Source organism: Bacillus sp. Root131 (genome assembly GCF_001429475.1).
In the GTDB taxonomy this organism is placed as follows: Bacteria; Bacillota; Bacilli; order Bacillales; family Bacillaceae_G; genus Bacillus_A; species Bacillus_A thuringiensis_S.
On sequence record NZ_LMJQ01000006.1, the window covers coordinates 173,495 to 228,205 of the forward strand.

Genomic DNA, 54,711 nt, shown 5'->3' on the forward strand with positions numbered 1-54,711 from the left:
TGGTGTATCTTCGCTATATAACTTTTGTGTTGGATGGGCATCGCCGATTAGATTTCCATGATCATCAATACGTACTCGATAAGAAGTAACAAGAGCAAGATCTTTATTGGAATCTTGCTCAAAATAGGCCATCATTTTTTGTATTTTATGCTTATAAAACACGTCATCGTCCATTAAAAAATTTATATACTCACCATTTGATTTTTCTATGAGCATAAGGTCATTGTGAAATTGTCCTAGAGTAGAGATATTTCGAATGTATGTTATATTTTTATAATTTGGTAAGTATTGTTCATGGATTAGAGTTGCTGTTTCATCATTTGTACTATCATCTCCGATGATGATTTCAATATTTGAATAAGTTTGTGCCAATGCACTTTCTAGAGCGATTTTGAAATAATGGGGTCGATTATAAGTGGGAATAAGGATAGAAACGAGAGGTAGATTTTTTTCACTCGCCATACATAACTTCCTTTCAGAAGCTTTTTTTTGTAAGAACAATATCTTGGTAACTTGTATATTCTGGTCTGCCGCACCATAAACCATAATGTGGCTTATTGATTATTTCTAGACCATACTTATTCAATAGATTGCAAATATCTGTCTCAGGATAAGCAACTGCAAAATTGGGAATATCTTTATTTACAACGTAGCAATTTTCAATTCGATGATAAAAACCTAATGTACTTTGTCCTGCATTTAAATAATAGGACGATTCAGGATTTATTAGAAAGAATGTAATGAAACATCTCCCGTCTTTTTTTAATACACGTACAATTTCAGATACGTAATGTTCTAATTCTTTTGGAAGAAGATGTGTAAATACAGAAGTTAAAAAGATAAAATCGAATGTTCCGTCTTCATAGGGAAAACGATATTGAGAGGCATCTTCTTTTCCTTCTGGATTATAGAATTGATTGTATATGTCAACATGTTCAAAGTGAAAATTATTACGCATAGTTGAAATGTTATTTTGACACCAAGTAATTCCATCTTTAAACAAATCAAATCCATAATATGCTCCATCATCATTTAAGTAATTCATTAATGGTACAGCCATTCGGCCGACGCCGCAGCCTACATCTAATACTTTTTCATTTGATTTTAAAGCGCCAATTTGAATAAAATGCTTTAGGAACTCTTTTCCCACCTTTTTGAAGTCGCCACCTACATATTGGACGAGTTCAGGAGGGGGGAGTAAAGTCATTTCTTTGTTAAGTTCGCTCATGAGTATACCCCTTTCTTGTGTGAGAATATGCAGTCACTCTATTAATAAAATTTTCAATTTGTAGTGAGAGAACAAAGGAAAACAATTGTTATATGTAAGGAGATTCCACAAAAGAAATACTTAATTGGATTAGAAGTAAGAGAAGAATGAGTGAAAATGGAATCTCCTATAGATTAAATCTTGTTTATTCTTTTCTCCAATAAACGCCAAATACATCAATTTTAGTAATAGGGGCTTTTAAATTTCGTTGCTTTCTAAAGTCTGTCACAGCCTCAGCGCATGGCGGTAGCCCGTAGTCATCGATAATTATATAGCCACCTTTAGAAACTTTATCATATAAGTTCATGAGACCATCCATGGTGGATTCGTACATATCACCATCAAGCCGTGCAATTGCTATTTTTTCAATTGGTGCTGTTGGTAAAGTATCTTTAAACCAACCTTTTAAAAATTTCACTTGATCATTTAGTAAATCATATTTTTTAAAATTCTCTTGTACTTGTTCTAAAGAGACGCGTAAGTAATCGAATGTGTGTAAATAATCACCGTAATCTTTTGGATATTGTTCTAGATTCGGTGCTGGCAAACCTTCAAATGAATCTGCGACCCACACAGTACGATTCGTAATGTTGTTTGCTTGTAAAAAACCATTCATAAAAATGCATGATCCTCCGCGCCATACACCTGTTTCAATAAAATCTCCCTCTATATTTTCACGAACAACGGTTTCCATTGCCTCTTGTAATTGGTTCATACGTTCTCGACCAATCATGCTATGTGCTGCTCTTGGCCAATCCATTCCATCATGACGTTCACTTTTTGAAACATTTGGTTTTACAATTTTTAAGTTATGGTTTTCGGCATATTGCTTAATGAATAAAGGGAGGGGGACTGTAACGGGTTCGAATTCTAGTTCTTTCGAAATATGTAGAGATGCGGGTAAGTATGCCTCATATTCCAACCATATTTCAAATAAAATTGTTTTCTTTAGCAATTCGAGATAAAGCTGAACAGCAGATTTACTTTCCATATTTGTGCCTCCTGCAAAATGTCATACAACAATATGATTATGTAGCTAACGAATGTTTCATGATTGAATTTGAAATTGAAAAAGCAGTAAAACTGATATCAGTTTTACTGCTAAGTAAAAAATTAAGCAACTTTTTCAATAATAATGGATGCACTCGTACCAAGAGCTAATGATAGCCCAAGTCCTGTAACAATTACTTCAACCAATGATGGAGTTGTCGTAATTTGCGTAATTGCTTGAATAACGATAGGTGCTCCAAGTGAGATTAAACTTGATCCAGTACCTGGTACAGGTACTCCATTCACTTGGATTGTAAGACCTCCTAATAAGCTTACTGTTGCAGTATAAGCGATAACAGTAATTTTATAGAATCCAGTTTCACTAATTACGAAAGTGTCAGCATCTAATTGAGAAATTGCTGTACCAAACTGAGATCCAACAGTATTAAATGGTACTGGATCATTAATTCCTAGATCTAAAGAAATCCCACCGGAGTTAAATGCATATAATCCTGCTGGAAGTCCTAATCCGGATGGTCCAGTCGGTCCAGTAGCCCCCGTAGGTCCAGTAGCTCCCGTAGGTCCGGTAGCCCCAGTAGGCCCGGTAGGTCCAGTAGCCCCAGTGTCACCAGTAGGCCCSGTARGTCCAGTAGCCCCAGTGTCACCAGTAGGCCCGGTAGGTCCAGTAGCYCCAGTGTCACCAGTAGGCCCGGTAGGTCCAGTTATTCCAGTTCCTCCGCCAGTAGGTCCAGTCGGTCCAGTAGGCCCGGTAGGTCCGGTAGGCCCAGTTGGAAGGGTAAACGGTGGTATCGGTGGTAATGTTGGTCCTACAAGATTAGGGTCAAATGCACTAGCTGATAAAGATTCATCGGGATTTAATCCATTTGAATAATTATTATTTGACATAAATTCACCTCCATAAAGCGTTCATTATATAGTAGATGCAAAACCGAAAGAAAATGACACGGACATTTGAATTATTGAAAAGAAATCTTAAACTACTTGAACAATTTAAAAAAATGGAAAGTTTAGTATATGTATAACATATGATTGATTTGGAAGAGGGTGATTATGTTGAACAAGCAAGGAATTACAATTAGTTTATGTATGATTGTTCGAGATGAGGAGGAGACAATAGCCCGTTGTTTAGAGACAGTTGAGAAAATTGTGGATGAAATTATAGTAGTGGATACAGGTTCCGTCGATCGAACGAAAGAAATCGTAGAGAAATACACTTCTAACATATATGATTTCCAGTGGATTGATGATTTTGCGGCAGCAAGAAATTTTTCTTTTTCAAAAGCGACGCAAGAGTATATATTGTGGCTAGATGCAGATGACGTATTATTAGAAGATGCTCAAGAAGCATTGAAACTCTTAAAAATAGAATTAGATCCTAAATTTGATGCTGTTTCGATGCCTTATCATCTTGCGATGGATTCTAACGGGAAACCTTTATATTGTACAAAAAGAAATCGACTTGTAAAGCGTGAAAAACAATTTCAATGGTTTGGAAAGGTTCATGAGTATTTAGCTATTGCTGGTGAGACTTTTAGTAGTAAAGTTGCTATTACACATAAAAAAGAAAAAAAAGTAACAAATCGTAATTTGAAAATTTTTCAAAATACTGTAGCTGCAGGGGAAGAATTGAGTTCGAGGGATTTATTTTATTACGCAAATGAATCTATGGATAACCAAAAATATGATGATGCAGTTCTTCTTTATGAAACATTTCTTAATCAAGACGAAGGATGGTATGAAGAGAAAATTTATGCATGTGGTAAGTTAGGAGATTGCTATGCGAAGCTCGGAATGTGGGAGAAGGCAATCGAATCTTGTGTGAAGTCGTTTCGGTATGACGTCCCTAGAGGAGAGAATTGTACAAGAATAGGATATATATATGGAACAAGAAAAATATAATGAAGCGATATTTTGGTTTAAACTTGCAACGGAAGTACCAATGGCAACGGAAAGTCCTTTTCATAGTCCAGCTAGCTACACATGGCTACCCTATTTACAAATGTGTATTTGTTATAGCAGGTTAGGGGAGCAGGATAAAGCGTATTATTACAATGAATTAGCAGCTTCTTATGTTCCGAATAATGCTGCAATTGAATATAACCGTAAATATTTTCGGGGAGTTTTTGATAAACCATATAAAGCGTAATAGGTTTCGTTTTTTAGAAATGATTTATCGTTATTCTAACTCTAATAGATTGGTTATATATTAGAGTATCAGTAACGAAACCAATATAGATAAAAAATTTTATAAAGCTATTTGCGGGCTAATAATCAGTGGGGGATGAACAAAATCTGCACTTTATAGAATTCATATGAGATTTATATTTCTAATTCAATTTGCATAAGGAGTGTGTGAAATGAATCGCGAAAAAAGTTCTTTATATGAAGAAAAATCCGAGCATTATTATAATGCAGCGAATCCGAATTTATTAAAGCATATAAAAAAGGAATGGAAAGAAGTTCTTGATATTGGTTGCTCGAGCGGTACATTGGGAGCAGCTATTAAAGAAAATGGTACACGTGTATCAGGAATCGAGGCATTTCCAGAGGCTGCAGAAAAAGCGAAAGAAAGACTAGATCATGTTATTTTAGGGGATATAGAAAAAATAGATCTTCCTTATGAGGAGGGGCAATTTGATTGCATCCTATTTGGAGATGTATTAGAGCATTTATTTGATCCATGGGCTGTGATTGAAAAGGTTAAGCCATATATAAAGCAAAATGGTGTGATTTTAGCAAGTATACCAAACGTTGCTCATATTTCAGTATTAGCTCCCTTACTTGCCGGAAATTGGACGTATACAGAATATGGTTTATTAGATAAAACACATATTCGTTTCTTTACATTTAATGAAATGCTAAGAATGTTTTTAAAAGCAGGATATGTTATTAGTAAAGTAGATCGTGTATATGTTGATCATAAAATGTATGAGCCACTTATTGAGGAGTTATATGGAATTTGTAAAAAATATCGTCTTGGAAGTGGCTTCATGGCTGAGACAGTTGTATTTCAGTATATTATTGAAGCTGAAAAATCACAATTATGAGTGCTGCAGACAAAACAATATTATTTGTTACATGTATAAATGATCGGAAATTGTATGCAAACTGCGTGCGACATATATTGCAATTGTTAGTACCACCAGGGTATATTGTCCAATTTATGCCGATTCGAAATGCGAAAAGTATGACGAGTGGATACAATCAAGCCATTTCGCATCCAGCGAAGTATAAAGTGTATTTACATCAAGATGTTTTTATTATAAATAGAGCTTTTTTATACGGATTACTTCAATTATTTGAGGAACATGAACACCTTGGTATGATTGGGATGGTTGGAGCGCAATATGTTCCTCCAACTGGTGTATGGAACGAAGGGCGTGGAATTGTAGGAAAGGTCATTGGTTATATGAATGATTTGTTTTATATGGCAAGTTTAGAACAACCGTATCACGAATCAAAAACATTTATTCCTGTAGAATGTATTGACGGTTTATTAATGGCGACACAATATGATGTTCCGTGGCGAGAAGACTTATTTGACGGATTTGACTTTTATGATGTATCTCAATCATTTGAATTTAAAAAAGCAGGATATACAGTCGGTGTACCTGTACAGCGCGATGCTTGGTGTATCCATTATCATTTTGATGTGAATATGACGAACTATGAGAAGTATCGGGAAATATTTGTGGAACACTATATGTCAGAGGTAAATAAGGAAGAATAAAAGGGGGGACAAAAATGAAAGATCATACAATATTAGTTGTTGTTTGTGTAAATAATGAAGAGCTTTTCAAACAATGTGAGAGCCAAATCAGAAACATTTTTGTTCCCCCTGGCTATGTCGTACAAATTTTTCCGATACGAGATGCACAAAGTATGGCAAGTGCATACAACCGAGCCCTTTCATATCCAGCGAAATACAAAGTGTATATACATCAAGATACATATCTTATTAATCGAGACATGTTTTCTACACTTATATCTCTTTTTAAAGAAAATGAAAAGCTTGGTTTAATAGGAGTCGCTGGGGCTCAGTTTTTACCGAATAACGGGATATGGTGGGAAGGAAAAAATTTAGTAGGGAAAGTGATTGAATACAGAAGACAGAATTATCAATTATTAAATTTAGATCAGGTTTTTTATGGTAATCAACCATTTTTGTCAGTTCAGGCAATTGATGGTTTATTCATGGCAACGCAGTATGATATTCCGTGGCGAGAAGATTTGTTTCAAGGGTTTCACTTTTATGATGTGTCACAGTCTTTAGAGTTTCAAAGGGCTGGTTATTTAATCGGTATCCCAAATCAAGCAAATTTATGGTGTATTCATTACAACGGGGATGAGTTTGATGCGGATACATATGAGAAGTACCGGCAAGTGTTTATAGAACATTACAAAGATATATTATCTCCATCATAAAGGAGAGATGCAGAGTGAAAGGAATTATTTTAGCAGGTGGTACTGGATCGAGATTATATCCAATAACGAAAGTAACGAATAAACATTTACTTCCTGTTGGTCGGTATCCGATGATTTATCATGCGGTATATAAGCTAAAACAATGCGATATTACAGACATTATGATTATTACAGGTAAAGAGCATATGGGGGATGTTGTTAGCTTCTTAGGGAGTGGTCATGAATTTGGCGTGTCCTTTACGTATCGTGTGCAAGATAAAGCGGGCGGTATCGCACAGGCGTTAGGGCTTTGTGAAGATTTCGTCGGGAATGATCGTATGGTAGTTATATTGGGGGATAATATTTTTTCAGATGATATTCTTCCGTATGTTGAAGAGTTTGCAAATCAAAAAGAAGGTGCGAAAGTGCTCTTGCAATCTGTAGAAGATCCCGAAAGATTTGGCGTAGCACATATTCAAAACCGAAAAATAGTTGAAATTGAAGAAAAGCCGAAAGAGCCGAAAAGTTCTTATGCTGTTACGGGAATTTATTTGTATGATTCGAAAGTTTTTTCTTATATTAAAGAATTAAAACCTTCTGCACGGGGAGAACTTGAAATTACAGATATAAATAATTGGTATTTAAAACGAGGGGTACTTACTTATAATGAAATGAGCGGCTGGTGGACTGATGCGGGAACTCATGCTTCTCTTCAAAAGGCGAATACGTTAGCACGGGATATTGATTTTGGGAAACAGTTTAACGGAGAATAGGTGAGAATATGAAAGTCGTAGAAACAAATTTTATCGATGCAAAATTGTTAGAACCGAGGTTGTTTGGAGACGAGCGTGGCTTTTTTTCAGAAAGCTATAATAAGCAGGTGCTAGAAACATTAGGGATTACGTATTCATTTGTACAGGATAACGTATCTTATTCGGCTAAGGCAGGAACGATTCGGGGACTACACTTTCAAAAAAAACCGAAAGCACAAACGAAACTCATTCAAGTTATGCAAGGGGCAATTTATGATGTTATCGTTGATTTACGAAAAAAATCACCAACATTTAAACAATGGAAAGGGTATATTTTAAGTGCAGATAACCATCGACAATTACTAGTGCCAAAAGGGTTTGCGCATGGATTTTGCACCCTTGTTCCGCATACTATCGTTATGTATAAAGTAGATGAATATTATAGCGCAGAGCATGACTCAGGATTACTTTGGGAAGATAAAGATTTAGCAATTCCTTGGCCAGTAACCGATCCTATATTGTCCGATAAGGATCAGATATTACCATTACTAGAGGAATATGAAGATAGTTTTTAAGTAGGAGCGTTGTTTATGAATATATTAGTAACAGGTGGGGCTGGATTTATTGGAAGTAATTTCGTTCATTATATGCTACAAAGTTATGAAACATATAAAATTATTAATTACGATGCATTAACATATAGCGGGAATTTAAATAACGTAAAATCTCTTCAGAATCACCCGAATTACTCTTTTGCAAAAGGAGAAATTCAAAATGGAGAGCTATTAGAACATATTATAAAAGAGCGAGACGTACAAGTGATTGTAAATTTTGCAGCTGAATCACATGTGGACCGTAGTATTGAAAATCCGATTCCTTTTTATGATACAAATGTAATTGGGACGGTCACTTTATTAGAACTAGTTAAAAAATATTCGCATATAAAACTTGTGCAAGTATCAACGGATGAAGTGTATGGCTCTTTAGGGAAAATAGGGAAATTCACAGAGAAAACGCCGTTAGCTCCAAATAGTCCATATTCTTCAAGTAAGGCGAGCGCGGACCTGATAGCTCTATCTTACTATAAAACATATCACTTACCGGTTATAGTAACGCGTTGTTCTAACAATTATGGGCCGTACCAGTATCCCGAGAAATTAATTCCGTTAATGGTTACGAATGCACTGGAAGGAAAAAAACTACCGTTATATGGTGATGGTTTAAATGTAAGAGATTGGTTACATGTAACGGATCATTGTAGTGCGATTGACGTTGTTCTGCATAAGGGACGTGTAGGAGAAGTATATAATATAGGTGGAAATAATGAAAAAACAAATGTAGAAGTTGTGGAACAAATTATTACTCTTTTAGGAAAAACAAAAAAAGATATCGAATATGTTACAGATCGTTTAGGGCACGATCGTCGTTATGCGATTGATGCAGAGAAAATGAAGAATGAATTTGATTGGGAACCGAAATATACGTTTGAACAAGGATTACAAGAGACGGTGAAATGGTATGAAAAGAATAAGGAATGGTGGAAACTACTAAAAGACCAGTAAGGGGCATGTTAAATGAAAGAGAGGGTTATCATAACAGGAGCAAACGGCCAATTAGGAAAGCAACTATTTGAAGAGTTAAACTCTGAAGAATATGATATATATCCATTTGATAAAAAGTTATTAGATGTGACAAATATATCCCGAATTCAACAAGTGGTACAAGAAATAAAACCACATATAATTATTCATTGTGCTGCCTATACGAAAGTAGATCATGCTGAGAAAGAACAGGATCTTGCATATAGAATAAATGCAATCGGAGCTCGAAATGTAGCGGTCGCTTCACAATTAGTAGGAGCGAAACTAGTTTATATTAGTACTGATTATGTATTTCAAGGCGCCAGACCAGAGGGATACGATGAATTTCATAGTCCAGCGCCGATAAATATATATGGAGCCTCTAAGTATGCTGGGGAGCAGTTCGTCAAAGAGTTACATAATAAATATTTTATCGTTCGCACATCGTGGCTATATGGTAAATATGGAAATAATTTTGTGAAAACGATGATGCGATTAGGAAAAGAAAGAGATGAAATATCTGTTGTAGCGGATCAAGTTGGCTCTCCTACGTATGTGGCGGATTTAAATATAGTTATTAATAAGCTCATTCATACTTCTTTATACGGTACATACCACGTATCAAACAGAGGCTCATGCTCTTGGTTTGAATTTGCACAAAAGATATTTTCGTATACAAATATGAAAGTGAATGTGTTACCTGTTTCAACGGAAGAATTCGGGGCTGCGGCTGCGAGGCCCAAATATTCTATCTTTCAACATAACATGCTACGATTAAATGGTTTTTTACAAATGCCGTCTTGGGAAGAAGGATTAGAGCGCTTTTTTATAGAAACCAAAAGTCATTAACAAATTTCTGTTAATGACTTTTTTGTTTGCCTTTAAGCGGTTTTATGGTACTATAATTATAGTATCAGGTACTAATAACAAGTATAAGTATTTCTGGGAGGATATATCATGGAACTATTACAAGGGAAAACATTTGTTGTTATGGGCGTTGCGAACCAAAGAAGTATTGCGTGGGGAATTGCTCGCTCTTTGCATAATGCAGGTGCAAAATTAATCTTCACATATGCAGGAGAACGTTTAGAAAGAAATGTTCGTGAATTAGCGGATACATTAGAAGGACAAGAATCACTTGTATTACCTTGTGATGTAACAAATGATGAGGAACTTACAGCTTGCTTTGAAACAATTAAACAAGAAGTAGGTACTATTCACGGTGTAGCACATTGTATTGCTTTTGCAAATCGCGATGACTTAAAAGGCGAATTTGTAGATACTTCTCGCGATGGATTTTTACTTGCACAAAATATTAGTGCATTCTCTTTAACAGCTGTAGCAAGAGAAGCGAAGAAAGTTATGACAGAAGGCGGAAATATTTTAACGTTAACATACCTTGGCGGCGAGCGTGTTGTGAAAAATTATAACGTTATGGGTGTTGCGAAAGCTTCATTAGAAGCGAGCGTGAAATATTTAGCAAACGATTTAGGTCAACATGGTATTCGTGTCAACGCTATTTCTGCAGGACCAATTCGTACGTTATCTGCAAAAGGTGTAGGCGATTTCAACTCAATCTTAAGAGAAATTGAGGAGCGCGCACCACTTCGTCGTACAACAACTCCAGAAGAAGTTGGCGATACAGCAGTATTCCTATTCAGTGATTTAGCTCGCGGTGTAACAGGAGAAAACATTCATGTTGATTCAGGGTATCATATCCTAGGATAAATATAATATTAATTTTTAAAGGACAATCTCTAAATGCTGAGATTGTCCTTTTTATTTGTTCTGAGAAAGAACGATTTTTAACGAAAGTTCTTACCACGTGATGAATATAACTATAATAGTACACAATTTATTCAGCTACGTATGGAAGTGGGAGGGACGAGTGTGAAGAATAAAAATAAAAGTTCAACAGTTGGAAAACCGTTGTTATATATTGCGCAAGTAAGTTTAGAACTTACTGCACCGAAAATAAAAAGGATTATCCTGACAAACTTTGGAAATGAAGATCAAAAAGAGCAAAGTAATAGAAATGAAAATATTGTAAGTAGTGCTGTGGAAGAGGTAACAGAACAAGAACAACAAGAAGAGCAGCAAGTGGAAGAAAAAATAGAAGAAGAGAAAAAAGAAGCACACGCAGAACAAGAACAACAAGAACAACAAGAACAACAAGAACAACAAGAACAACAAGAACAACAAGAACAACAAGAACAACAAGAACAACAAGAACAACAAGAACAAGTAAGAACTGTTCCGTATAATAAATCATTTAAGGATATGAATAATGATGAAAAAATTCATTTTTTATTAAACCGCCCTCATTACATTCCGAAAGTAAGGTGCAGAATAAAAACAGCTACAGTTTCTTATGTTGGATCGATCATATCGTATCGTAATGGTATTGTATCTATTATGCCGCAAAATAGCATGAGAGATATTAGGTTGTCTATAGATGATATCCAATCGATTAGTATGGCCGGTTTTTAAATATGTAAAGGTGGTAGAAAGCTTCTACCACCCCAATAGTTTTTTAGTTTACTTTACGATAGAAACGTCGCGTAAGCATTGAATCGCACAGAAACAGCTTAAATCAACAGTAATGCAAGTAGTTGTAGATATTAATCTTGCATTTGGTACAGCTAAAAACGTACAAATTGGATCGTCACCAGGTGGTACCGGAGTACCGTCACCTAATACTACAGTTAATACACGTAGCACAGCACAGCTATCATCATCTACGCTTTCCACACGGAAAATTGGAGATCGGCAGCTAGTAAGGCTTGATGATGGTGCAAATGCTTCAAAAGGTTCTCCAGTTTTTGTGTATAAAATAAAAGGGCGTGTATTTGCTACTGATGCAGTGTTATGTGCACCTAAAAATGGGATTTCACAACCAGATCCACACGTTGTTGTAGAACAATCTTGTAATTCATTGATGAATTTTACAACGTCAACTACACAATGAGAAGAGCCATGGTGTTTATTTTCGTTACAACTCATTAATGTCACTCCTTATCTTCTTGTTTGTATTTACATTAATAAGATATTGGAGTCGAGGAGATTTGGTCACAATCTCAAGACCTTTTTTTTTAAATAGGCGAAAGAAGATAAGGGAAGGTGGAATTATGCTATTTACAAGCTGGCTTTTATTTTTTATTTTCGCGTTAGCAGCCTTTAGGCTCACTCGTTTAATTGTTTATGATAAAATTACAGCCTTTTTGCGAAGACCATTTATTGATGAATTAGAGATTACGGAGCCAGATGGAAGTGTATCAACGTTTACAAAAGTGAAAGGTAAAGGATTAAGAAAGTGGATTGGCGAATTATTAAGCTGTTATTGGTGTACAGGTGTATGGGTTAGTGCTTTTTTATTAGTTTTATATAATTGGATTCCTATCGTTGCGGAGCCGTTACTTGCATTATTAGCTATTGCAGGAGCAGCAGCAATCATTGAAACGATTACAGGATATTTTATGGGAGAATAATATATTTTCATAATAAGAGAAAAAGCGGAGTTTAAAAGAATGAGGGAACGGAAATAAAGAGTTGTTCATATAGTAAATAGACAGAATTGACAGTAGAGGAGATGTTTGCTGTGAGCAATAATCCTAGGCAAAATTCATATGACCTGCAGCAGTGGTATCAAATACAGCAACAGCACCATGCACAACAACAGGCATATCAAGAACAATTACAACAACAAGGATTTGTGAAGAAAAAGGGATGCAATTGTGGGAAAAAGAAGAACACAATAAAACACTATGAAGAATGAAACACTCATGTTACTGTGAGTGTTTTTTATTATACATATAAAAAGCGGTATTTCTGTATTAGAAATACCGCTTTTTACTAGCTAATTTGTGCAACTGTTAATGCTGCTGCACGGATGTCTACAGTTCCAATTAACTCAACTGGTACAATTTGAATTAAGTCACCAGGATTTAAGTTAATAAGAATAACACCGCTGGATACGTCTACTTCACCAGTACCAATAACGTTAGAACGAACCGCTGTACCTGATCCAGGAATAATGTTAGCTGGCGTACCTAATGATAAGAAGAAACGACCAGCTTCTGGTGCAACAGGTGCATTATCAAGACTAATTGTTAATGTATAACTGATTTGATAAATACCAGCTCGTAGAATTCGAATACCATCTCCAACACTTACTGTATCATTTATTACAGGAACAGTAATATTTGGGTTTGGACTTACACTAGGTAATAGTAGTGGTGTAAATAGTGAAGCGAACTGAGGTGCAGACGCGTTGAAAGCAAAACCGAAGGCAGGTAGTGTACTAGCTGGTTTTGCCTCGCAATCAATTTTAGTAAATTCGCAATCAGAAGAGAACATGTTTTTCACTCCTTTATCTGTTTCTACTTTCAGTTAATGAAAAGGACAGGTTCTATGTTCTAGACAAGTTCCCAATTTTAAGAAATTTACATAATAATACTCGTTAAGCATGGATTGGGTGGCAGAATTATCTGCCACCCAATCCATACTTAACGCATTATTTAGTTTTAAATTGTAACATCGCGTAAGCATTGAATCGCACAGAAGCAACTTAAATCAACAGTAATGCAAGTAGAGGTTGATACTAATCTTGCATTTGGTACAGCTAAAAACGTACAGATGGGATCGTCAGTAGGTGGTACAGGGGAGTTATCACCTAATACTACAGTTAATACACGTAATACAGCACAATCATCATCATCTATACTTTCTACGCGGAAAATTGGAGATCGGCAGCTAGTAAGACTTGCTGATGGTGCAAATGCTTCAAAAGGTGCTCCGGCTTTTGTGTATAAAATAAAAGGACGTGTATTAGCTACTGATGCAGTGTTATGTGCACCTAAAAATGGAACTTCGCAACCAGATCCACATGTTGTTGTTGCACAGTCTTGCAGTTCATGTATAAAGCGAACGACATTCGATACACAGTTGAAATCACAATCATGTTCATGATGGTCTTCGTTACAATTGCAGCTCATTATGTTCACTCCTTATCGTGAGTTCTGACATACACTATTACAATATGAGTGGGATATGGCTGATATTACGTTAATTCTCACGATAAAAACAAGGAATTTATATAGGAGGGATGTACATAATGTGATATAAAAAAAGACATCCTTATTTAGTGGATGTCTTTTCAGGTAAATCTTTTCGCACAGTATATAAAAAACGAGATATATCTAATTTCTTTCCTCTGAAAAATTGCGGAGAAGAAATGTAAAGCTCTTCTTTCGCACGTGTAATGGCGACATACAGTAATCGGCGTTCTTCTTCTAACGCTTCAGAAGTTTCCGTAATACGATCATTTGCATCTTTTAAAGAAGAAGTATGGGGCAGGATTCCATCACTCGCTCCAAGTAAAAAGACACATGGAAATTCAAGGCCTTTTGCGTTATGAATTGACATAAGTGAAACGGCATCTTTTTGCGGCATTGTTTTTAATGCTTCCATTTCCTTTTGACCTTGAATCGCCTCGTCGATAAATTGTAAATAAGCTGGAATATCGGTGAAACGAGTTGCAGACTCCATTAATTCTTCCAACATTTCTTCTTGTATGTCTTTATGCATCGTAAAGGAAGAACGATCGTTACTTTGTAAGTACTCTAAATATTTTCCTTTACCATGTATGATTTCTTTTAATGCTTTTTTCGGTTCTAATTCTTTAATAAATTTAATAAAATCGATGCGCTCATTTACCTTTTGCACTTGAAAAGGTTTTAAGCTCGGATTTAATAATAAGAAATGAAGAAGAGAAGGAAAACGGCCTTCACCATATTTCCATTGTTCACGTTCAATAAATGAAATACAATCATCACGTCCGATATACATCGTCGGCAATATGTTTGAAAGTGATTCTAGTCGAAACGGCTCAATCACGAGTCTTAAATGATCTAATACAGGCTTAATTAAAGAATGTTCATAAAATGATTGGCTCGCCCCGTGTTTAATAAACGGAATTTTATGAATGGTAAGCTGATCAAGTAACGAACGGCTTACAGAATGTGTGCGATACAGTAAACAAAAATCTTTATAGTTTCGGTCACCGCTATCTACTTTTTCTTGAATGAGCTGCAAAATTTGATTTGCTTCATCAAGAGTTGTAGCAGGTCTTGCATAAAAAGGTTGTACACCTTCCTCGCGAACGGAGTATAGCTCTTTATCAAAACGTTCTTGATTTAATTTTATAACTTCATTTCCAAGCCCGACGATAAAGGGATTGGATCGATAATTCGTATTTAGTGCAATGATTGTTGTGTTATCAAATTCTTTTGGAAAAGATAAAATAATTTGGTGACTTGCCCCTCGCCAGCCATAAATTGCTTGATCATCATCACCTGCGATGAACAAATTATTTCTTGGCGTGGCTAACAATTTTACAATTTCATATTGTGCATAGGATGTATCTTGAAACTCATCTACTTCAATGTAGTGAAAACGTTGTTGTAATTGAGTTAGTAAAGGAGCATTATTTTCTAACATATAATATGTTTCCAATAAGATGTCATCGAAATCAATATAATTGTATCGTTGTTTTACCTCTTCAAAACGTTCATATACTTCTTTAAATTCTTGTTCGACTGGCGTTTTCGCCTTTACATCTTTCGGACGATTTAATTTGTTTTTCTCAAGTGAAATCATCGCGAGGATCGTTTCCGAATCATAATCGTCTTTTAAACGCAATTCTTTTAAGATTTTCTTTATCATAATTTGTTTATGTTTTTCATTTGCTAAAATTTGCTGATTATACCCTTGACTACGAAGCAATTTTAAGAAAACAGAGTGGAATGTACCAGCAACAACGTAGCTACTTGCTGCATGATTCATACCTGGTAACTTTGCAACACGACTTCGGATTTCTTCAGCTGCTTTTTGTGTAAATGTAAGTAATAAAATATTTCTTGGATGAACTTGTTTTACATTTACTAAATAACCAACGCGAGTTGTTAAAACAGATGTTTTCCCGCTTCCAGCACCAGCTAGTGTAAGAACAGGACCTTCTGTTGTGCGCACGGCTTCTAATTGTTTTTCGTTTAAAAAAACATTTTGTTGTTCGAGAGCGCGGAAATAAGCCGCATCTACATCTTCTTCCATAATTAAATGGGTAGATGTTTTCGGAGTATGATATGTCGCACGCGGAATATCAGCGTGTGTTAACGATTTTTGTGAAAATTTTTCTTGTGTCATATATTCACCTTCAAAACTATAGCATCAACATTTAACTTTAGCGGAAGAAAAAGAAAATAGCAATGTAAAAAAACAGGAGGGGCCACCTCCTGCTTTCAAATCACAATTCTTTTATCATTACGACGTGCGGGATATTTGCTTCCATAAATACATCAGAACTCGTTACATATCCAAGTTTTTTATAGAAATCTTCAGCATGTGTTTGAGCATGAAGTTTCAATTTTGGTAGCGAATTTTCCTTTGCATACGCTTCAAGCGCATCCATAACAATTTTTCCGATGCCTTTTTTTCGATGGGAACCTAGCACGCAAATGCGTTCCACTTTTCCTATACCATCAAGGGTGCGAAAACGTCCAGCACCAACTGGAACATCATTGTCATATATAACAACGTGTGTTGAAGTTTCTTCAAACTCATCGTACTCTTCTTCAGCAGAGACACGTTGTTCATTTACAAACACTTGTTTACGTACAGAGAATGCATCTCTTAGTTGTTCGTCCGTTTGTACAATCTGTGCGTGCAAATTAGTTGTTCCCCTTTCCAAGATGGAATGTTTCGTGTACAGTCCATGTTCCATTTTCTAATTGATATAGAAGATGGAAACGATCAATTGGTTGTTCATAATAGAAATCTTTCATACGTAATCGCCCCAATACATCAGCATGCTCTGCATCTGATAAGCCTTGTCCGATTGTTAAGTGAGGTACGAAAGCATATTCGCGTTCTTGCGTGAATAACCCGCCATGCATTTCTTCATTTAAGAAAGTAAGTTCAGGTGTTTTTTCTACTTTAAAATAAAGGACGTTATTAACAGGTGCGAATGAACCGACTTTCCCAACATGAAGGGTGAAAGGGTTCGTTTTACCTGCGATTGTATGTAGCTCGTTTACAATCGATTCTAATTGTTCATCTTGCGTCTCAAAGGGTGTTTTCAATGTAATATGTGGCGGAACTAATGCGTAGTGTGGGTCATAACGCTTACGCAATCCGTTCGCTTTATCTTGAATCATTTTAGATGGAAAAATTACAATGCCTAATTTCATGTTCCAATTCCTCCCTTTGTAAGTCTAGTTAGATTTTGAGATAAATAGATCTCTTCGTCTATTATATCAAATTATTCTGAATACTGCTCTCTATTATTTCATTGATAGAATATGAGAGAAGGCTTTTGGTAAATCAGTTTGCCAATATTTCCAAGTATGATTACCTTCAAACTCTTCGTAATGCGTAATGAAATTTCTATCTGTAAGAAGTGTATTTAACTCACGGTTCGGTTCTACGAAATCAGATACTTGTCCATCAGTACGCTTTACAGCCGTTTCTTCTGTGCCGATGACGTGATACAGTTCTAATGCTTGTGGATCTTTGAAGTCTTTTGCTAAGTTCATTACTGTCTCATCCACAAATGGTGATTGCATAACGACTTTACCGAATGTATGCGGATACATAAGTGCAGTCATAAAGGAAACTGTTCCGCCAAGAGAATCACCAATTAAAACACGACCTTTTCCCATTTGGTACGTTGGATAATTTTCATCAATATATGGTGCAAGTTCATGAGCAAGGAAACGTATATATGCAGCATTTTTTACTTCATTTGGGAAATATTTTTCTTTACGATCATGTACATTTTTATATGGAATACCGACAATAATTGTACGGTCAATTTCTTCAGTTTCACGAAGGCGCTCAATTACACGATGCGCTTTACCGAGCTGAAAATAATCTCTACCATCTTGTGCAATTACAACTGTATGTTTGTGCAGTGGTGTGTAATTTACTGGTAAATAAACGAGAAGTGTAACGTCTTCTTGAAGTGATGCGCTATAAAATGAAATTTCTTCAATTCTCCCTATTGTTTGACTCATGTAGATCCCCCTAAATAAAAATTTACTGTAACGATTGTAAGAGCGACGCTTGTAGTGAAAAAGGAAATAAATATTCACTAATTGGTGCCTTAATTTCTATTTTACCATAATGGTACGAAGAATCTAAAAAATTAGTATTTAAGTCACGAAAGAAAACGGATATAATGAAGTGGGATTTTTGACAGGTGAGAGGGGAGACAGGATTTGAAACAAGAAAAGTCAATCGCACTACCATTAGCTATTTCTATAATTGCCATTTCTTTTGCAGCAGTTTTTGTAAAGATGTCCTCAGCACCATCTTCTATTTTAAGTATGTACCGCTTATGGATTATCGTACTTATTATGCTGCCTATCGTATGGAAAAAACGGGAAGAGTTTAGTAAGATTCAAATAAAAGATTGGGGATTTTTAATTGGATCTGGTTTCTTTTTAGCACTTCATTTTCTATTATGGTTTGAATCTTTAAAGCATACGACAGTTGCGAGTTCGACGATTATTTTAGCGCTTCAACCAATCGTATCTTTAATTGGAGGTTTTTTCTTATTTAAAGAAAGAACAACATACTCAGCTATTGCAACGATGGGAATTGCGATATTAGGCGTAATGTGTATTGGTTGGGGAGATTTAGGGCTAAGTGAACAAGCAATTTATGGAGATATATTATCCTTTTTAAGTGTAATAGCGGTTGTCGGTTATTTATTTATCGGGCAAACGACAGTAAAGAAAGTATCACACTGGATTTACAGCTTTACAGTTTTTGCATTCGCAGGTATTTTTATGGGAATTTATAATATAGTATTGCAAGTGCCTTTTACAGGTTATACGAAGTGGGATTGGACCGTTTTTCTTTTACTTGCGGTTGTCCCGACAGTGTCACACGTCATTAATAATTGGTTATTAAACTACGTAAATGCAACAACAATTTCAATGAGTATTTTAGGAGAACCCGTTGGAGCATCTATACTAGCGTTCTTCTTACTCGGTGAAAGACTAAATGCCATGCAAATTATCGGTAGCATGCTCGTATTATTTGGTGTATCTGTTTTCTTACTACAGCAACAAAAACGAACAGCAAAAAATGTAGTAAACGAGCCGGCGTATACACAGGAATTATAATGTTAGAGGAGAAAAGAGAAGTTGTGATACTTCTCTTTTTGTTTTATATAAATACGGGTGTGGAAGGGGGAAGGAAATGGAATTCCCATCAAAAAAAGATGTATGGCTATATCCGATTTTTTTCGTTGTCATTGGAGCGTGTTTTGCTCCCCTATTTGCAGGTAGAGAATATTTTCTTTTATTTTTTACAATTTCATTAGCGATATTATTTATTTGGAGTTGGTTTTCGACAAAATACATCGTCGGAGAAGAAACAATTACAATTAGATCAGGTTTCGTTAAAAAGCGCATATTTATACGAGATATAAAACAAGTTTTAAATACAAAAAATCCAATAGCAGCCCATGCATTGTCATTTGATCGACTTGAAATTGTTTATGGTGCACATCAAACAGAAATTATTTCTCCTAAAGATAAAGAGCAATTCATCAATCTTGTTAAAAGTAAAAATCCACACATTGAAATAAAGTAAAAGAGTGGCTTCGTAGCCACTCTTTTACTTTGGATTTGTCATATAAGGTTGTACGTGAATGATACATAGGTCACGGAACTTTCCTTCAGCAGTTGTGACAATTACGACTGCTCTACCTGCACTTTTTCCAGTAATCGTTACCGTGTCCCCCTTTGGATACAGTGTGATAACATCAGCATTCATATTCGTCCAAAGAAGTTCTTTATTTGTTGCCTGCATTGGCAAAACGGAAGCTGATAACTCAGTGCTTTGGCCAGTTCTTACTTTTAACTTATTTTTTTCCATATGAACACCGATGACTGAAATAACAGAAGGAGCAATTGTAATTTTAGGTGGATTAGGTTGTATGTTCAAACAAGACGCAGAAGTATTGGTGATAGGTGAAAATTTTCGTGTTTGTTGTTGCTGGAAAGCTGCTAACATATTGGAGTCCCCTTTCTGTATAAGTGCTGATAGGAATACTATAAAGGAGTAGTGTTACGTTTAATTTAACGAAACATAAAGAAATTGTTAAATTCGAGCAGAAGATCGTCGAACTTTGATATAAAGAAAGCTCTGCTGATACGATAACAGCAGAGCTTTCCCTTTATAGATTATGACTATGTTGTTTTTCGAAATTCTCAAATTGCTCTTCAACTTCTTTTGAAGGTTGTGTTAGTAAACTAACAATTACGATAGCTAGTAAACTAATAGCGAAACCTGGAATCATTTCATATAAGAAATCTTTTAAGAATTTGAATTGAGTCCATATAATAACAGTAGCGGCACCAGAAACCATACCAGCAAGCGCGCCCCATTTCGTCATACGTTTCCAATATAAGCTTAATAAAATAGCAGGTCCGAATGAAGAACCGAACCCAGCCCAAGCATATCCAACAAGAGCTAAAATCGTATCATTTTGTTTAAGTGCTAATGCACATCCAATTAAAGCAATAACAAGAACAGCCATACGACCGACAAATACAAGTTCTTTATCAGAAGCATCACGCTTAAAGAATGTTCTATATAAGTCTTCTGTTACTGCACTCGAAGTAACGAGAAGTTGAGAAGAAATTGTACTCATAATAGCTGCTAAAATAGCTGCTAATAAAAATCCAGTAATAAGTGGATGGAATAAAATAGTGCCAAGTTCAACGAAAATCGTTTCTGGATCAGAAAGTTTTAAACCTGCTTTTGAATAGTATGCAATACCGATAAGGCCAGTAAACATAGCTCCAGCAACAGAGAAAATCATCCAGCTCATACCAATACGTCGTGCACTTTTAATTTCTTTTACAGAAGAAATCGCCATAAAGCGTACAATAATATGTGGTTGTCCAACATAACCAAGGCCCCATGCGAATAATGAAATAATTCCTAATACAGAAGTACCTTTAAAAATATCTAATAATGCCGGATCGATAGATTTAATTGTTTCAAATGCTGGACCAAGTCCATTTACGTGCATAATTGTTACGACTGGAACAAGAATAAGAGCGACTACCATAATGATTCCTTGCACGAAGTCTGTCCAACTTACAGCTAAAAATCCACCAAATAATGTGTAAGCTACGACAACTCCACCAACGATAAGAAGACCAACATGGTAATTGAGTCCAAATGAATTTTCGAATAATACAGCACCAGAGACAAATCCTGAAGCTACATAAAACGTGAAAAATATCATAATAACAAGTCCAGATACTAAACGTAGCATATGGGATTTGTCGTGGAAACGGTGTTCCAAAAATTCTGGGATAGTAATAGAGTTATTTGCAATTTCAGAGTAGGTACGTAAGCGAGGAGCGACATAAAGCCAGTTTGCATATGCGCCTAATGTTAGGCCAATCGCAATCCAGCTACTACTTAATCCAACGCTAAACATTGCACCGGGTAAGCCCATTAAAAGCCAACCACTCATATCAGCTGCTCCAGCACTTAATGCTGTTACTGCGGGGCCTAGTGTACGCCCGCCAAGCATATAATCTGTTAAGTTGGATGTTTGCTTATAAGCGAAATAGCCGATAATTAGCATCCCGAGCATGTAAATAGAGATAGAAGTTAAAATTAACATCTGCGTACTCATGTAGTTCCCCTTTCTTTTGTCATGTCTTTTGATGCGTTATGCATATTTATCCCGCATGAACGGGCAGTAAAACTCCCACCTTAAAATTGGATGGGCAAGGAAGTTAGGTGGGAGATCAACTGCCCGTAAATGCCCGATTAGTTCAACTAATAATAAGTGGGGGATGAACAAAACCCCCACTTATTAAAGTTTCACTTTATAATCTATCATGATTATTCTGAAAAATCCATATAGAAATATGAATTTTCAGAAATGTAAGCGTTTTTTGATGTGATTTTACTTTTTTAATATATAATATTCATACAAAAAACCTTATTTTTAATAGAGTATTTATTATATTTACATAAAAAGAGGTTGTTTTGTCAATATAATATTGAAAGGAAAGAAAAATAAATTTTTTAAAAAAGTATTGACTTGTGAAAAAAGTCAGGTCTATAATAAGTGCAACTTAAAAAAATGCAAGCGTTGATGAAGAAGAGTACACATGATGAACATGTCAGAGAGCTGATGGTTGGTGCGAATCAGTATGGAATTGATGTGGAATGGGCTTCGGAGCTTCCAAACCGAAACGAAAGAAGTAGGCTTTGGCGACATGATCTCATCGATACAAGAGACACGTATTGTTTTTGATACGGTAAAGTGCGTTACATTTGTAACGAATTAAGGTGGCACCACGGGAGTACCCGTCCTTTCTATAGGATGAGTACTCCCTTTTTGTGTATAAAAAATTAAATAAATGAAATCGTTTAAGTAAGAAGAGTACGTATATTGGAGACGTTACAGAGAGCCGGGAATAGGTGGGAGCCCGGTACGGTGCCATATACGGAATGGGCTTACGAGAGGTATGCTGAACAATTATTTTCAGTAGGCAACCCGGGTTCCGCCGTTACAAGGATAAGGTATAAATTTTGTACCTGAACAAAGCGGGATGCTTTTGCATCCAACACGAGGTGGTACCGCGGTATATTTATCGTCCTCTACATATTTTCGATATGTAGGGGACTTTTTTATTTTTCAGAGTGAGGTGAAGGACATGATGACGAAAGAAGAATTTATAAAACAAAAAAGAGAGAGAAAGACATTTTTAGTAATCACTGAAGAAGAAGGAGATAGCATTACGCCAATTTCTTTATATAGACGTATGAAAGGGAAGAAGAAATTTTTATTAGAAAGTTCACAGCTTCATCAAGATAAAGGGCGTTATTCTTACTTAGGATGTAATCCTTATGGAGAGGTGACAAGCGTTGGTACGGAAGTAGAAAGAATGATATATGGGCAAACAGAAAAGTTAAAAGGTAACGTACTACAAGTGTTAGAAGAAGTAATCGCATCATCACAAGTAGATAGCCCATTTCCATTTTGCGGAGGAGCAGTTGGTTATATTGGATATGATGTCATTCGGCAGTATGAAAACATTGGAGCGGATTTACACGACCCATTAAATATTCCGGAAGTACACCTTTTACTATATCGTGAGTTTATCGTTTACGATCATTTACGCCAAAAGTTGTCGTTTGTATATGTATGCAGGGAAGATGATTCAGCAGATTATGAGGAAGTATACGAAAGGCTACGAGTATACAAAGAGGAAGTGCTACAAGGAGAAGAAGCTGAAGTAAATGCAATACAATCCACATTATCATTCACTTCTTCTATAACGGAAAAAGAGTTTTGTGAGATGGTAGAAATGGCGAAAGAACATATAAGAGCTGGGGACATATTCCAAGTCGTACTGTCACAGCGTTTGCAAAGTGAATGTATTGGTGATCCATTCGCGTTATACCGAAAACTTCGAATTGCAAATCCATCACCATATATGTTCTATATCGATTTTCAAGATTATGTTGTACTCGGTTCTTCACCGGAAAGTTTGCTATCAGTAAGGGAGAATAAAGTGATGACGAATCCAATTGCTGGTACGAGGCCGAGGGGGAAAACGAAGAGGGAAGATGAGGAAATCGAAAAAGAACTGTTGGAAGATGAGAAAGAACGAGCGGAGCATATGATGCTTGTAGATCTTGGGCGAAATGATATTGGCAGAGTGAGTGAAATTGGATCCGTGACGATAGATAAATATATGAAAGTAGAAAAATATTCTCACGTTATGCACATTGTATCTGAAGTTTACGGAACATTGCGAAAACAAACGAGCGGATTTGATGCGTTAGCGTATTGCTTACCAGCAGGGACAGTTTCTGGAGCTCCGAAAATTAGAGCGATGGAAATTATAAATGAGCTAGAGAATGAAAAAAGAAACGTATACGCCGGAGCAGTTGGATACGTTAGTTTTTCAGGGAATCTTGATATGGCACTTGCCATTCGAACGATGGTCGTAAAGGATGAAAAAGCATACGTTCAGGCCGGAGCAGGAGTCGTTTACGATTCAGATCCAGTAGCTGAATATGAAGAAACATTAAATAAAGCGAGAGCGCTATTGGAGGTAATGAAATGATTGTACTAATTGATAATTATGATTCATTTACTTATAACTTGTATCAACTGTTAGGTGAATACGAAGAAGATATTGTAGTCGTAAGAAATGATCAAATAACGATAGAACAGCTAGAAGAGATGAATCCAACAGGAATTGTGCTTTCACCAGGACCAGGAAAACCAGAGGATGCTGGTATTTGTATCGAAGTGATTCGTCATTTTTATAAGAACGTTCCCATATTAGGGATTTGTCTTGGCCACCAAGCGATCATAGCCGCATTTGGAGGAGACATTGTTAGAGCAGAACGTATTAAACACGGAAAAACATCGCGTGTGAAACATAACGGAACGTCAATCTTTTCATACGTTACACAGCCGCTGACGGCGATGCGCTATCATTCCCTTGTTGCAGAGCAAACGAGCTTGCCAGATTGTTTTGACATATTAGCGACAGCGATGGACGACGGAGAAATAATGGCAGTCCGTCACAATTATTATCCGCTCTTCGGATTACAGTTTCATCCGGAATCAATCGCAACAGAAGAAGGCGGAAAGTTAATACGTGCCTTTTTAACAGAAGTAAAAGAGGAGGAAAGAGTATGAATAACTATCTTCGTAAATTAGTGGAGGGTCAACATTTAACAGAAGAGGAAATGTATAAAGCAGGACTACTTTTATTAAGTGAAAACATATTAGAAAGTGAAATTGCAGCTTTCTTAGTCTTACTGAAAGCGAAAGGTGAAACTGCAGAAGAAATATACGGTCTCGTTCGAGCTCTTCGCGAAAAGGCATTGCCGTTTTCGAACCATATACAAGGAGCAATGGACAATTGCGGGACGGGTGGTGACGGTGCTCAAACGTTTAATATTAGCACAACATCAGCATTCGTACTGGCAGGAGCAGGTGTAAAGGTTGCAAAACATGGTAATCGTGCCGTTTCTAGTAAAACAGGAAGTGCAGACTTATTAGAAGAACTAGGTGTAAATATTAGTAGTACGCCAAACGAGATTGATTATTTACTAGAGCATGTGGGCATTGCCTTCTTATTTGCACCAGCAATGCATCCAGCACTAAGGCGCATTATGAAAATAAGAAAAGAGTTAAACGTGCCGACAATCTTTAATTTAATTGGTCCTTTAACAAATCCAGTGAATTTAGAAACACAATTTGTCGGTATTTATAAACGAGATATGTTATTACCAGTTGCACAAGTATTACAAAAGTTAGGCCGGAAACAAGCGCTTGTCGTAAATGGAAGTGGTTTTTTAGATGAAGCGTCATTACAAGGGGAAAATCAAGTAGTCCTTTTAAAAGATAATGAAATAGTAGAAATGAATATTGATCCAGAAAATTATGGTTTTTCAAGAGTGAAAAATGAAGAAATTAGAGGGGGGAATTCACAAGAAAATGCAAAGATTACAGTCGGCGTATTGAGTGGAGAAAAGAGTGTTTACCGCGATACAGTGTTATTAAATGCAGGTCTAGCCCTTTTTGCAAATGGAAAAACAGAAACGATTGAAGAAGGAATTAAACTAGCAACACATAGCATTGACTCTGGAAAAGCATTAACCAAATTAAACTTATTAATTGCAGCAAGCAACGAAAAATTAGAAAGGGTGAACTAAAGTGGGGACGATTTTAGATAAAATTGTAGAACAGAAGAAAAAGGAAGTTGCGGAGTTATATGAAACGTATACACCAGTCAAAACAAAAAGAAAGACACATTCACTTGTAGAAGCGTTACAGCAGTTTACTGTCATTGCAGAAGTAAAGCGAGCATCACCATCAAAAGGAGATATCAATTTACACGTTGACGTACGAAAACAAGTGGGAACATATGAAGACTGCGGGGCAGGAGCAGTATCTGTTTTAACAGATGGTCAATTTTTTAAAGGATCGTTTCACGATTTACAAACAGCAAGAGAAGAAAGTAACATTCCGCTTTTATGTAAAGATTTCATAATCGATAAGATTCAAATCGATAGAGCGTATGAAACGGGAGCAGATATTATTTTACTAATCGTAGCAGCGTTAACGAAAGAAAAGTTAAAAGAGTTGTATAGCTACGTGTTAGAAAAAGGATTGGAAGCGATTGTTGAAGTTCATGATGAACAGGAATTAGAAACTGCGATCCAACTAAATCCACATGTTATTGGCATTAATAATCGTAATTTAAAAACGTTCGAAGTAGATTTAAGCCAAACTGAAAAGTTAGGAAAACGATTGAATGAGGAGAAATTACTTTGGATTAGTGAAAGTGGCATTCATTCAAAAGAAGATATTACCCGCGTTAAAAGAGCTGGGGCAAAAGGTGTATTAGTTGGAGAGGCACTTATGACATCATCTTCTATTAGTAGCTTTTTTGAAGATTGTAAGGTGAATATATGAAAGTGAAAATTTGTGGTATTACTGATGTTGAAACAGCAAAATGTGCTTGCGAATACGGAGCAGATGCAATCGGATTTGTTTTTGCAGAAAGTAAGCGGAAAATTACTCTGGGGCTAGCGAAAGAAATTATTGGGGAGCTTCCAGCACACGTATTAAAAATCGGGGTTTTCGTAAATGAATCAGTTGAAGTGATTCAGAAGATTGCAGATGAGTGCGGGTTAACGCATGTGCAACTACATGGGGATGAAGAGAATCATCAAATTAGAAGATTGAATATTCCGTCTATAAAATCGCTAGGAGTAACTTCAGAGAGTGATATGAAAAGCGCTCAAGCATATGAAACGGATTATATATTGTTTGATAGCCCGAAAGAAAAGTTTCATGGAGGAAATGGAAAGACATTTTCATGGGAATTACTTGAGCATATGCCAAAAGAGTTGCGAAAGAAAACGATATTAGCTGGTGGATTAAACATCCTTAACATAGAAGAAGCAATTCGAACTGTTCGGCCATATATGGTCGATGTAAGTAGCGGAGTAGAGACAGAAGGAAAGAAAGATCTAAAGAAAATAAAACAATTTATTATAAAATCGAAGGAGTGTTCCAAATGAACTACGCATATCCAGATGAAAAAGGTCACTACGGTATATACGGAGGACGATACGTTCCAGAAACGTTAATGCAATCTGTATTAGAACTAGAAGAAGCATATAAAGAAGCAATGCAAGATGAAGCGTTTCAAAAGGAATTAAATCATTATTTAAAAACGTACGTTGGAAGGGAAACACCGCTTTATTTCGCTGAAAATATGACGAAGTATTGCGGTGGTGCAAAGATTTATTTAAAACGTGAAGATTTGAACCATACAGGAGCTCATAAAATTAACAATACAATCGGTCAGGCACTACTTGCAGTACGAATGGGCAAGAAAAAAGTTGTCGCTGAAACAGGAGCAGGACAACACGGAGTGGCAACTGCTACTGTATGTGCCCTACTCGGATTAGAATGCGTCATCTTTATGGGAGAGGAAGATGTGAGACGTCAAAAATTAAATGTGTTCCGAATGGAATTACTCGGAGCGAAAGTAGAAAGTGTAGCGGCAGGTAGCGGCACATTAAAAGATGCAGTGAACGAGGCGCTTCGCTACTGGGTTTCACACGTGCACGATACACACTACATTATGGGATCCGTTCTCGGGCCACATCCATTCCCGCAAATTGTCCGTGATTTCCAAAGTGTAATTGGAAATGAAACGAAAAAACAATATGAGGCGTTAGAAGGAAAGTTACCAGAAGCAGTCGTTGCTTGTATTGGCGGTGGTAGTAATGCGATGGGCATGTTTTATCCGTTCGTACACGATGAAGAGGTCGCTCTTTACGGCGTAGAAGCAGCAGGGAAAGGCGTTCATACAGAAAAGCATGCAGCAACTTTAACGAAAGGAAGCGTCGGTGTTTTACACGGATCAATGATGTATCTTCTGCAAAACGAAGAAGGGCAAATTCAAGAAGCGCACTCTATTTCAGCAGGACTCGATTATCCAGGTGTTGGTCCAGAACATAGCTTGCTAAAAGATATTGGCCGCGTTTCTTATCATTCAATTACTGATGATGAAGCGTTAGAAGCATTTCAATTATTAACGAAAAAAGAAGGAATTATTCCGGCTTTAGAAAGCTCACATGCTGTCGCATATGCATTAAAATTAGCGCCGCAAATGAAGAAAGACAAAGGACTTGTCATTTGCTTATCAGGCCGCGGTGATAAAGATGTAGAGAGTATAAAACGTTATATGGAAGAGGTGTGAAAAATGGGAGTAGAAAAAATTAAAGCAGCGTTTGAAAATGGTAAGAAAGCATTTATTCCGTACGTAATGGGCGGAGATGGTGGACTTGAGAAATTAAAAGAAAGAATTCGTTTTCTAGACGAAGCAGGAGCAAGCATCGTTGAAATTGGTATCCCGTTTTCAGATCCAGTTGCAGATGGCCCAACGATTCAAAGAGCAGGGAAGCGAGCGCTAGATAGCGGTATAACAGTAAAAGGAATTTTTCAAGCATTAATAGAGGTAAGGGAAGAAGTGCAAATTCCGTTTGTACTCATGACATATTTAAATCCAGTACTCGCATTTGGAAAAGAACGATTCATCGAAAACTGCATAGAAGCAGGTGTAGATGGCATCATCATTCCAGACTTACCATATGAAGAACAAAATATTATTGCGCCGTTACTTCGAGAGGCAAACATTGCGCTAATTCCACTCGTTACCGTAACGAGCCCAATTGAGCGAATCGAAAAAATTACGAGTGAATCAGAAGGATTCGTCTACGCTGTTACAGTAGCGGGCGTAACGGGAGTACGTCAAAACTTTAAAGAGGAGATTCGTAGTTACTTAGAAAAAGTAAAATCACACGTCAACTTACCAGTAGTCGCAGGATTCGGTATTTCAACAAAAGAACATGTAGAAGAAATGGTTACAATATGTGACGGAGTTGTTGTTGGAAGTAAGATCATTGAGCTTTTAGAAAATGAAAAACGAGAAGAAATATGTGAATTAATATATGCAACAAAACAAAAAGAAGAGGCGTAAGTCTCTTCTTTTTGTTTTGCGTAATAAATGTTAAAATATACAGAAAATACATTTAATTCAGAGGTGAGAAGGCATGCTAAGACGCAAATTACTGTATCTTCTTTTAACTATACCACTATACGCTTGGCTCATTAGCATGGCGAAAATAGAGTTGATGGCTCTATTTTTAGGATATGTATTTATCTTTTCCAACTTAAATCGCATTCAAGAACAGTCTATTTTAGAAATATGTCTATTTTCGATTAGTGTAGAATTATTTAGTATCGTTTCGATTGTATTATTAAACGAATTATTTCTACGGATTCATTCATTTACATTAATGAAATTTGGGAATATTGTATTGCAAGCAATATGTACTTACATTGTGTTTGTTGTGTTAGAAAAAATAATTGGGCAGCAGACAGTTTTTCAGAATAATAGAAAATGGGGTGAATGAAAAGGAGCCGTTTGGCCCCTTTTTTGAATCTGTTGTAAAAACAATTGAAAATTATGTCATCTGTTATATAATAGTTAAAAATTGTATTTTAAACGAAATGAGATGATAACATGGCCATATTGTTGGCACTTATCCCAATTATGATGATTTTCATTTGTTTATTTTTATTTAAACAAACGTCATTAAGGTCCTCGTTAATTTCTTATGCAGTGTCTGTCGGAATCGTTTTACTCTCGCCAACGTTTCGATTAGGGATAAGTGAAACTGTGCACGCAACGATTAAAGGATGGTTAATTTGTTTTATTGTCGGGTACGTTTTATTTTTCGGTATTTTTTTATTTCACCTCATGAACAAAATGGGATACATCGATCAAGTAGCACGTTTTTTAGAAGAAATCACACATGATCGCTTATTACAAATGCTGCTTATGTGTTTTGGCATTTGTCCGCTTATTGAATCAGTAAGTGGATTTGGTATTGGATTCATGGTTGCAGCACCTATTTTTCTTTCGCTAGGCTATAAACCATTTCAAGCTGTACTGCTCTCATTCATCGGCTTACTAGCTAGTTCATGGGGCGCAATGGCAACGGGTACGATTATCGGTTCGCAGCTAATAAATATGCCTCTTACAACACTTGGTACAAATACAGCGCTATTAAGTATTCCGATGTTTGCTTACTTCGTTATTCTTTCTTTACACGTTGTTGGCGGCTGGCAAGCGGTTATAGAAAAGTGGAAAGAAGGAGTAGGGTTCTTTCTATTATTTTCTCTCGGAATCTATCTTTCTAATGCATACGTAAGTGTTGAACTAGCCGGGATATTAAGTTCTATCGTTACGATTACATTTGGCTTTCTTATCATTAAATTAAAAGGAAAAAGTGGGCAAAATCTTATAACAGAACATGCGGCTGCAACGGAGAGAGAAGTATCCATTATAAAAATTATTAGCCCTTATATATTTCTAACAGTTTGTATTTTACTTTCTCGCCTCGTTCCAGCATTACATGATTTGTTCAGATCATATGCGGTTCTTGATTTGAAATCATACTCTTATAAACTAGAGTTACTATATTCACCAGGATTTTGGCTCGGTATGACTTGCTTATTTACTATTATTTTCTTCCGCATCCCGTCTAATATTATTAAACAATCATTCTCACAAACGATCAAACAATGGATTCCATTTGCTATTACGACGACAATGTTTATCGCCATTTCAGAACTAATGGGTGCATCTGGCATGCATTCATTACTTGCAAAAACAGCTGGTGAAACATTTGGAACCTTTTTCGTTTTTGTTGCTCCGTTTATTGGCGCTATTGGTGGATTTTTAACAGGTAGTAACGCAGGATCAAATGCAATGTTTATAAAACTACAAATGCAAACCGCACAAAACGTAGCACTCCCGTGGCAATATGTCACAACACTTCAAAACACCGCATCATCAGTAGCGACAATCGCTTGTCCATCACGGATTACATTAGGTGCTTACTTATGTAATATCCCTTACCGTGAAAATGAACTATTAAAGAAGACAACGTTAATGATCTTTGGTGCGGTTTTACTTGTAGTGGTAGAGGTTATTGTTTGGTATATGTTGAGAAATTAAAAGTCCCCCTAACATAGGAGGATTTTTTTTATGAGTGGATAATGATTTAAATATGAATAGCTTCTACTAAATGAATAGGAGATGAAATGTATGCCCCTAAAAAACTACGGTGTGTTAAAAGGTACAGTTATACAATCAAAGATTGGAAAAGGGAAAACACCTCATTATCAAGTTCATTTACAGGGCGAGACTGGAGCAGATTATCGTATTGCAATTAACGTAAAGTCGCAAAGTTATCCGTCAGAAGTTTTATATTTTGCGAGTAACAATATTAAATCAGAAGCGATTCATATTTTACCGACATTACCATTCGGTTTTACAGAAATAAAAAACAATGAACCGAAAGTGGCTTTAGATTATGTAAGAGGAAATCTATTTAATTCAAAACAAATGATTCCTTTGCCTCCCGAAAAAGCAGGAGCAGATAATGATTTAAACGAAAAAATAGAACGTTATATAAAGCGAGCGATAGAAGAAAAAGCGATTATTTACGCGTTTGGTGAAAGATGGGGACCAGAAGAAAATACACCAGATTCCTATTTTCATTTCAAACCAGGAAACGGTATACATGATATTCACATGAATCAAGGGAATGTAGAGAAATGGAAAGGTGATAATGGCATATGGCAAGACGGAGGGATACTCATTCACTTTGAAAAGGAAGAAGAATGGATTGGTATCTTTCTTGCATTCCAATCACAGTCATGGTGTACCGATGAAGAAGGGCATGCTCGTGTGCCTGTTGAGCATTGTGATTATAAGGGGAATAATTAATAAGAAGAGGGCGTTCAAAAAGAACGCCCTCTTCTTATTTTATAAAACGAAAAACTAACGAGTGTAGAAAGACAAGAGAAAAGCAGTGCTACACTAGAAAACGCAATGAGATACATATTATATTTCATAACCTGTCCAATTAGCTGGTTACTGTCGTATTGAAACAGTCCCGCTATGATGTTGAATAAAAATAAAACGATAAACATGACGATAACTCCGTCTATTGATCCTTTAATGTCTGGTTTACTTAAAGCGATATGTGCGGAAATACAAATGGCGATAAATAAAAATAACCAAAAGGAAGGATTCAATAAATTGCCGATTGTAAATAAGCTTTTCAATAATACAAACGTCGACAAGAGCATGTTTTGAATCATTTCTACATTAATAGAAGTAGAAGCGATCGTTTTTTCGAGAGTTGTATTAAATAAAAAATATGATTCTGGTACGAAATAGCGCATTAAAAGGATTAATGCAGTAATACCAGAAATAATAGGCCCGATGCCGATGAAGAAATTCCCAATTCGTTGATACACACTTTTTTGATTGTATTGATGTTGTACGTAACCTAATGCTCCTTGACTTGTATCTGTTGGGAAAAACTGCATTGCTACAATTTTATGACGGAACAGTACGCACATAATGGCATGTCCAAGTTCGTGAATCGGAACACCAATCCACGCCGTTAAAAGGAATCCTTTTCTTCCGAAAGCCCTCGACCAATACATTCGTGTTAGTGATTCTAAATAACCTAATAGAAATCCAATTACAATGATAACGCCAATTAAAGAAAATAATTGGATTACGCTCGTAAGGAATATTTGAAAAATTGAGTTTACCAATTCCATTGTCTTTCATCCAATCTGTTAAAAATGTTATTTGTTCTGTTTCATAATAGCATTATTTTTCAAGATTGCTAGCATATATAATTTCTTTTGAAAGAAGGATTTCAGAATCTTTTTCTTGTAGTCATGTTTTATGTACAAAGTCATATATTGAATTTGTAACACCCTATATGGTATATGCTTAAGGAGGGATGAGAGAATGAAATGTCCGTCATGTCATACAGAAAATGCAGCAGAGGCAAAGTTTTGCGGGAATTGTGGACATTCGTTAACGGAAGAAGTAGTGGCAAGTAGTGGTCAAGAAGAAGGGCCGGAACAAGCACGCGCGGCACAAGTAAAGGAAACTCGGCCAAATGAAACGGTAGAGCAAGCGAAGCGGTTTGCGAGCGGCTATTTTCAATTTTTTAAACATGCATTACAAGCACCGACAGCGATTATGAAAAGCGGCACGATTGAAGTAAGAAATGGAATTGTAAGTCTTGTTCTTATTTGTTTTTTAGGAGCATGTATTTTTTATAGAATGATGAGTGCAGCATCAGCAGTTACGAGAACATTTGCACCAGATATATCTACTCCCACATTTTTTGTAGAATCTATAACGGTCTTTTTCTTTTTATTAATTTTAACTTTATTTGTCGGATTTATTATTTTTGTAAGTGGTAAGATGATGAAATCATCTTTTTCGTTTCTTGAAGTATTCGGTATATGGGGAACGCTAGCGACGCCGGCTATTGCTATATTAGTCCTTTCTTTTCTTTTTAGTTTCTTATTAATCTTTTTCTTACCGATATTATTATCGGTAGCTGCAACTTATATAGGGATTAGTATAACTGTAGCCATATTAAAGCTAGACAATGGCGGATTAGATCTCGTGTACACACTTATTATTGCAAATGTTTTAATTGGAATTGCAACATTTATTGTACTTTGGTCTTACATTAGCACGATAATTCAAGCCTTAACACAGGGAATAACTGGCTTCTAATGAAAAGGTGGTTGACTGGATGAATGTATGTACAAAGTGCGGAATTCAGTTTGAAGATGGTGTGCAATTTTGTCAAAACTGCGGGACGAAGAGGGGAAGTCCTGTAGTAAAGAAGAACATGAGCGGTGGTGCAAAGGTTGGCATTACACTGTTAGCACTATTTGTTATAGCGATTATTGGATTATATTTGTACGGATCATCGTATTATACGCAGGTGGCACAAGTAGATCGGATGATTACGATTTTACAAGAGAGGGACGGAGAGAAATTAGCTGAGATCATTACGGCAGATGATCAATCGGTTATGATAACAAAAGAGAGTTTAACGCCTCTATTTTCATATATAAAAGAAAATCCATCGTATGTGAATGAATTAAAAGAATATTTGAGACAAGGTGAAAAACAACGGGACGGAATAGAAAGAGCTGATTTTTCGTTAACGAAAGACGGAAAGTATTTCTTTATATTTGATCGGTATAAATTGAAAGTGAAGACGTACTATACCACTTTGCTTACAAATGAAAAAGGCGTATCGTTAAAAATGAACGGAAAAGAAATTGATAAGACAGATGACAAAAAGTTTGAGAAGCAATATGGGCCGTTTCTTCCGGGCAATCAAGTGTTTCAATCAGAATATAAAAATGATTATGTAAAACTATCGCGTGAGGAAAAGGTTGTACTTATGAAACAAAGCCAAAATAACGTAATGATAGATTTAACGTTGCAAGGTCAATATATTACAGTTCAAACGAACGCGCCTGGTGCAACATTGTACGTAAATCAAAAACCAGTTACAGCACTGGCAGGAGAAGAAATTACATGGGGGCCTATAGCGACTGATGGAAGTACGACGATTTATTTAGAACGAAATGGAGAAAATGGAAGGGAAACGACGAAGGTAGAAACGGTAACGGCACTTCCGTCTTATAATCTTCCATTTCAAAAGAAAAGTACAGAAAAAACAGTTGTTTATAATGTTACTCCGCCATCTACCACTCCGTATGTATATAATGGTTTCATTTTCCCAGATAGTGATATTCGAAAATTAACGAGTACAGATTTAGCATATTTATCGAAAGAACAGTTGAAAATTGCTAGAAATGAAATATATGCAAGGCATGGACATATTTTTCAGACGAAAGATATGCAAACGTATTTTTCAAAACAATCTTGGTATAGAGAAAATCCATATTTTACAGGAAAGCTAACAGATATTGAAACTTATAATGTTGAACTCATCAAATCAAGAGAATAAACATGTGAAAAAGGTACAGTGCATAACTGTACCTTTTTTATGGTTATTTATCTGAACCAGGATCCCTTGAGAAAAAGATGTGAAAGAGAAATGTGACTTTACTTGATCCTCCTGATGTACTAGCTTGTATATGTGATAAAGGACCAGATGTTAGGGCTGCCTCGGAATGGGGGGGTACGACTATTTTGAGCGCATGATCTGATTCTGGTGAAGCAGTAACAGTTATTGTATCGTCAGAGAAGTTCAGAATTTTAACTGAACCGACTGGAAAGATAGACTTGCCAGCATGTGATGCTGAAGCGAATTGGGTAGCTTTCCAAATATCTTGCGCAAACGTATCATCGTTAGATAACCAGGCACGAGCGCTGTATATTGTCGCATTAATGGAAAATTCTTGGTCAAGTGAGAGGGCGGGTTTCGGTTCTTTTGGTTCTTGCGGTTCATCTGGAAGCTGGGCGAGAAGGCCGGCGCACATATATTTCACCTACTTTCAATAGTAACTGTTATAGCATATTAAACATGTTGTTTATGAGACACGACGGCTACCTATTCAGGCATAGGTTTGTGCACCAAATTTGAAGATAAAATCCTCTTTCTTTACAATGGAAGTAGGTGTTATTTCTATAAAATATGGAAAACGTAAAGAGTATGTAAAAAAGAAGGAGTGGTAAAGTGAACTATGTCATTATTGGCGGAGATGCAGCTGGTATGAGTGCAGCTATGCAAATTGTTAGAAACGATGAAAATGCAAATGTTGTAACTTTAGAAAAAGGTGAAATTTATTCATACGCTCAGTGTGGATTACCGTATGTCATTAGTGGTGCTATCGCTTCAACTGAAAAGTTAATCGCGCGCAACGTAAAGACGTTTCGTGAGAAATATGGAATTGATGCGAAAGTGCGTCATGAAGTAACGAAAGTAGATACGGAAAAGAAAATGGTGTACGCAGAGCATACGAAGACGAAGGATGTCTTTGAATTTCCATATGATCGATTATTAATTGCGACTGGAGTGCGTCCTGTTATGCCAGAATGGGAAGGACGGGAATTACAAGGCGTTCATCTTTTAAAAACAATTCCTGATGCTGAGCGCATATTAAAAACGCTAGAAACGAATAAAGTTGAAGATGTAACGATTATTGGCGGTGGTGCCATTGGACTTGAGATGGCAGAAACATTCGTCGAACTTGGTAAGAAAGTAAGAATGATTGAGCGAAATGATCATATCGGTACGATTTATGATGCAGATATGGCAGAGTACATACATAAAGAAGCAGATAAGCATCATATTGAAATTTTAACGAATGAAAATGTAAAAGCATTTAAAGGAAATGAACGAGTAGAAGCAATCGAAACGGATAAAGGTACGTATAAAGCAGATCTTGTTTTAGTGTCGGTTGGAGTGAAGCCAAATACTGATTTTCTTGAAGGGACAAATATACGTACAAATCATAAAGGAGCAATCGAAGTAAATGCATATATGCAAACGAATGTGCAAGACGTATATGCAGCCGGTGATTGCGCAACACATTACCACGTTATAAAGGAAATTCATGATCATATCCCGCTCGGAACGACTGCCAATAAGCAAGGGCGACTTGCTGGACTGAATATGCTTGATAAACGAAGAGCTTTTAAAGGTACGTTAGGCACAGGCATTATTAAATTTATGGATTTGACACTCGCAAGAACAGGGTTAAATGAAAAAGAAGCAAAAGGGCTACACATTCCGTATAAAACGGTCAAAGTAGATTCTACAAATATGGCGGGCTATTATCCAAATGCAAAACCACTTTACTTGAAATTACTATATCGCTCCGATACGAAACAATTATTGGGCGGGCAAGTAATTGGAGAAGAAGGCGTAGATAAACGTATTGATGTGATCGCGATGGCACTTTTCAATAAAATGAGCATTCATGATTTAGAAGATGTCGATTTAAGTTATGCACCACCATATAACAGCGTTTGGGATCCAATTCAGCAAGCGGCAAGGAGAGCAGAATAGCACTTTTTAAAGTGCTATTTTTTTGTTAAAGGGGAATTATCATTTTTGTCGAATGAAGAGGATCGGGAAATAGTTACATATGTGGAAGGGGAGTTTTTTTATGATTGTAGCACTTCAAAAAGTTCAAGAATCAGAAAAAGAAATATTACGTAATTTGTACACTTTATATCTTCATGACCTTTCTAAGTTCACTATGAATATAACTATCGGAGCGAACGGATTTTTTGAATACGAAGATTTGCATATGTTTTGGAAAAATGACGGAATCACGCCGTATTTTATAAAAGTTGATCATAGTATTGTAGGATTCTTATTACTACTGGAACGTCCGTTTTTGAAGAAGGAAAATGATTTTGGTATTAATGATATTTTCATATTGAATCAATATAAAGGAAAAGGAATCGGTAAACAAGCTGTTGAGAATTTACTAGAAGAGAAAAGAGGACAATATTTCGTTATCGAACTTGTAAAAAATGTACCAGCAGTGTCGTTTTGGAAGAAAGTATATAAAAAACTGAACATTGAATTTGATGAGAGAGAGCAGTTAATTGATGATGAAGAATGCCTCGTTCAAACGTTTAAAATTTAATGAAGTTGGTGTTCCTTTTATATTCCTTTGAAATTTAACTTTATCCCGCTATTTGCGGACAGTAAGACCCCCATCTCAAAATCCAGCGAAAGCAAAGAAGTTAGGTGGGTGATCAACTGCCCGTAAAAGCCCGATTGGTTCAACTAATAATCAGTGGGGATGAAGACCCCTATTGATTAAAGTTTCACTTTATTTTGAATATACCGTTCCCCCTTGAAAACATATTACTAATCGCTTATATTTTCATATAGTATTTATTTTTTTAACGAAGCAATGAACGAACCAGGGGGCGCAGTATGGCAATTAATATGAAAACAATCGAAGAATGGATTGTTGAATCAAATACAAGACATGAAGAAGACTTTGGACACGTTGTGGAAGAAATGAAAGAAGTATGTGTCGGACTTGATAACGCGACATTAATTTATACGAAAAATGTATTTTGTTTCGGTAAAAAAGTAGAAGTGTTTTTCTTCTTCCAAGACCATGTCGTGATTGGACAAGAAAAAGACGAATATATTGAGATTGAAAAATTAAAGTATGATGACATTACAAATAATAATTTAAAAACAAATGACAAAAATACAACGTTAGAATTAAAGTTTGCTAACGGACAATCTATTAATTTAGATAGTTTAAATGATAACTACGGTACGAAAAATTGGTTATTTGCTAGACAAATTAAGAGTATTTTTAAGTTAATCTAGTAAAAAAGCACGCCGTCCATCGGCGTGCTTTTAACTATGCAAAACCCCTTTTAACCAATTCCGCGCTCGATACGCCCCAACAGGAATTTGAATAAGAGACGTTTCATTCCCAGCATCAATACCGTACAATTGATCACATGAATTTGTATCAAAACTAAGTAATGGATGCCCGCCCATCCCCATCGCGGTCGCTGCAAAAACGAGTTTATGAACGAGTATACCAGCTTCCATTTGGTGAATACGATATCCTCTATAGCCTAATGCACGTGTATAGTAATCTTTCTTTCCGACTACATGTAAGCAAAGTGGTACTTGAAAAAGGTTTACGTTATCCATCGTCATACTAGATTGAAGAGGGTAACGAAGGTCTCCATACCGAATTGGTTGTATCGAATGTGTTTTACTATTATAAGCGTAAGCCCCGTTTTCAATATTTTTCACGTTATAAAAACATCCATATAAGAAGACGCGTGCATTTTCATTTGCATACTTACCGTCAAGGTCGTTGTAATAGGGGAAGGAGAGGCTCGCTTCTTGTAGTAAAGTAGCGAGCTCGGCTGCATCCCATTTCGTTAAAATAAAGTCCGCATCAGGAGAATATCGTTTTTTACAAAGTTGTAGGAAATCATACGATAACCGTTCTACTTTTGGTAGCTGTACAGCGTACGCATTATGTTGATAGTGCTCTTCATGATGTAGTGTTTGGAAGTGTGCTGTCGATTCGATCATAGAAGCTTCATTTATTTTTGTTATCATCGGATATTCACCTACATGTTTTGAGCGAACGAAATGTTCATGTGCTAACGGCGGAATTTGTTGCAACAACTCATGAGAAGTAACTGTTTTATTTTCACGGTAATCATTGTGAAACCAATTAGTTTCTGGCTCTGTACTTAAAGGAATAACGGCATACACACTTTCTTCACCTTCTGACAATCCGAGTAAACGGTTCAGTGCACGGTCTAGAAATTGAAAGTATACGCCGTTCGTATAACCGAACTGTTTTGCACATTCTAGTAATTGTCCAATGAGAACCCCGCTATCTAATCCTTGAAGGCGATATGAAAAATTATTGTATTTAAAGAAATTTTTCCAAAACATAGTAGATATAAATGCAGCACCGAAACAATCATGTATATTACAGCGATTACCGAGTGCGTCTGCTAAATAAGAATCGAAATTTCCTTCGCGAAGTAAAATAAGCCGGTGATGCGCGGCGTCATAATGGTAAATGCCGTCTGGATAATCGTCAATCTTTAAATAGATATACAATTCATTCGGATATAAAGCGCCGCCTGAAGGAATAGATCTTCGTAATACATTTCTCTCGCTATTTAGCTGACATAATTGTGTTACACCAAATGAATACCAAAGGTAGTGACCAATTTCATCTAAAGTAGGTGTAGTAGAAGAGTTCGGTAAAGATAATGGGATTTCTAAGGAGAGCGGGATGGTAGGTACATTTCGATATAATTTATAAGGAAGCGGTGCGTCTTTCCAGTCCACCTCATGATTCGGCATAATTTCATCGATAGAGAAATGGAGATGATGTAAAAAAGTATCTAGCTGCATGAAATCCCTCCTTTACTATGGAAACGGATGTGGATGTGGATTTAATCTTTCATTCGTTAAAGGTTCGTCTGTATATCCAAGTGTCATCGGTACGGTATATACCCGGTCCAGTCCTGTAATCCGAGTAAGATGGTGTCCGAAAGTCATCGGTAACATGCCTGGAATAATAACTTTTACACAGTGTAGTCCGTTCTTTTCTATAAGGGGAACGGTTTGATCTACAACGATTATTTCAAGATTAGATTGATGCAAACGATTTAAAAGTTGGTGGAGATCGGATGTTAAATCCATATCAAATGATTGTGATACATTCATTTCTTGGAACGTTTGCACCGGTGCATCTTCTCGTAAAAGGAAGTGAAGACGTTCTTCCGTTTCTTTCAATCCGTACAGCATACTGTGGTCTTCCATTTTATTAACGAAATAAGGATCTTGTAAGCATTTTTCATAGTATTCTCTTTTGTGCTCGAGCTCATCGTCTGTTATAAGTAACATGCCTGCGATTTCTTGAATGGCACTTTTTAAAGCTCGAATAGGATCTAAATGAGCACCTCCCGCACAAACAACGTTCATTCCATTTTCACGTGTGTTTTTTGCAATTACCCATAAGCTCGGGATGCCGTGTTCCATCGTCGCATTAAAAGCGTGTAATTCATATCCGGTAATCGTACGTAACCGCTGAATCATTAATTGTAATTCTGTATCATTTGCTGAACTCAGATCAAGGCGGGGAAGAGGTAATTCGGCATACCAAGTGAGTAAGAAGGCATCACGCTCTACAATTTCTAAAATGCCGTGAAAAATCGCTTCTTCTAAACTACCGCCAATTGCACATCCATTTGATGTTTCATACACGAAAGCATCTCGATGACCGAGGCTATAATAAGCAATTGATTCAGGAACTAAAAGCGGTCTGTTTTGTGATAAAGAATATCCCCATACCCAGTTTTGCTCATAATCAGGATCAAACGGCTTAAATGGAAAATTATCACGACTGTAGTGTTCATTTGTATGCACACCGAGTGTAAGGGGATTTAGTGCATGTTCCTCTAAATCATGAAAACTACCATGCACATTTGTCTTTTTCCCGCGAGGCGACATACCGCAATATCGTTCTAAACCTTCTAAAATAGCAGTTGCTTCACTCACTGCAAATGAATGAGTTCGGCCTGCAACACCTTCATTTCCAAACATTAATGGCATGTTTATAATGACGTCAGCGAATGGCAATAAAGAATGCTGCATTTTGCCGTTCAACATACCGATCCGATAATCTAAATAGTCTTTCGTTAAAAATGTGTTTAATTCATGAATGGAACGGCAGCGATACGTTTCGGTGCTTACTTTTAAACTCGGTTGTAAAGAAACTACCGCCGCATCCGCAGTATCATCAGGTAAACTACTACATACAGGACAGAGAGGATCTGGAAGAAAAGAATGCCGCGTACATTGTAATGTTTGTAAGTTTAGTAAAATAAGTTCATTTTCTAAAGAAGAATGGTTATGAGTTAATATTTTTTCTGTTTCTGCGCAAATAAGATGGCACATTTGTAACATGCCATTTTGGGTGGCACGTACATCACGCCTCGTTCCATTTTCGGCTTTAAAGGCATATTTCCGCTGTAGTTCCCACATTTCTTTTTGATCAAAGCCAGCGATAAAACGGCGTCCATCAGAACAATGGGAACATCCGGGCGTAAGAGGATGAATGTAAGGACCGATAATACCTTCGCCAAATGAAGTGAAACCACGAAGCCACGGAATATGATTTGAGCGAAAAATTAGCTCAGCATCATGATGAATAGTAGAAGGAGATCCATCATGTAATACGAGAGCGAGATAAATATTTTCAGGAAGTTCTTCTGTAAGAGTATGCTGACGAATGATGGAATATTGTTTGCATAATTGATCATGTACATAGTCTGCAAGAAGGCCATCCCCTATAAGCAATATATTTTGAGTCATAGACCGTCCTCCTTTGCAATTAATACGCCATACACACCGTCTAAGTTTTCTTTCAAAAATGGTTCGATTGCTAAATCAAACACGAAGGGATAAAAATTATGTTCTTCTAAATGCTGTAAGGCAAGCTGTAAAGATTGCACACTTGGAATTTCTTCTTCCGCTTGTATTTCCACCCTAAAAGAATCCGTGTCATATAAAATAATAGATGATTCAGGCAAGATATTAGCTCTGTAAGGAGTCTCTTCACTTTGAATGTGGAGCAGTGATAGTTGTAGTGCGCTCCGTAACGCTAACGTCATATTAATATTAGATGCACCGTACCATTTATCATTTATACCAACCCAAACGACTGGAAAACTGAGAATCTCTTCACTCATTGCGATTTTAGGTGTTTCATGAATTGTAGCAAGGGCATCGTAATAAAATCTACAATGTTTATCGTGAATATCAGTTAAATCAATCGTTGTAAGTTCTTCTAGCATATGTGACTGCCGTTCATACAATTTATTATTTAAATGTTGTTGTAGTGCCCGGTAAAATCCTTCTGTCATCGTTTCTCCAGCGCCAATACCGATATCGTTATGTTCAGGAATAAGGCGGTGAATGATTTCTGCTACATATGTTTCAATTCCTGTTAAACCAGCTTCTCGGCGTGCTTCATTATGAGTTAATCCACTGCGAGTCATAAGAGGCAGAAGGGGAGCTGGGCCATCTGATAATGGATTGGCTACTTGAATATAGCATTGTGATAACGGTAATTGATATGAATCTTGTTCATCCCATACATGGAATATACCGGCTTCTTTAGAAGTTAATGAGTCGAAAAAGCGGAATACATCAGTTGAAGTATGTTGGTTGGACCGATGCTCAAGTTTTTCAGAAAGATTTTCTATCGTATCAATTGTAAAACTTTCATCAGTTGCAAGAGGGTGTTTTATAAAAGGATGCCACGTTCCTTCAAGTGTTTCATAGTTTAATAAAAAGAATTGTAATTCTTTTTCACGATATAAATCATCCGCGACATGTTTAAACAATTCAAAAACGATTACATTTGCTAACATTGCAGATGTAAGTGGTGAGAAGGAATCTGATGAATTTTCATTTTGCAAAGTCGTTTCATGTAGCCGATGCCATGCGGATTCCCAGCATTCATCACGATTTTCCGTTACGACAGGTCCAGCTATACCGAGTGTTGATAAACAAATAGCTGGTATAAAATTCTTTTTCGTTTCTCTACAAATAGTGTGAACTGTTTTTAAACCGTCAATGTCTCCATTTTGAGAAACATATAAAATCCAATCAAAAGGTTCGAATACTTCATGCAAGGGACGGTCAATTGTAGTATCGATTTCTTGAATGAGTACACCGTTATCAACTTCATATGCACGTTCTATTAGCTCATGTATTCTGTCATAGTTTGTTTCATCTCGATCTGTAACGAGGTAATGAAATGTAGGTAAACCAGATTCTAATAAAGAAGAAACTAAAGAAGTAAGCATATCTCCGGAGCCAAGTACAAGGACATTTGCTCCGCGGTACGTTTCAAATTTTAAAGCACCTGAATGAGAATCAGCTTCTAAAAATTCAATTTGTGAAGCATATCTGTCGAGTAATGTACTGTTTAATTCATGAGGTGCATCTTGATTTGCATCGCGAACGAAACCATTTTCATATAAAACCTCTCCAATTTCAAATACACGATTTTGATAGGGGAGAGGGAGACCATCAGTTATTTCTGCTAAAGAATAATTACCGTTAAACATTGGCATTAATTTTTCAATCCAGTCATAAATTCCATCACCGTCCATGCGAAATGAACTGGCGTTATTTCGAAAATAGACACCCCCGTTTGAATGGGGCAGGAAGAAAGTATCCTTATTTACTTTAAGTTTTGCATGAATTGGAAGGTTATTCATTTTAATCCTCCTTACGTTTAGGCATACATTATTATCTTATGTCATGAAATTTGTCCCGTATGAACGCAAAAAAAGGCTGTAGAATGATGTATTCTACAGCCTTTATATATTAGATTATTAATCTATCAACCTTCTAATAATAATGATTTTGGATCTTCAAGCATATCTTTAACAGCAACAAGGAAGCTAACTGCTTCTTTACCATCAACAATACGGTGATCGTAAGATAAAGCAATGTACATCATTGGGCGGTTTTCCATACGCTCGTTATCAATTGCAACTGGGCGTACTTGGATTTTATGCATTCCTAAAATACCAACTTGAGGGCTATTTAGGATTGGTGTTGACATTAGAGAACCGAATACACCCCCGTTTGTAATTGTAAATGTACCACCTTGTAGTTCTTTTAATGAAAGTTTGTTATCGCGTGCTTTCATACCTAAATTACGAATTTCACTTTCGATTTCAGCGAAGTTTAATTGGTTAGCATCGCGTACAACTGGAACAACTAATCCATCTGGAGCTGCTACTGCAATACCGATATCATAGAATTTTTTGATGATAAGCTCGTCACCTTGAATTTCAGCATTTAATAATGGGAACTGTTTTAATGCTGCAACAACTGCTTTTGTGAAGAATGACATGAAGCCAAGACGTACATCATGTTTTTTCTCGAAAGCGTCTTTACGCTCTTTACGTAATTCCATGATCGCACTCATATCAACTTCGTTAAATGTTGTTAACATTGCAGATGTTTGTTGAACTTCTACAAGACGTTTTGCAATTGTTTGACGGCGGCGGGACATTTTCACGCGCTCAACTGGTTTTTCGAATTCTGTTTTTGCAACTGGAGCAGCTGGTGCTTCTTTTGGTGCTGCAGCATGAGCTTGTACATCATGTGGTCTCACGCGTCCAAGTGGATCTGTGCTACGTACGTCGTTTAAGTCGATTCCTAATTCACGAGCCATTTTTCTAGCAGCTGGTGATGCGATAGGACGGTTCGTATTTGGTAAGCCTTGTAGACTCGTAGTTTGTTCAGCATTTGGAGCCGCAGCTTTCGGTGCTTCAGCTGTTTCTTGTTTTGCTTGCTCAGCAGGTGGTGCAGGTGTACTTACTGCAACTGGTGCTCCATTAGCATCTAAAATTGCGATAGTTGCGCCAACTTCAACTGTATCCCCAGGTTCGCCTAGTAACTTCGATACAATACCTGAATCTTCTGCAATGATTTCTACATTGACTTTATCAGTTTCAAGCTCAACAACGCTGCCGCCTTTCTCAACTTTGTCGCCTACGTTGATAAGCCATTGTGAAATAGTTCCTTCGGTAATAGATTCTGCAAGCTCAGGTACTTTAATTTCGATCATTTTAAATGTCCTCCCCTTATTTGCCTAACGGTGTGTTTTTTCTTCTTTTGTCTTCGGTAATCTCCATTTGTTAGCCTGGCCTTGGGCAGAATATCTGCCCAGGGAACAAGCTAGAAACCTTCATTATTACTTTTTAGTTGCTGAAAACTTCAATTTCTTGTTTATCTTGACGGAAGTTATACTTCACATCTAAAGCGTGTGCAACAATTAGTTCTTGCTCGGCTTTGTGAGCGAATGGATCGCCGCCAGATGGACTAGAGCGATCAGGACGTCCAATGTAACCTGTTTTCACTTTATCTCCAGCAAGTTCGAACAGAATTGGAGCCATGTAATGCCATGCGCCCATATTACGAGGTTCTTCTTGAACCCAAATGATTTCTTCTAAGTTTTTAAATCGTTTAATAATAGATTGAACTTTCTCAGCAGGGAATGGGTACAATTGCTCGATACGAACGACATGAACTTCGTCTAAGTTGTACTCATGTTTACCAGACTCGATTTCTGCTGCTAAGTCAATCGCCATTTTACCTGTGCTTAAAACAAGACGTTTTACTTTATTTGGTTTCGTGCCAAGGTTTTCTTGTTCTAAAGCAGGTTGGAAACGTCCTTCGCTTAACTGACTAGCAGTTGAAAGCGTAAGTGGGTGACGTAATAAACTCTTCGGCGTCATCAGTACTAATGGTCGAACAGCTTCTGTTCCTAAGATAGATGCTTGACGACGCAGGATATGGAAGTACTGTGCCGCGCTCGTTAAGTTTGCAACTGTCCAGTTATTCTCAGCAGCTAACTGTAAGAAACGCTCTGGACGTGCACTAGAGTGCTCTGGTCCTTGACCTTCATAACCGTGTGGTAATAGAAGAACTAAACCAGATTTTTGACCCCATTTTGCTCTTCCAGCTGAAACATATTGATCAAATAATGCTTGCGCAGTATTTGAAAAGTCACCATATTGCGCTTCCCACATAACAAGAGTTTCTGGAGCGAATACGTTATAACCATATTCGTAACCAACAACAGCAGCCTCTGATAACGGACTGTTATGAACAGAGAATGATGCATTAATGTTTGGTAAGCGATGTAATGGTGAATATGTTTCATTTGTATCAGTATCGTGTAATACGATATGACGGTGCGCAAATGTACCACGCTGTGAATCTTGACCAGTTAAACGAATTGGCGTACCTTCTTGTAAAATAGAAGCGAATGCTAATGACTCAGCAAGTGCCCATTCAATTTTACCGTTCTCGTCTAAAGCATCTTTACGGCGCTCAAGAATTTTCTTCACTTTCGGATATACGTTAAAGCCTTCTGGCCAAGATAGTAGACCTTCATTAATTGCACGAAGTGAGTCAATCTCAACACCAGTATCAATTGGTTGAATGCCTTTTGCAACAACATCTGGCACTTTAACGTGAATTGTTGCATCGCTCGTATCAGCTGGCGGTACTTGTGCATAATCGGATTTTAATTGTTCTTGCGTAAACTGAGTAATTGTTTCAACCTCATCTGCATTTAGAACACCAGCAGCTTGTAATTGATCTGCATAAATTGCTCTTACAGTTGGGTGATTTTTAATTTTTTTGTACACTTGTGGTTGCGTAACCGCTGGGTCATCCATTTCGTTATGACCATATCGACGGTAACCGATTAAATCGATTAAGAAGTCTTTTTTGAACAACATGCGATATTGAATCGCAAGGTTAGCAGCTGCAAGACAAGCTTCTGGATCATCAGCGTTCACGTGAACAATCGGAATATCGAAACCTTTTGCAAGGTCACTTGAATATTTCGTAGAACGAGAATCATAGCTATCAGTTGTAAAACCAACTGCATTGTTTGCGATAACATGAATCGTTCCGCCTGTTTGATACGCGTTCAATCTGCTTAAGTTGAGCGTTTCAGATACAATACCTTGACCAGGGAATGCAGCATCACCATGAACTAAAATTACGAATGATTTTGAAATATCTTGATCTGGAAGACCAGATTTTTTACGATTCTCTTGAGCAGCACGTGCGAAACCTTCTACTACAGGATTCACGAACTCAAGATGACTCGGGTTATTTGCTAATGTCACGCGAGTGCTAACTTCTTCGTTACTAACGACTTGTTCTCTACCTAGGTGGTATTTTACGTCGCCAGTCCAGCCAGAATTGGCTACTGCGCCTTCTATTTTTGCATGTTTGAACTCAGCAAACATGTGACTATATGGTTTTTCTAATACGTGAGCAAGTACGCTTAGACGACCGCGGTGAGCCATACCAATCATGACATCCTCTACACCGTTCTTAGCACCTTCTAGAACAATTTCATCTAAAACAGGCACAAGCATATCAACGCCCTCGATAGAGAAACGTTTTTGCCCAACGAATGTTTTATGCAAGAATTGCTCGAAACCTTCAACAGCTGTTAAACGTTTTAAAAGAGCAGTTCGTTTTTTATTTGATAGTGGTTGACGCAATGAATTTGATTCCACCATTTGATGCAACCACGTGCGTTCTTCACTATCTTGTATATGAGAAAATTCATAAGCTAAAGATTTTGTATAAACGTCTTTTAATCTATGAATTACATCAAGTGCAGTGTGAATACCTTCTGGTGCATCTTGCCATACTGTTTTCGCTGGAATCGCTTTCAAGTCAGCATCGCTCAGTTCGTTCATTGCTTTCTCAAGAAGAGATTGTCCATTTGCAGCATCTTCCATCGGGTTGATGTGAGCCAACGTGTGCCCGAAAGAACGAATCTGCTCAACAAGTTGAACGACTTTAAGAATTTTTTCAATGTTACCTGTGTTTTGAGGAGAAAAATGTGTTGCTGTGTTGTCCCCTGTTACGACATCATCTTGAAACGAAGGAGCTCCAAAAATTTCAAAAAGCTCTTGTAATTCCGGATCAACAGAACCTGCTCCAGTTACGTAAAGATCATACTGTTCAATCACATAACCAAGGTTCGGACCGTGGAACTTGGCCCAAGGGTTTGTCGTTGTATTCTTCCTCGTCATTTGTTTAAACCTCCCAATGCATATAATCCTTTTCCATACAAAAGGTGCATTTTGCTCTTTTCAATAATTGATGAACCAATAATCAATGTAAATGTTTTCTTTACTCTTATGTTATTACAATAATTTACATAATACCAAACACTATTACTTATCTGTTTTGTAAAAAAACATTCACAATAACTTATCACCCAAGTTAATCTTTCACTTTATAAAGTAATTTTACAGAAAAATGGGGTGGATATATTTGGTATACCTACATTGAAAACTAGAATTGTTACATGTAAATATAAGTATAATCATTGGAATGTTTTGATAAAAGTTGATTCGAATTATGTATATTGAAATAATAAGCGCTTTCATAGATATTATACAACAATATAACGGAATATAGTATAAAAAATAAAAAATTATGAATTTACCATAAACTTTATTTCGATAGTGTTAAATATCGAAAGGAAAATGAAGGATTTCTACAAAAAAAGTGGTTAAACATAAAAAATGCTTTATAACCCGTTAGTTTCTATAAATATGCCAAAAAACACCGTAAAACAAATAACACATTGCATCTAATAAAGCAGAGAATGAAATATTTTAAAAGGATAAAATAAATATGAAGATATTAAATTTTTAAAAAAGTGAGGAGGAAATATAGTAACGATTACATACAGTGTTCCATGTTTTATTACAAAATAGACGTGCTGAAATCGAACAAGTTTCTTCTATATAAATAGAACGAAAACTGATTGAAATAAATGTAAAGGAACCTTGACGTAAAGTTTACTTTACATATATACTCGATATATGGAAGGAGGGAGAAATTTCCTTGGAAAATAAAATGGTCGAATACCGAAAGAAATTTGGACTATCTCAAGAAAAACTGGCCGAGAAACTCGGGGTTTCCAGACAAACCATTATCTCAATTGAAAAAGGGAAATACGATCCATCACTTCCGCTAGCATTTGAAATAGCAAAAACATTTCAGACAACGATAGAACATGTATTTATTTATGAAGGAAAAGAAGGGGAGGAGTAAGAATGAACTATTCACAAAAGTACTTTGTAATCATGGGAATTATCTTTCTATTTATGAGTGGATTTATGATATTAACAGGTATAATGACGCATTCTGCACCGCCGGCTATAACGTATCCATTGCTTGGGATGATGATTATGAGTTTCTGCCTAAGCTACTTACACCCACAATTTAAAGAAAAAGATGAGCGAATGAAATTCATTCGTTATAAAGGAATGTTTGTAACCTTTTTTGCATTAACAGTATATTATCTTCTTTTCTCTATTGGCTTAAACTTAAAAATACTTACACTATCTGCTACTGAATTATTGAATATACTTATGGCACTTACGATGAGTACCGTCTTTATCTCATTTGTTGTTTTGGCAAAAAGATATTAAGATGGAAGAGAGAAAGGAAGATTAACATATGCAAATGATGTATGCTTTTGGCATTGGGCTTGTATTATTTTTAGCCGTATTCTTATTTATTCGTAAAGATGTTCAAGGTGGGACATTAACGAAGCGAGGATTTTATAAATTAATCGGCTGTTTAGTTGTTATGCTTATAGCGATTATTGTAATGATCGTATTAATTAATCAGTCACTATAGAATGTAAAAACGGAACTTTACTTCGGTAAGGTTTTTCTTTATTGTTAAACCTAAAAATTACCGCTAAATCCATTTACTGTAAATAAATTGTGTTATATAATCCAATGAACTGATAGATAAGGAGTGTAGTATATGAATAAAAAAACTATCTTCTATTTATTAACTTGTATACTACTTGTAGCTAGTACTACTTATATAATATGTAACAAAAGAGAACAAGTGCCACCTATATTAGTATGGGACGAACAAGAATACTATGTTACGAATGAACCTGCCAAAGTAGAAGAAGTTGGGCAAAAACTTGGCGAAGTAACAAAGAAAATTAAAACAAGTAAAAACCCTACTAAAAATAGAGAATCTAATACATTACAAGAGAAAACAGAAGTGTTTACAATGATTGAGGAAGAAAAAAGTGAATATCCGCCTTTAATCATAAAGGAAGCTTATAGTGATGAATATAGGGTAGTGAGGCCGATGTTGAAGCAAGTATTATGATGAAAAGGGGATTCATATGCAGAAAGAAACTGCGTATCTATGGTTGTTAAGAAAAACTTTTTCCTTTGCTTTATTTTGCCTCCTATCGGTGCATTTTACATTGTAATGAATAGAGGGGCACTACAAAAGAGAGACTTCATTTTATATTTATTATTTGCTGCTATTAATATATCACTTTGGTTATCGCTTATGATCTTTGATCGGACTATATGGATGGTAGTAGGGAACAGAAAATGTGGTTCATTTGTGCTACGGATACAGATTGATAGAAGAGAGGCCTTGTAGGAATGCTGCAAGGCTCTTTATATTTTTGGGAATTAATAGAAAATTAATCATATAAATGCTATACTAAAAAATGTTTGTAATGTCAGTTTCATAATATTGTATGATACTGACTTACTAGAAAAGATAATGAGGAGAATGAGCGTGCAAAAGATAAAGAGATTATTGCTATTAATGATGGTAGTAGGATTAACAGCGGTTGTTTTAGCAGGGTGTGCAAATCCGAAAGATACTACAGAAGAATTTTTAACAGCGATACAAAAAGGTGATGTAGAAAAGGCTCGTACATTTGTTGAGAGTGACAAGGAATTTAATAAACTAAATGAAAAAACAGATGATGCTGAGGCAAAAGCAATGCTAAGTGCAATTACAAAGAACTTTAAATTTGAAAAGCTAGAAGAAGTATCGAAAAAGGATGACAAAGCAGAAGTGAAAGTGAAAATTACATCTGCTGATCTATCCGTTGCTGTAACAAAAGCAGTGGGAGAAGTTATGCCAATGGCCTTCGCTAGCGCATTTAGCGAAGACAAAGAACAATCTGAAAAAGCGATTGAAAAAACAATGACCTCAACTATCATCAAAAACTTAACGGATAAAGATGCAGCCATGGCAACTCGCGAAGTTACATTGAACTTAAAGAAAGACAAAGATGGCGACTATAAAATCGTTGCTGACGATAACTTGAAAGAAGTATTGTTTGCCAATGCAAAGTCTTTGGAGAAGATGTTTGGTGGGAAGTGATTGAATTAGATAAAAAAGAGACACCATATCACGTAGAAGGTTGATATGGTGTCTCTTTTTTATGAACCTGGAGAGGTTTGAACTCACGAAATTAATTATATAAATTAGATATTATGTTTTTTGAATTCAAGACATAAAGCTAGTTGTAACAGAGGAGGTACTGTATTCTATGTTTTCTTATGCGGATCCTGTAACGTAGAAAGGTAAAATTTCTGGACCAGATTTTAATTAGTGTTCCTTCAGCTTTAATGAGGAGGTGTACGAAGATGTTGTGACTATGCCTGCTGGATACTATTAATTGTGAAGTTAAATAAGAAAACAATTTATTAGAGGAAGATTAGTTAGTTTAAGTATCAGATTTAGGTGTTTAACAGGGGTACTAATTAATTTCAGTTCTTCCATGAAAAATTATAGAAAAAGTATGGATAAACAAATTCTTGTTTTAAGTGAATTTTGTAAATGTGGGGGCTGCTTTAAATAAAGATGGTCAAACACTATGTAAATAATTGAGAGTATTAAAATATGCAGAATTGCATATTAAATATTTAAAATCTTATGCTAACCTTATAATGCGAAATATAACATTTGTTGGTAATGATTCATTTTTGAAAGATAAAAAATGAATCATTACAGTGGTATACAATTCACTGTCCTATAGCATAAACGATAATAACGAAAGCTATTTGAAGTCCTTTGAAGGAAATAAGTTATTAAAAAAGATTCCATATAGAAAATTTGTTGAAATTTCAGATGTAACAAATGTCATTTTATTTTTAATGTCTGATAAAAGCGATGCCATTAGAGGGCAAAATATTGTGGTTGACTATGGATATACAATTGTATAAATAAATCATCTTGGGATTTAAGGGTGTGGATAATGAGTTTACTAATTAAAGATTTAACAAAGAAATTTGACGAGCATGTTGCAGTGAATAATTTGAATATCGAGATACCAAAAGGTGAAATATTTGGATTCTTGGGCGGGAATGGAGCAGGTAAAACGACTACATTTCGAATGATACTTGGACTTTTATCGAAATCAAGTGGGACCATTTCATGGAATGGTAAACCTATAAATTATGGTGTTACAGATAAAATTGGGTATTTACCAGAAGAACGTGGTCTTTATGCGAAAATGACTGTCAAAGAACAAGTTAACTTTTTTGCAAAACTAAAGAACATGAAAAGTAAAGATGCAGAAAAAGAACTTCACTATTGGCTGGAGCGTTTTAATATTACTGAGCATCTGAACAAAAAGGTAGGAGAACTTTCTAAAGGGAATCAGCAAAAAATCCAGCTGATAACAGCGATTATACATAAGCCTGAACTCTTAATTTTAGATGAACCATTTAGTGGTTTAGACCCAGTAAATGTTGAAATGTTAAAAGACGCTGTTCTTGATATGCAAAAACAAGGGTCGTCAATTCTTTTTAGTTCACATCGTATGGAACATGTGGAAGAGTTATGCCAACACATTTGTATTATGCACAAAGGTGTACCTGTTGTTCAGGGTGACATTGCCAAAATTAAAAGTGATTTTGGTAAAAAGAACGTTGTAATCGTTGGCGATCATGACTTTGACCATTTGAAAGAAATAAAAGGTGTAGAAAGTATGAAGAAACGTAAAAATGCAGTTACTCTTAAAATTTCATATGAAGAAGTGTCACATGTTTTATTTAAAGAGATAACAAAATTAGGGTATGTTAAAAAGTTTGCAGTAGAAGAGCCTACATTAAATGATATCTTTATTGCGAAAGTAGGTGCACAAAATGAGTAGTTTCTGGACAATTTTTTTACAAAACTATAAATCTAAAGTGAAATCAAAATCATATTTTGCTATTACAATAATAGTTTCTATGTTAATTATAGGATTGATGAATTTTGACAAGATTTATAACTTGTTTGCAGGTAACGAGGACGATCAAGTTGTTGTTGTAACAGAAAAAGAAGAATTATATTCAACCATTCATCAAGTGTTTAAAAATGTCGATAGTAAGATACAAGTTAAACGTAGCACGGATAAACAAAAAGCAGAATCAGGTGTTAAAAATGGTGATTATACATATGCAATCGTTGTAGAGGAATTGAATAATAAACAATTAAAGGCTACGTATATAACTGAGACGGATGTAAATCAGCAAGATGTTAGCAAGGTTCAAACGATTTTATCTCAAATACAATCTTCTAACTTCGCCCAGCAATTGAATCTATCGCAAGATGAATTAAAGGTGTTAACAACGCCAGTAGAAATTCATACCAAAACGGTTTCAGATAAGGTTAAAGATGGAGAACATACTGAGGGTGTAGGGATTTTAATTAATGTCTTTATCATGCTAAATTATCTAATGATATTAATGTATGCTGCACAATTAGCAACAGATGTTGCAACAGAGAAATCTTCTCGTGTTATGGAGTTAGTTGTTTCAAGTATTTCGCCTACCAAACATTTATATGCGAAGCTATTCTCGACATTATTGGCTGGTATTACGCAAATCATAATTTGGGGCTTGGTCGCAACTGTTGGATATAAAACAGCAATTAATGATTCGAAAAATGATATTTTAAATAGTATTGATTTAAATTCTGTTGCTCCAACTCTAGTGTTTTATGGGATTCTATTCTTCACATTAGGATTCTTATTATATGGCTCATTATCTTGTCTATTTGGCTCTATCATTACGCGTATAGAGGAATCTTCTCAAGCTGTTATGCCGCTGATGTTTATGTTACTTGCTGCTTTGTATATTGCAATTTATGGAATGTCAAATCCAAGCAGCATGGTTGTTACCATTACTAGTTATGTACCTTTCTTTACTCCTATAGTTATGCTTGTACGAATTGGATTCCTTAATATCCCAGTATGGGAGATTGCGCTAGCATTAGGGATTCTAATCGCAACAATATGTATAATGATTGGTTTAACGAGTCGTGTTTACCGCGGTGGCGTATTAATATATGGTAAAGGTGCATTTAGTAATATCAAAAAGGCAATCAAGTTAGGGCAAAAATAGGATTCGTCTATTCATTTTTAAACTTAAATTTACAAAGATCTGCATAGTTAAACTGTGTAGATCTTTTTTGTTGAGAAATTTATATAAATAAATATAAAAATTGTCGTATTAGGCTATTTTTCAAAGAGAATTTTAAAAAGCTCTCAAAAGAGAGTAAAGAATCGAGTTCTAGCGAACAACGCAGAGCGATGATTAATATAATTTATGTCTTTCTCCAAAATGGAGAAAAGAAGTAGGGAAAAAATTTAGTTTTAATAATAATCATTTATTTGCTACATAAAGAAAACCCCTTGACTTGAAGTGAACCCGAATAGTGGTACATGAAAAAAACACCTCCTGAATTCGCATACTAAGTATGCAAATTCATTGGAGGTGTTTTTCGTTTGAAGACA

At 36.1% G+C, this 54,711-nt stretch carries 56 protein-coding genes, 2 pseudogenes and 2 other annotated features (1 of these 60 running past the window's edge); of the genes and pseudogenes, 38 read left to right on the forward strand and 20 right to left on the reverse strand.

Annotated features, from left to right (window positions below; all coding sequences use genetic code 11):
• From ASE54_RS18230 to ASE54_RS18245, 4 genes are all read right to left on the reverse strand, one after another.
• Positions 1-462, reverse strand: partial view of a glycosyltransferase family 2 protein gene (locus ASE54_RS18230; RefSeq protein ID WP_000135606.1) — the 5' portion only. The gene continues 465 nt to the left of window position 1, outside the view; 462 of the gene's 927 nt are visible here — the first part of the coding sequence; it begins with the start codon at positions 460-462; its stop codon lies beyond the left edge, outside the window.
• Between the two features lie 13 nt (positions 463-475).
• Positions 476-1,228 carry a class I SAM-dependent methyltransferase gene (locus tag ASE54_RS18235; protein ID WP_001292844.1) on the reverse strand — a complete coding sequence of 251 codons (753 nt, stop codon included), beginning with the start codon at positions 1,226-1,228 and terminating at the stop codon, positions 476-478.
• A 184-nt stretch (positions 1,229-1,412) separates the two neighbouring features.
• Entirely contained in the window at positions 1,413-2,258 is an 846-nt protein-coding gene (locus tag ASE54_RS18240) for a TylF/MycF family methyltransferase (protein ID WP_000444387.1), read from the reverse strand.
• Between the two features lie 122 nt (positions 2,259-2,380).
• Positions 2,381-3,163, reverse strand: coding sequence for an exosporium leader peptide-containing protein (locus ASE54_RS18245; RefSeq protein ID WP_057187521.1), 783 nt, complete (start codon positions 3,161-3,163; stop codon positions 2,381-2,383).
• A gap of 165 nt (positions 3,164-3,328) precedes the next feature.
• Between ASE54_RS18245 and ASE54_RS18250 the strand changes: the two are divergent.
• The 10 genes and pseudogenes from ASE54_RS18250 (at position 3,329) to ASE54_RS18300 (ending at position 11,504) form a co-directional block, all read left to right on the forward strand.
• A pseudogene (locus ASE54_RS18250) lies at positions 3,329-4,424 on the forward strand (glycosyltransferase family 2 protein).
• Between the two features lie 211 nt (positions 4,425-4,635).
• A complete protein-coding gene (locus tag ASE54_RS18260; protein WP_001078436.1) occupies positions 4,636-5,325 on the forward strand; it encodes a class I SAM-dependent methyltransferase in 690 nt (229 codons plus the stop codon).
• Positions 5,322-6,008: a glycosyltransferase family protein gene (locus ASE54_RS18265; protein WP_001271181.1), complete on the forward strand. Its 687-nt coding sequence runs from the start codon at positions 5,322-5,324 to the stop codon at positions 6,006-6,008. The genes ASE54_RS18260 and ASE54_RS18265 overlap by 4 nt, the downstream gene beginning before the upstream one ends.
• A gap of 14 nt (positions 6,009-6,022) precedes the next feature.
• Positions 6,023-6,703 carry a glycosyltransferase family protein gene (locus ASE54_RS18270; protein WP_000651525.1) on the forward strand — a complete coding sequence of 227 codons (681 nt, stop codon included), beginning with the start codon at positions 6,023-6,025 and terminating at the stop codon, positions 6,701-6,703.
• 14 nt (positions 6,704-6,717) lie between these two features.
• Positions 6,718-7,455 (forward strand): sugar phosphate nucleotidyltransferase, encoded by a 738-nt coding sequence (locus ASE54_RS18275; RefSeq protein ID WP_000676159.1) that lies wholly within the window; start codon positions 6,718-6,720, stop codon positions 7,453-7,455.
• Between the two features lie 8 nt (positions 7,456-7,463).
• Positions 7,464-8,009, forward strand: a complete 546-nt coding sequence (gene rfbC / locus ASE54_RS18280) for a dTDP-4-dehydrorhamnose 3,5-epimerase (RefSeq protein ID WP_000869412.1) — start codon at positions 7,464-7,466, stop codon at positions 8,007-8,009.
• Positions 8,010-8,024: 15 nt separating this feature from the next.
• Positions 8,025-8,996 carry a dTDP-glucose 4,6-dehydratase gene (gene rfbB, locus ASE54_RS18285; protein ID WP_001024178.1) on the forward strand — a complete coding sequence of 324 codons (972 nt, stop codon included), beginning with the start codon at positions 8,025-8,027 and terminating at the stop codon, positions 8,994-8,996.
• 12 nt (positions 8,997-9,008) lie between these two features.
• A complete protein-coding gene (gene rfbD / locus ASE54_RS18290) occupies positions 9,009-9,863 on the forward strand; it encodes a dTDP-4-dehydrorhamnose reductase (RefSeq protein ID WP_000664662.1) in 855 nt (284 codons plus the stop codon).
• A gap of 108 nt (positions 9,864-9,971) precedes the next feature.
• Positions 9,972-10,742: an enoyl-ACP reductase FabI gene (fabI, locus tag ASE54_RS18295; RefSeq protein ID WP_000421885.1), complete on the forward strand. Its 771-nt coding sequence runs from the start codon at positions 9,972-9,974 to the stop codon at positions 10,740-10,742.
• 141 nt (positions 10,743-10,883) lie between these two features.
• Entirely contained in the window at positions 10,884-11,504 is a 621-nt protein-coding gene (locus ASE54_RS18300; RefSeq protein ID WP_057187520.1) for a spore coat CotO family protein, read from the forward strand.
• A gap of 48 nt (positions 11,505-11,552) precedes the next feature.
• On the opposite strand, the gene exsY is transcribed toward ASE54_RS18300, so the two are convergent.
• Positions 11,553-12,017 carry an exosporium assembly protein ExsY gene (exsY, locus tag ASE54_RS18305; RefSeq protein ID WP_001277743.1) on the reverse strand — a complete coding sequence of 155 codons (465 nt, stop codon included), beginning with the start codon at positions 12,015-12,017 and terminating at the stop codon, positions 11,553-11,555.
• A 125-nt stretch (positions 12,018-12,142) separates the two neighbouring features.
• On the opposite strand from exsY, the gene ASE54_RS18310 reads away from it, so the two are divergent.
• Together ASE54_RS18310 and ASE54_RS18315 are read left to right on the forward strand one after the other, a co-directional pair.
• On the forward strand, positions 12,143-12,502 hold the full coding sequence (locus ASE54_RS18310) for a DUF1360 domain-containing protein (protein ID WP_000899662.1): 360 nt from the start codon (positions 12,143-12,145) through the stop codon (positions 12,500-12,502).
• 101 nt (positions 12,503-12,603) lie between these two features.
• Positions 12,604-12,789 carry a hypothetical protein gene (locus ASE54_RS18315; RefSeq protein WP_014894818.1) on the forward strand — a complete coding sequence of 62 codons (186 nt, stop codon included), beginning with the start codon at positions 12,604-12,606 and terminating at the stop codon, positions 12,787-12,789.
• Between the two features lie 77 nt (positions 12,790-12,866).
• Here ASE54_RS18315 and exsF read toward each other — a convergent pair whose 3' ends face one another.
• The 6 genes from exsF to ASE54_RS18345 all read right to left on the reverse strand — a co-directional run bounded on the left by exsF (position 12,867) and on the right by ASE54_RS18345 (position 18,085).
• On the reverse strand, positions 12,867-13,370 hold the full coding sequence (gene exsF, locus ASE54_RS18320; RefSeq protein ID WP_000492933.1) for an exosporium protein ExsF: 504 nt from the start codon (positions 13,368-13,370) through the stop codon (positions 12,867-12,869).
• A gap of 167 nt (positions 13,371-13,537) precedes the next feature.
• Positions 13,538-14,008, reverse strand: a complete 471-nt coding sequence (cotY, locus tag ASE54_RS18325) for a spore coat protein CotY (protein WP_001277697.1) — start codon at positions 14,006-14,008, stop codon at positions 13,538-13,540.
• A gap of 142 nt (positions 14,009-14,150) precedes the next feature.
• Positions 14,151-16,217 (reverse strand): ATP-dependent helicase, encoded by a 2,067-nt coding sequence (locus ASE54_RS18330; RefSeq protein ID WP_000191213.1) that lies wholly within the window; start codon positions 16,215-16,217, stop codon positions 14,151-14,153.
• Positions 16,218-16,317: 100 nt separating this feature from the next.
• Positions 16,318-16,740, reverse strand: a complete 423-nt coding sequence (locus ASE54_RS18335; protein ID WP_000543309.1) for a GNAT family N-acetyltransferase — start codon at positions 16,738-16,740, stop codon at positions 16,318-16,320.
• Position 16,741: 1 nt separating this feature from the next.
• On the reverse strand, positions 16,742-17,260 hold the full coding sequence (locus ASE54_RS18340; RefSeq protein ID WP_000765871.1) for a YjcG family protein: 519 nt from the start codon (positions 17,258-17,260) through the stop codon (positions 16,742-16,744).
• Positions 17,261-17,353: 93 nt separating this feature from the next.
• On the reverse strand, positions 17,354-18,085 hold the full coding sequence (locus ASE54_RS18345) for an alpha/beta hydrolase-fold protein (protein WP_000084010.1): 732 nt from the start codon (positions 18,083-18,085) through the stop codon (positions 17,354-17,356).
• Positions 18,086-18,289: 204 nt separating this feature from the next.
• On the opposite strand from ASE54_RS18345, the gene ASE54_RS18350 reads away from it, so the two are divergent.
• Positions 18,290-19,201 (forward strand): DMT family transporter, encoded by a 912-nt coding sequence (locus ASE54_RS18350; RefSeq protein ID WP_000806947.1) that lies wholly within the window; start codon positions 18,290-18,292, stop codon positions 19,199-19,201.
• A 76-nt stretch (positions 19,202-19,277) separates the two neighbouring features.
• Positions 19,278-19,673, forward strand: coding sequence for a PH domain-containing protein (locus ASE54_RS18355; protein ID WP_000395656.1), 396 nt, complete (start codon positions 19,278-19,280; stop codon positions 19,671-19,673).
• A gap of 24 nt (positions 19,674-19,697) precedes the next feature.
• Here ASE54_RS18355 and ASE54_RS18360 read toward each other — a convergent pair whose 3' ends face one another.
• Complete coding sequence (locus ASE54_RS18360) at positions 19,698-20,096, reverse strand: Ig-like domain-containing protein (RefSeq protein WP_000878727.1); 399 nt, start codon at positions 20,094-20,096, stop codon at positions 19,698-19,700.
• A gap of 163 nt (positions 20,097-20,259) precedes the next feature.
• The gene (gene putP, locus ASE54_RS18365; protein ID WP_000107191.1) at positions 20,260-21,738 is read right to left on the reverse strand and encodes a sodium/proline symporter PutP; all 1,479 of its coding nucleotides are present in this window, start codon (positions 21,736-21,738) and stop codon (positions 20,260-20,262) included.
• Positions 21,739-22,194: 456 nt separating this feature from the next.
• Positions 22,195-22,432, forward strand: a binding site (T-box leader).
• A 42-nt stretch (positions 22,433-22,474) separates the two neighbouring features.
• Positions 22,475-22,719: a binding site (T-box leader), on the forward strand.
• A gap of 52 nt (positions 22,720-22,771) precedes the next feature.
• Between putP and trpE the strand changes: the two genes are divergently transcribed.
• The 10 genes from trpE to ASE54_RS18420 all read left to right on the forward strand — a co-directional run bounded on the left by trpE (position 22,772) and on the right by ASE54_RS18420 (position 31,960).
• Positions 22,772-24,190 (forward strand): anthranilate synthase component I, encoded by a 1,419-nt coding sequence (gene trpE, locus ASE54_RS18375; protein ID WP_002083083.1) that lies wholly within the window; start codon positions 22,772-22,774, stop codon positions 24,188-24,190.
• Complete coding sequence (locus ASE54_RS18380; RefSeq protein ID WP_000636336.1) at positions 24,187-24,774, forward strand: aminodeoxychorismate/anthranilate synthase component II; 588 nt, start codon at positions 24,187-24,189, stop codon at positions 24,772-24,774. The genes trpE and ASE54_RS18380 overlap by 4 nt, the downstream gene beginning before the upstream one ends.
• Entirely contained in the window at positions 24,771-25,796 is a 1,026-nt protein-coding gene (trpD, locus tag ASE54_RS18385) for an anthranilate phosphoribosyltransferase (protein WP_001067363.1), read from the forward strand. The genes ASE54_RS18380 and trpD overlap by 4 nt, the downstream gene beginning before the upstream one ends.
• 1 nt (position 25,797) lies before the next feature.
• The gene (gene trpC / locus ASE54_RS18390) at positions 25,798-26,559 is read left to right on the forward strand and encodes an indole-3-glycerol phosphate synthase TrpC (RefSeq protein WP_000536711.1); all 762 of its coding nucleotides are present in this window, start codon (positions 25,798-25,800) and stop codon (positions 26,557-26,559) included.
• Positions 26,556-27,170 (forward strand): phosphoribosylanthranilate isomerase, encoded by a 615-nt coding sequence (locus ASE54_RS18395; RefSeq protein ID WP_000865127.1) that lies wholly within the window; start codon positions 26,556-26,558, stop codon positions 27,168-27,170. The genes trpC and ASE54_RS18395 overlap by 4 nt, the downstream gene beginning before the upstream one ends.
• Positions 27,167-28,360, forward strand: coding sequence for a tryptophan synthase subunit beta (trpB, locus tag ASE54_RS18400; protein WP_001105027.1), 1,194 nt, complete (start codon positions 27,167-27,169; stop codon positions 28,358-28,360). Before ASE54_RS18395 ends, trpB begins: the two co-directional genes overlap by 4 nt.
• A 3-nt stretch (positions 28,361-28,363) precedes the next feature.
• The gene (gene trpA, locus ASE54_RS18405; protein ID WP_000537822.1) at positions 28,364-29,140 is read left to right on the forward strand and encodes a tryptophan synthase subunit alpha; all 777 of its coding nucleotides are present in this window, start codon (positions 28,364-28,366) and stop codon (positions 29,138-29,140) included.
• A 73-nt stretch (positions 29,141-29,213) separates the two neighbouring features.
• Positions 29,214-29,576 carry a DUF4029 domain-containing protein gene (locus tag ASE54_RS18410; RefSeq protein WP_000946135.1) on the forward strand — a complete coding sequence of 121 codons (363 nt, stop codon included), beginning with the start codon at positions 29,214-29,216 and terminating at the stop codon, positions 29,574-29,576.
• Between the two features lie 110 nt (positions 29,577-29,686).
• Positions 29,687-31,186 carry an L-lactate permease gene (locus tag ASE54_RS18415; RefSeq protein WP_000996272.1) on the forward strand — a complete coding sequence of 500 codons (1,500 nt, stop codon included), beginning with the start codon at positions 29,687-29,689 and terminating at the stop codon, positions 31,184-31,186.
• A 90-nt stretch (positions 31,187-31,276) separates the two neighbouring features.
• Positions 31,277-31,960 (forward strand): YukJ family protein, encoded by a 684-nt coding sequence (locus tag ASE54_RS18420; RefSeq protein ID WP_001128601.1) that lies wholly within the window; start codon positions 31,277-31,279, stop codon positions 31,958-31,960.
• Positions 31,961-31,974: 14 nt separating this feature from the next.
• Here the strand turns inward: ASE54_RS18420 and ASE54_RS18425 are convergent, their stop codons facing one another.
• Positions 31,975-32,808: a hypothetical protein gene (locus ASE54_RS18425; protein ID WP_000424500.1), complete on the reverse strand. Its 834-nt coding sequence runs from the start codon at positions 32,806-32,808 to the stop codon at positions 31,975-31,977.
• Positions 32,809-33,004: 196 nt separating this feature from the next.
• Here ASE54_RS18425 and ASE54_RS18430 point away from each other — a divergent pair, with 196 nt between their 5' ends.
• Positions 33,005-33,790: a zinc ribbon domain-containing protein gene (locus ASE54_RS18430; RefSeq protein ID WP_000650096.1), complete on the forward strand. Its 786-nt coding sequence runs from the start codon at positions 33,005-33,007 to the stop codon at positions 33,788-33,790.
• A 19-nt stretch (positions 33,791-33,809) separates the two neighbouring features.
• Complete coding sequence (locus tag ASE54_RS18435) at positions 33,810-35,045, forward strand: YARHG domain-containing protein (RefSeq protein ID WP_001099914.1); 1,236 nt, start codon at positions 33,810-33,812, stop codon at positions 35,043-35,045.
• A gap of 43 nt (positions 35,046-35,088) precedes the next feature.
• Here the strand turns inward: ASE54_RS18435 and ASE54_RS18440 are convergent, their stop codons facing one another.
• Positions 35,089-35,520: a hypothetical protein gene (locus tag ASE54_RS18440; protein WP_000332402.1), complete on the reverse strand. Its 432-nt coding sequence runs from the start codon at positions 35,518-35,520 to the stop codon at positions 35,089-35,091.
• Between the two features lie 197 nt (positions 35,521-35,717).
• Between ASE54_RS18440 and ASE54_RS18445 the strand changes: the two genes are divergently transcribed.
• From ASE54_RS18445 to ASE54_RS18455, 3 genes are all read left to right on the forward strand, one after another.
• Positions 35,718-37,052 carry a CoA-disulfide reductase gene (locus tag ASE54_RS18445; RefSeq protein WP_001110230.1) on the forward strand — a complete coding sequence of 445 codons (1,335 nt, stop codon included), beginning with the start codon at positions 35,718-35,720 and terminating at the stop codon, positions 37,050-37,052.
• Between the two features lie 100 nt (positions 37,053-37,152).
• Positions 37,153-37,641 carry a GNAT family N-acetyltransferase gene (locus ASE54_RS18450; protein ID WP_000634327.1) on the forward strand — a complete coding sequence of 163 codons (489 nt, stop codon included), beginning with the start codon at positions 37,153-37,155 and terminating at the stop codon, positions 37,639-37,641.
• Positions 37,642-37,937: 296 nt separating this feature from the next.
• Entirely contained in the window at positions 37,938-38,348 is a 411-nt protein-coding gene (locus ASE54_RS18455) for a DUF3908 family protein (protein ID WP_000996807.1), read from the forward strand.
• Positions 38,349-38,378: 30 nt separating this feature from the next.
• On the opposite strand, the gene ASE54_RS18460 is transcribed toward ASE54_RS18455, so the two are convergent.
• From ASE54_RS18460 to odhA, 5 genes are all read right to left on the reverse strand, one after another.
• The gene (locus tag ASE54_RS18460; RefSeq protein ID WP_001175535.1) at positions 38,379-39,920 is read right to left on the reverse strand and encodes a SagB family peptide dehydrogenase; all 1,542 of its coding nucleotides are present in this window, start codon (positions 39,918-39,920) and stop codon (positions 38,379-38,381) included.
• A gap of 15 nt (positions 39,921-39,935) precedes the next feature.
• A complete protein-coding gene (locus ASE54_RS18465) occupies positions 39,936-41,885 on the reverse strand; it encodes a TOMM precursor leader peptide-binding protein (protein ID WP_000192994.1) in 1,950 nt (649 codons plus the stop codon).
• On the reverse strand, positions 41,882-43,801 hold the full coding sequence (locus ASE54_RS18470) for a putative thiazole-containing bacteriocin maturation protein (protein WP_001061571.1): 1,920 nt from the start codon (positions 43,799-43,801) through the stop codon (positions 41,882-41,884). Before ASE54_RS18470 ends, ASE54_RS18465 begins: the two co-directional genes overlap by 4 nt.
• A 125-nt stretch (positions 43,802-43,926) precedes the next feature.
• Positions 43,927-45,165, reverse strand: a complete 1,239-nt coding sequence (gene odhB, locus ASE54_RS18475; RefSeq protein ID WP_000569920.1) for a 2-oxoglutarate dehydrogenase complex dihydrolipoyllysine-residue succinyltransferase — start codon at positions 45,163-45,165, stop codon at positions 43,927-43,929.
• Between the two features lie 133 nt (positions 45,166-45,298).
• Entirely contained in the window at positions 45,299-48,166 is a 2,868-nt protein-coding gene (odhA, locus tag ASE54_RS18480; RefSeq protein ID WP_000197141.1) for a 2-oxoglutarate dehydrogenase E1 component, read from the reverse strand.
• A gap of 823 nt (positions 48,167-48,989) precedes the next feature.
• Between odhA and ASE54_RS18485 the strand changes: the two genes are divergently transcribed.
• The 9 genes and pseudogenes from ASE54_RS18485 to ASE54_RS18525 all read left to right on the forward strand — a co-directional run bounded on the left by ASE54_RS18485 (position 48,990) and on the right by ASE54_RS18525 (position 54,319).
• On the forward strand, positions 48,990-49,199 hold the full coding sequence (locus ASE54_RS18485) for a helix-turn-helix transcriptional regulator (RefSeq protein ID WP_000428510.1): 210 nt from the start codon (positions 48,990-48,992) through the stop codon (positions 49,197-49,199).
• 2 nt (positions 49,200-49,201) lie between these two features.
• Entirely contained in the window at positions 49,202-49,579 is a 378-nt protein-coding gene (locus ASE54_RS18490; protein ID WP_001109897.1) for a hypothetical protein, read from the forward strand.
• 28 nt (positions 49,580-49,607) lie between these two features.
• Complete coding sequence (locus tag ASE54_RS18495; protein WP_001178294.1) at positions 49,608-49,790, forward strand: DUF3976 domain-containing protein; 183 nt, start codon at positions 49,608-49,610, stop codon at positions 49,788-49,790.
• 132 nt (positions 49,791-49,922) lie between these two features.
• Positions 49,923-50,285: a hypothetical protein gene (locus tag ASE54_RS18500; RefSeq protein WP_001036577.1), complete on the forward strand. Its 363-nt coding sequence runs from the start codon at positions 49,923-49,925 to the stop codon at positions 50,283-50,285.
• 16 nt (positions 50,286-50,301) lie between these two features.
• Positions 50,302-50,570: pseudogene (locus ASE54_RS37605) on the forward strand (hypothetical protein).
• Between the two features lie 141 nt (positions 50,571-50,711).
• Positions 50,712-51,308, forward strand: a complete 597-nt coding sequence (locus tag ASE54_RS18510) for a DUF4878 domain-containing protein (protein ID WP_001169502.1) — start codon at positions 50,712-50,714, stop codon at positions 51,306-51,308.
• 632 nt (positions 51,309-51,940) lie between these two features.
• The gene (locus tag ASE54_RS18515; protein ID WP_003258596.1) at positions 51,941-52,153 is read left to right on the forward strand and encodes an SDR family oxidoreductase; all 213 of its coding nucleotides are present in this window, start codon (positions 51,941-51,943) and stop codon (positions 52,151-52,153) included.
• A 32-nt stretch (positions 52,154-52,185) separates the two neighbouring features.
• Positions 52,186-53,085, forward strand: a complete 900-nt coding sequence (locus tag ASE54_RS18520; protein WP_000054722.1) for an ABC transporter ATP-binding protein — start codon at positions 52,186-52,188, stop codon at positions 53,083-53,085.
• The gene (locus ASE54_RS18525; protein ID WP_000094236.1) at positions 53,078-54,319 is read left to right on the forward strand and encodes an ABC transporter permease; all 1,242 of its coding nucleotides are present in this window, start codon (positions 53,078-53,080) and stop codon (positions 54,317-54,319) included. The genes ASE54_RS18520 and ASE54_RS18525 overlap by 8 nt, the downstream gene beginning before the upstream one ends.
• Positions 54,320-54,711 lie beyond the last annotated feature (392 nt).

Bases quoted from the DNA above. Each gene is read 5' to 3' on its own strand.
- ASE54_RS18410 (WP_000946135.1), top strand. From the start codon at position 29,214: ATGCTAAGACGCAAATTACTGTATCTTCTTTTAACTATACCACTATAC.
- ASE54_RS18345 (WP_000084010.1), bottom strand. From the start codon at position 18,085: ATGAGTCAAACAATAGGGAGAATTGAAGAAATTTCATTTTATAGCGCA.
- odhB (WP_000569920.1), bottom strand. From the start codon at position 45,165: ATGATCGAAATTAAAGTACCTGAGCTTGCAGAATCTATTACCGAAGGA.
- ASE54_RS18330 (WP_000191213.1), bottom strand. From the start codon at position 16,217: ATGACACAAGAAAAATTTTCACAAAAATCGTTAACACACGCTGATATT.
- ASE54_RS18235 (WP_001292844.1), bottom strand. From the start codon at position 1,228: ATGAGCGAACTTAACAAAGAAATGACTTTACTCCCCCCTCCTGAACTC.
- ASE54_RS18425 (WP_000424500.1), bottom strand. From the start codon at position 32,808: ATGGAATTGGTAAACTCAATTTTTCAAATATTCCTTACGAGCGTAATC.
- rfbB (WP_001024178.1), top strand. From the start codon at position 8,025: ATGAATATATTAGTAACAGGTGGGGCTGGATTTATTGGAAGTAATTTC.
- trpB (WP_001105027.1), top strand. From the start codon at position 27,167: ATGAACTACGCATATCCAGATGAAAAAGGTCACTACGGTATATACGGA.
- ASE54_RS18465 (WP_000192994.1), bottom strand. From the start codon at position 41,885: ATGACTCAAAATATATTGCTTATAGGGGATGGCCTTCTTGCAGACTAT.
- trpD (WP_001067363.1), top strand. From the start codon at position 24,771: ATGAATAACTATCTTCGTAAATTAGTGGAGGGTCAACATTTAACAGAA.
- ASE54_RS18460 (WP_001175535.1), bottom strand. From the start codon at position 39,920: ATGCAGCTAGATACTTTTTTACATCATCTCCATTTCTCTATCGATGAA.
- ASE54_RS18500 (WP_001036577.1), top strand. From the start codon at position 49,923: ATGAATAAAAAAACTATCTTCTATTTATTAACTTGTATACTACTTGTA.
- ASE54_RS18415 (WP_000996272.1), top strand. From the start codon at position 29,687: ATGGCCATATTGTTGGCACTTATCCCAATTATGATGATTTTCATTTGT.
- ASE54_RS18270 (WP_000651525.1), top strand. From the start codon at position 6,023: ATGAAAGATCATACAATATTAGTTGTTGTTTGTGTAAATAATGAAGAG.
- ASE54_RS18240 (WP_000444387.1), bottom strand. From the start codon at position 2,258: ATGGAAAGTAAATCTGCTGTTCAGCTTTATCTCGAATTGCTAAAGAAA.
- ASE54_RS18265 (WP_001271181.1), top strand. From the start codon at position 5,322: ATGAGTGCTGCAGACAAAACAATATTATTTGTTACATGTATAAATGAT.
- trpA (WP_000537822.1), top strand. From the start codon at position 28,364: ATGGGAGTAGAAAAAATTAAAGCAGCGTTTGAAAATGGTAAGAAAGCA.
- exsY (WP_001277743.1), bottom strand. From the start codon at position 12,017: ATGAGTTGTAACGAAAATAAACACCATGGCTCTTCTCATTGTGTAGTT.
- odhA (WP_000197141.1), bottom strand. From the start codon at position 48,166: ATGACGAGGAAGAATACAACGACAAACCCTTGGGCCAAGTTCCACGGT.
- ASE54_RS18495 (WP_001178294.1), top strand. From the start codon at position 49,608: ATGCAAATGATGTATGCTTTTGGCATTGGGCTTGTATTATTTTTAGCC.
- ASE54_RS18310 (WP_000899662.1), top strand. From the start codon at position 12,143: ATGCTATTTACAAGCTGGCTTTTATTTTTTATTTTCGCGTTAGCAGCC.
- ASE54_RS18450 (WP_000634327.1), top strand. From the start codon at position 37,153: ATGATTGTAGCACTTCAAAAAGTTCAAGAATCAGAAAAAGAAATATTA.
- ASE54_RS18470 (WP_001061571.1), bottom strand. From the start codon at position 43,801: ATGAATAACCTTCCAATTCATGCAAAACTTAAAGTAAATAAGGATACT.
- exsF (WP_000492933.1), bottom strand. From the start codon at position 13,370: ATGTTCTCTTCTGATTGCGAATTTACTAAAATTGATTGCGAGGCAAAA.
- ASE54_RS18355 (WP_000395656.1), top strand. From the start codon at position 19,278: ATGGAATTCCCATCAAAAAAAGATGTATGGCTATATCCGATTTTTTTC.
- ASE54_RS18340 (WP_000765871.1), bottom strand. From the start codon at position 17,260: ATGAAATTAGGCATTGTAATTTTTCCATCTAAAATGATTCAAGATAAA.
- ASE54_RS18520 (WP_000054722.1), top strand. From the start codon at position 52,186: ATGAGTTTACTAATTAAAGATTTAACAAAGAAATTTGACGAGCATGTT.
- ASE54_RS18430 (WP_000650096.1), top strand. From the start codon at position 33,005: ATGAAATGTCCGTCATGTCATACAGAAAATGCAGCAGAGGCAAAGTTT.
- ASE54_RS18435 (WP_001099914.1), top strand. From the start codon at position 33,810: ATGAATGTATGTACAAAGTGCGGAATTCAGTTTGAAGATGGTGTGCAA.
- rfbD (WP_000664662.1), top strand. From the start codon at position 9,009: ATGAAAGAGAGGGTTATCATAACAGGAGCAAACGGCCAATTAGGAAAG.
- ASE54_RS18360 (WP_000878727.1), bottom strand. From the start codon at position 20,096: ATGTTAGCAGCTTTCCAGCAACAACAAACACGAAAATTTTCACCTATC.
- ASE54_RS18315 (WP_014894818.1), top strand. From the start codon at position 12,604: ATGTTTGCTGTGAGCAATAATCCTAGGCAAAATTCATATGACCTGCAG.
- ASE54_RS18395 (WP_000865127.1), top strand. From the start codon at position 26,556: ATGAAAGTGAAAATTTGTGGTATTACTGATGTTGAAACAGCAAAATGT.
- trpE (WP_002083083.1), top strand. From the start codon at position 22,772: ATGATGACGAAAGAAGAATTTATAAAACAAAAAAGAGAGAGAAAGACA.
- ASE54_RS18525 (WP_000094236.1), top strand. From the start codon at position 53,078: ATGAGTAGTTTCTGGACAATTTTTTTACAAAACTATAAATCTAAAGTG.
- rfbC (WP_000869412.1), top strand. From the start codon at position 7,464: ATGAAAGTCGTAGAAACAAATTTTATCGATGCAAAATTGTTAGAACCG.
- ASE54_RS18380 (WP_000636336.1), top strand. From the start codon at position 24,187: ATGATTGTACTAATTGATAATTATGATTCATTTACTTATAACTTGTAT.
- ASE54_RS18490 (WP_001109897.1), top strand. From the start codon at position 49,202: ATGAACTATTCACAAAAGTACTTTGTAATCATGGGAATTATCTTTCTA.
- cotY (WP_001277697.1), bottom strand. From the start codon at position 14,008: ATGAGCTGCAATTGTAACGAAGACCATCATGAACATGATTGTGATTTC.
- ASE54_RS18440 (WP_000332402.1), bottom strand. From the start codon at position 35,520: ATGTGCGCCGGCCTTCTCGCCCAGCTTCCAGATGAACCGCAAGAACCA.
- ASE54_RS18455 (WP_000996807.1), top strand. From the start codon at position 37,938: ATGGCAATTAATATGAAAACAATCGAAGAATGGATTGTTGAATCAAAT.
- ASE54_RS18300 (WP_057187520.1), top strand. From the start codon at position 10,884: ATGGAAGTGGGAGGGACGAGTGTGAAGAATAAAAATAAAAGTTCAACA.
- ASE54_RS18420 (WP_001128601.1), top strand. From the start codon at position 31,277: ATGCCCCTAAAAAACTACGGTGTGTTAAAAGGTACAGTTATACAATCA.
- ASE54_RS18260 (WP_001078436.1), top strand. From the start codon at position 4,636: ATGAATCGCGAAAAAAGTTCTTTATATGAAGAAAAATCCGAGCATTAT.
- putP (WP_000107191.1), bottom strand. From the start codon at position 21,738: ATGAGTACGCAGATGTTAATTTTAACTTCTATCTCTATTTACATGCTC.
- fabI (WP_000421885.1), top strand. From the start codon at position 9,972: ATGGAACTATTACAAGGGAAAACATTTGTTGTTATGGGCGTTGCGAAC.